51 protein-coding genes and 7 pseudogenes (1 of these 58 running past the window's edge) are annotated in these 56,069 nt (G+C 60.7%); 32 read left to right on the forward strand and 26 right to left on the reverse strand.

The window, feature by feature from the left end; all coding sequences use genetic code 11:
• Positions 1–71 precede the first annotated feature (71 nt).
• Positions 72–953, reverse strand: a complete 882-nt coding sequence (locus ACSQ3F_RS27675; RefSeq protein ID WP_436103373.1) for a LysR substrate-binding domain-containing protein — start codon at positions 951–953, stop codon at positions 72–74.
• A 75-nt stretch (positions 954–1,028) separates the two neighbouring features.
• On the opposite strand from ACSQ3F_RS27675, the gene ACSQ3F_RS27680 reads away from it, so the two are divergent.
• Genes ACSQ3F_RS27680 through ACSQ3F_RS27690 form a run of 3 tightly spaced genes read left to right on the forward strand, consistent with a single transcriptional unit; the run spans position 1,029 to position 3,905 of the window.
• On the forward strand, positions 1,029–2,198 hold the full coding sequence (locus tag ACSQ3F_RS27680) for a four-carbon acid sugar kinase family protein (RefSeq protein ID WP_436103374.1): 1,170 nt from the start codon (positions 1,029–1,031) through the stop codon (positions 2,196–2,198).
• Entirely contained in the window at positions 2,185–3,198 is a 1,014-nt protein-coding gene (gene pdxA, locus ACSQ3F_RS27685) for a 4-hydroxythreonine-4-phosphate dehydrogenase PdxA (protein ID WP_436103375.1), read from the forward strand. Before ACSQ3F_RS27680 ends, pdxA begins: the two co-directional genes overlap by 14 nt.
• On the forward strand, positions 3,195–3,905 hold the full coding sequence (locus tag ACSQ3F_RS27690) for a 4-hydroxythreonine-4-phosphate dehydrogenase (RefSeq protein ID WP_436103376.1): 711 nt from the start codon (positions 3,195–3,197) through the stop codon (positions 3,903–3,905). Before pdxA ends, ACSQ3F_RS27690 begins: the two co-directional genes overlap by 4 nt.
• A 205-nt stretch (positions 3,906–4,110) precedes the next feature.
• Here ACSQ3F_RS27690 and ACSQ3F_RS27695 read toward each other — a convergent pair whose 3' ends face one another.
• From ACSQ3F_RS27695 to greA, 4 genes and pseudogenes are all read right to left on the reverse strand, one after another.
• Complete coding sequence (locus ACSQ3F_RS27695) at positions 4,111–4,710, reverse strand: reverse transcriptase domain-containing protein (protein ID WP_436103377.1); 600 nt, start codon at positions 4,708–4,710, stop codon at positions 4,111–4,113.
• A 67-nt stretch (positions 4,711–4,777) separates the two neighbouring features.
• A pseudogene (locus ACSQ3F_RS27700) lies at positions 4,778–5,476 on the reverse strand (IS6 family transposase).
• A gap of 169 nt (positions 5,477–5,645) precedes the next feature.
• Positions 5,646–6,593, reverse strand: coding sequence for an MYG1 family protein (locus tag ACSQ3F_RS27705; protein WP_436103378.1), 948 nt, complete (start codon positions 6,591–6,593; stop codon positions 5,646–5,648).
• 276 nt (positions 6,594–6,869) lie between these two features.
• A complete protein-coding gene (gene greA / locus ACSQ3F_RS27710) occupies positions 6,870–7,352 on the reverse strand; it encodes a transcription elongation factor GreA (RefSeq protein ID WP_436103379.1) in 483 nt (160 codons plus the stop codon).
• Between the two features lie 276 nt (positions 7,353–7,628).
• On the opposite strand from greA, the gene ACSQ3F_RS27715 reads away from it, so the two are divergent.
• From ACSQ3F_RS27715 to ACSQ3F_RS27740, 6 genes are all read left to right on the forward strand, one after another.
• Positions 7,629–8,831 (forward strand): ISAzo13 family transposase, encoded by a 1,203-nt coding sequence (locus ACSQ3F_RS27715; protein ID WP_436098414.1) that lies wholly within the window; start codon positions 7,629–7,631, stop codon positions 8,829–8,831.
• Positions 8,832–9,028: 197 nt separating this feature from the next.
• Positions 9,029–10,072, forward strand: coding sequence for a helix-turn-helix domain-containing protein (locus tag ACSQ3F_RS27720; RefSeq protein WP_436103380.1), 1,044 nt, complete (start codon positions 9,029–9,031; stop codon positions 10,070–10,072).
• Between the two features lie 46 nt (positions 10,073–10,118).
• Positions 10,119–11,240, forward strand: coding sequence for an efflux RND transporter periplasmic adaptor subunit (locus ACSQ3F_RS27725; RefSeq protein ID WP_436103381.1), 1,122 nt, complete (start codon positions 10,119–10,121; stop codon positions 11,238–11,240).
• A complete protein-coding gene (locus ACSQ3F_RS27730) occupies positions 11,237–11,938 on the forward strand; it encodes an ABC transporter ATP-binding protein (RefSeq protein ID WP_436103382.1) in 702 nt (233 codons plus the stop codon). The genes ACSQ3F_RS27725 and ACSQ3F_RS27730 overlap by 4 nt, the downstream gene beginning before the upstream one ends.
• A complete protein-coding gene (locus ACSQ3F_RS27735; protein WP_436103383.1) occupies positions 11,938–13,080 on the forward strand; it encodes an ABC transporter permease in 1,143 nt (380 codons plus the stop codon). Before ACSQ3F_RS27730 ends, ACSQ3F_RS27735 begins: the two co-directional genes overlap by 1 nt.
• A gap of 4 nt (positions 13,081–13,084) precedes the next feature.
• A complete protein-coding gene (locus tag ACSQ3F_RS27740) occupies positions 13,085–14,284 on the forward strand; it encodes an ABC transporter permease (protein WP_436103384.1) in 1,200 nt (399 codons plus the stop codon).
• 362 nt (positions 14,285–14,646) lie between these two features.
• Here the strand turns inward: ACSQ3F_RS27740 and ACSQ3F_RS27745 are convergent, their stop codons facing one another.
• The 3 genes from ACSQ3F_RS27745 to ACSQ3F_RS27755 form a co-directional block, all read right to left on the reverse strand.
• Entirely contained in the window at positions 14,647–17,097 is a 2,451-nt protein-coding gene (locus tag ACSQ3F_RS27745; protein ID WP_436103385.1) for a tetratricopeptide repeat protein, read from the reverse strand.
• A 42-nt stretch (positions 17,098–17,139) separates the two neighbouring features.
• Positions 17,140–18,138 carry an HAD family hydrolase gene (locus ACSQ3F_RS27750; protein ID WP_436103386.1) on the reverse strand — a complete coding sequence of 333 codons (999 nt, stop codon included), beginning with the start codon at positions 18,136–18,138 and terminating at the stop codon, positions 17,140–17,142.
• Positions 18,139–18,267: 129 nt separating this feature from the next.
• Complete coding sequence (locus ACSQ3F_RS27755; RefSeq protein WP_436103387.1) at positions 18,268–19,821, reverse strand: arylsulfatase; 1,554 nt, start codon at positions 19,819–19,821, stop codon at positions 18,268–18,270.
• Positions 19,822–20,758: 937 nt separating this feature from the next.
• On the opposite strand from ACSQ3F_RS27755, the pseudogene ACSQ3F_RS27760 reads away from it, so the two are divergent.
• Positions 20,759–20,992: pseudogene (locus ACSQ3F_RS27760) on the forward strand (Tn3 family transposase); the annotation flags it as partial.
• Positions 20,993–21,311: 319 nt separating this feature from the next.
• On the opposite strand, the gene ACSQ3F_RS27765 reads toward ACSQ3F_RS27760, so the two are convergent.
• Complete coding sequence (locus ACSQ3F_RS27765) at positions 21,312–22,058, reverse strand: DUF2092 domain-containing protein (protein WP_436103388.1); 747 nt, start codon at positions 22,056–22,058, stop codon at positions 21,312–21,314.
• A gap of 329 nt (positions 22,059–22,387) precedes the next feature.
• Positions 22,388–23,179 (reverse strand): hypothetical protein, encoded by a 792-nt coding sequence (locus ACSQ3F_RS27770; RefSeq protein WP_436103518.1) that lies wholly within the window; start codon positions 23,177–23,179, stop codon positions 22,388–22,390.
• A gap of 359 nt (positions 23,180–23,538) precedes the next feature.
• On the opposite strand from ACSQ3F_RS27770, the gene ACSQ3F_RS27775 reads away from it, so the two are divergent.
• From ACSQ3F_RS27775 to ACSQ3F_RS27785, 3 genes are all read left to right on the forward strand, one after another.
• Positions 23,539–25,479, forward strand: a complete 1,941-nt coding sequence (locus ACSQ3F_RS27775) for a DUF3604 domain-containing protein (RefSeq protein ID WP_436103389.1) — start codon at positions 23,539–23,541, stop codon at positions 25,477–25,479.
• Between the two features lie 83 nt (positions 25,480–25,562).
• Complete coding sequence (locus tag ACSQ3F_RS27780) at positions 25,563–26,405, forward strand: peptidyl-prolyl cis-trans isomerase (RefSeq protein WP_436103519.1); 843 nt, start codon at positions 25,563–25,565, stop codon at positions 26,403–26,405.
• Positions 26,402–27,397, forward strand: coding sequence for a HupE/UreJ family protein (locus ACSQ3F_RS27785; protein WP_436103390.1), 996 nt, complete (start codon positions 26,402–26,404; stop codon positions 27,395–27,397). Before ACSQ3F_RS27780 ends, ACSQ3F_RS27785 begins: the two co-directional genes overlap by 4 nt.
• Before the next feature lie 604 nt (positions 27,398–28,001).
• Here the strand turns inward: ACSQ3F_RS27785 and ACSQ3F_RS27790 are convergent.
• Positions 28,002–28,349: pseudogene (locus tag ACSQ3F_RS27790) on the reverse strand (helix-turn-helix domain-containing protein); the annotation flags it as partial.
• A 502-nt stretch (positions 28,350–28,851) separates the two neighbouring features.
• Between ACSQ3F_RS27790 and ACSQ3F_RS27795 the strand changes: the two are divergent.
• From ACSQ3F_RS27795 to ACSQ3F_RS27815, 5 genes are all read left to right on the forward strand, one after another.
• Entirely contained in the window at positions 28,852–29,289 is a 438-nt protein-coding gene (locus tag ACSQ3F_RS27795; RefSeq protein ID WP_436103391.1) for a helix-turn-helix domain-containing protein, read from the forward strand.
• 5 nt (positions 29,290–29,294) lie between these two features.
• The gene (locus ACSQ3F_RS27800) at positions 29,295–29,999 is read left to right on the forward strand and encodes a hypothetical protein (RefSeq protein WP_436103392.1); all 705 of its coding nucleotides are present in this window, start codon (positions 29,295–29,297) and stop codon (positions 29,997–29,999) included.
• On the forward strand, positions 29,987–30,946 hold the full coding sequence (locus tag ACSQ3F_RS27805; RefSeq protein ID WP_436103393.1) for a YcaO-like family protein: 960 nt from the start codon (positions 29,987–29,989) through the stop codon (positions 30,944–30,946). Before ACSQ3F_RS27800 ends, ACSQ3F_RS27805 begins: the two co-directional genes overlap by 13 nt.
• Positions 30,943–31,683 (forward strand): TfuA-like protein, encoded by a 741-nt coding sequence (locus tag ACSQ3F_RS27810; protein WP_436103394.1) that lies wholly within the window; start codon positions 30,943–30,945, stop codon positions 31,681–31,683. The genes ACSQ3F_RS27805 and ACSQ3F_RS27810 overlap by 4 nt, the downstream gene beginning before the upstream one ends.
• 77 nt (positions 31,684–31,760) lie before the next feature.
• Positions 31,761–32,009, forward strand: coding sequence for a hypothetical protein (locus tag ACSQ3F_RS27815; protein WP_436103395.1), 249 nt, complete (start codon positions 31,761–31,763; stop codon positions 32,007–32,009).
• A 290-nt stretch (positions 32,010–32,299) separates the two neighbouring features.
• Here the strand turns inward: ACSQ3F_RS27815 and ACSQ3F_RS27820 are convergent, their stop codons facing one another.
• The 4 genes from ACSQ3F_RS27820 to ACSQ3F_RS27835 are packed head-to-tail and all read right to left on the reverse strand — an operon-like array spanning position 32,300 to position 35,001.
• Positions 32,300–32,803, reverse strand: coding sequence for a DoxX family protein (locus ACSQ3F_RS27820; protein WP_436103396.1), 504 nt, complete (start codon positions 32,801–32,803; stop codon positions 32,300–32,302).
• A 5-nt stretch (positions 32,804–32,808) separates the two neighbouring features.
• Entirely contained in the window at positions 32,809–33,699 is an 891-nt protein-coding gene (locus tag ACSQ3F_RS27825) for an HvfC/BufC N-terminal domain-containing protein (protein WP_436103397.1), read from the reverse strand.
• 16 nt (positions 33,700–33,715) lie between these two features.
• Entirely contained in the window at positions 33,716–34,645 is a 930-nt protein-coding gene (gene bufB / locus ACSQ3F_RS27830; protein ID WP_436103398.1) for an MNIO family bufferin maturase, read from the reverse strand.
• A gap of 32 nt (positions 34,646–34,677) precedes the next feature.
• On the reverse strand, positions 34,678–35,001 hold the full coding sequence (locus ACSQ3F_RS27835; RefSeq protein ID WP_436103399.1) for a BufA1 family periplasmic bufferin-type metallophore: 324 nt from the start codon (positions 34,999–35,001) through the stop codon (positions 34,678–34,680).
• A gap of 152 nt (positions 35,002–35,153) precedes the next feature.
• Here ACSQ3F_RS27835 and ACSQ3F_RS27840 point away from each other — a divergent pair, with 152 nt between their 5' ends.
• Positions 35,154–35,726: a sigma-70 family RNA polymerase sigma factor gene (locus tag ACSQ3F_RS27840; protein ID WP_436103400.1), complete on the forward strand. Its 573-nt coding sequence runs from the start codon at positions 35,154–35,156 to the stop codon at positions 35,724–35,726.
• A gap of 2 nt (positions 35,727–35,728) precedes the next feature.
• A complete protein-coding gene (locus ACSQ3F_RS27845; RefSeq protein WP_436103401.1) occupies positions 35,729–36,367 on the forward strand; it encodes an NrsF family protein in 639 nt (212 codons plus the stop codon).
• Between the two features lie 50 nt (positions 36,368–36,417).
• Here the strand turns inward: ACSQ3F_RS27845 and ACSQ3F_RS27850 are convergent, their stop codons facing one another.
• Entirely contained in the window at positions 36,418–36,609 is a 192-nt protein-coding gene (locus ACSQ3F_RS27850; protein WP_436103402.1) for a MerR family DNA-binding protein, read from the reverse strand.
• 7 nt (positions 36,610–36,616) lie between these two features.
• Between ACSQ3F_RS27850 and ACSQ3F_RS27855 the strand changes: the two genes are divergently transcribed.
• From ACSQ3F_RS27855 to ACSQ3F_RS27875, 5 genes are all read left to right on the forward strand, one after another.
• On the forward strand, positions 36,617–36,709 hold the full coding sequence (locus ACSQ3F_RS27855) for a GDCCVxC domain-containing (seleno)protein (protein ID WP_436103403.1): 93 nt from the start codon (positions 36,617–36,619) through the stop codon (positions 36,707–36,709).
• A gap of 462 nt (positions 36,710–37,171) precedes the next feature.
• On the forward strand, positions 37,172–38,503 hold the full coding sequence (locus tag ACSQ3F_RS27860; RefSeq protein ID WP_436103404.1) for a UDP-glucose dehydrogenase family protein: 1,332 nt from the start codon (positions 37,172–37,174) through the stop codon (positions 38,501–38,503).
• Positions 38,504–38,719: 216 nt separating this feature from the next.
• A complete protein-coding gene (locus ACSQ3F_RS27865; RefSeq protein WP_436103405.1) occupies positions 38,720–39,805 on the forward strand; it encodes a glycosyltransferase in 1,086 nt (361 codons plus the stop codon).
• Between the two features lie 115 nt (positions 39,806–39,920).
• Entirely contained in the window at positions 39,921–41,096 is a 1,176-nt protein-coding gene (locus tag ACSQ3F_RS27870; RefSeq protein WP_436103406.1) for a glycosyltransferase, read from the forward strand.
• 11 nt (positions 41,097–41,107) lie between these two features.
• Positions 41,108–42,565 carry a lipopolysaccharide biosynthesis protein gene (locus tag ACSQ3F_RS27875; RefSeq protein WP_436103520.1) on the forward strand — a complete coding sequence of 486 codons (1,458 nt, stop codon included), beginning with the start codon at positions 41,108–41,110 and terminating at the stop codon, positions 42,563–42,565.
• Here the strand turns inward: ACSQ3F_RS27875 and ACSQ3F_RS27880 are convergent.
• The 5 genes and pseudogenes from ACSQ3F_RS27880 to ACSQ3F_RS27900 form a co-directional block, all read right to left on the reverse strand.
• Entirely contained in the window at positions 42,464–43,843 is a 1,380-nt protein-coding gene (locus ACSQ3F_RS27880; protein WP_436103407.1) for a polysaccharide pyruvyl transferase family protein, read from the reverse strand. The two genes, ACSQ3F_RS27875 and ACSQ3F_RS27880, sit on opposite strands and share 102 nt — an antisense overlap.
• Before the next feature lie 197 nt (positions 43,844–44,040).
• The gene (locus tag ACSQ3F_RS27885; RefSeq protein WP_436103408.1) at positions 44,041–44,244 is read right to left on the reverse strand and encodes a hypothetical protein; all 204 of its coding nucleotides are present in this window, start codon (positions 44,242–44,244) and stop codon (positions 44,041–44,043) included.
• A gap of 321 nt (positions 44,245–44,565) precedes the next feature.
• Positions 44,566–45,011: pseudogene (locus tag ACSQ3F_RS27890) on the reverse strand (transposase); the annotation flags it as partial.
• A gap of 104 nt (positions 45,012–45,115) precedes the next feature.
• The gene (locus ACSQ3F_RS27895; protein WP_436103409.1) at positions 45,116–45,748 is read right to left on the reverse strand and encodes a Vgb family protein; all 633 of its coding nucleotides are present in this window, start codon (positions 45,746–45,748) and stop codon (positions 45,116–45,118) included.
• 9 nt (positions 45,749–45,757) lie between these two features.
• Complete coding sequence (locus ACSQ3F_RS27900) at positions 45,758–46,978, reverse strand: helix-turn-helix domain-containing protein (protein WP_436103410.1); 1,221 nt, start codon at positions 46,976–46,978, stop codon at positions 45,758–45,760.
• Between the two features lie 122 nt (positions 46,979–47,100).
• On the opposite strand from ACSQ3F_RS27900, the gene ACSQ3F_RS27905 reads away from it, so the two are divergent.
• Positions 47,101–47,898 (forward strand): DUF899 domain-containing protein, encoded by a 798-nt coding sequence (locus tag ACSQ3F_RS27905; RefSeq protein WP_436103411.1) that lies wholly within the window; start codon positions 47,101–47,103, stop codon positions 47,896–47,898.
• A 5-nt stretch (positions 47,899–47,903) separates the two neighbouring features.
• Complete coding sequence (locus tag ACSQ3F_RS27910; protein WP_436103412.1) at positions 47,904–48,278, forward strand: hypothetical protein; 375 nt, start codon at positions 47,904–47,906, stop codon at positions 48,276–48,278.
• 314 nt (positions 48,279–48,592) lie between these two features.
• Here the strand turns inward: ACSQ3F_RS27910 and ACSQ3F_RS27915 are convergent.
• Positions 48,593–48,764, reverse strand: a pseudogene (locus ACSQ3F_RS27915) (IS110 family transposase); the annotation flags it as partial.
• A gap of 341 nt (positions 48,765–49,105) precedes the next feature.
• On the opposite strand from ACSQ3F_RS27915, the gene ACSQ3F_RS27920 reads away from it, so the two are divergent.
• From ACSQ3F_RS27920 to ACSQ3F_RS27930, 3 genes are all read left to right on the forward strand, one after another.
• Complete coding sequence (locus tag ACSQ3F_RS27920) at positions 49,106–50,248, forward strand: TRAP transporter substrate-binding protein (RefSeq protein ID WP_436103413.1); 1,143 nt, start codon at positions 49,106–49,108, stop codon at positions 50,246–50,248.
• Between the two features lie 84 nt (positions 50,249–50,332).
• On the forward strand, positions 50,333–51,001 hold the full coding sequence (locus ACSQ3F_RS27925) for a TRAP transporter small permease subunit (protein ID WP_436103414.1): 669 nt from the start codon (positions 50,333–50,335) through the stop codon (positions 50,999–51,001).
• Positions 50,998–52,740 (forward strand): TRAP transporter large permease, encoded by a 1,743-nt coding sequence (locus tag ACSQ3F_RS27930; RefSeq protein ID WP_436103415.1) that lies wholly within the window; start codon positions 50,998–51,000, stop codon positions 52,738–52,740. The genes ACSQ3F_RS27925 and ACSQ3F_RS27930 overlap by 4 nt, the downstream gene beginning before the upstream one ends.
• A 79-nt stretch (positions 52,741–52,819) precedes the next feature.
• Here the strand turns inward: ACSQ3F_RS27930 and ACSQ3F_RS27935 are convergent.
• Positions 52,820–53,001, reverse strand: a pseudogene (locus ACSQ3F_RS27935) (winged helix-turn-helix domain-containing protein); the annotation flags it as partial.
• 12 nt (positions 53,002–53,013) lie between these two features.
• Between ACSQ3F_RS27935 and ACSQ3F_RS27940 the strand changes: the two are divergent.
• Positions 53,014–53,097, forward strand: a pseudogene (locus tag ACSQ3F_RS27940) (recombinase family protein); the annotation flags it as partial.
• A gap of 81 nt (positions 53,098–53,178) precedes the next feature.
• Here the strand turns inward: ACSQ3F_RS27940 and ACSQ3F_RS27945 are convergent.
• Entirely contained in the window at positions 53,179–54,444 is a 1,266-nt protein-coding gene (locus tag ACSQ3F_RS27945; protein ID WP_436103416.1) for a TadE/TadG family type IV pilus assembly protein, read from the reverse strand.
• A gap of 281 nt (positions 54,445–54,725) precedes the next feature.
• The gene (locus ACSQ3F_RS27950; protein WP_436103417.1) at positions 54,726–54,980 is read right to left on the reverse strand and encodes a hypothetical protein; all 255 of its coding nucleotides are present in this window, start codon (positions 54,978–54,980) and stop codon (positions 54,726–54,728) included.
• Positions 54,981–55,211: 231 nt separating this feature from the next.
• On the opposite strand from ACSQ3F_RS27950, the gene ACSQ3F_RS27955 reads away from it, so the two are divergent.
• Positions 55,212–55,460 (forward strand): hypothetical protein, encoded by a 249-nt coding sequence (locus tag ACSQ3F_RS27955; protein WP_436103418.1) that lies wholly within the window; start codon positions 55,212–55,214, stop codon positions 55,458–55,460.
• On the opposite strand, the gene ACSQ3F_RS27960 is transcribed toward ACSQ3F_RS27955, so the two are convergent.
• Positions 55,457–56,069 carry the 3' portion of a mannitol dehydrogenase family protein gene (locus ACSQ3F_RS27960; protein ID WP_436103521.1) on the reverse strand. 812 nt of this gene lie beyond the right edge of the window, so 613 of the gene's 1,425 nt are visible here — the last part of the coding sequence; its start codon lies beyond the right edge, outside the window; the stop codon is at positions 55,457–55,459. The genes ACSQ3F_RS27955 and ACSQ3F_RS27960 overlap by 4 nt on opposite strands.

Consider the following 56,069-nt stretch of genomic DNA (forward strand, 5'->3'; position numbering starts at 1 on the left):
CAGGCGCACAAGTCTAATTTTTATTGGGAGTCCTGCGAAACGATTCTGGCGTGCAACCATTCCTACACTTTCTATATCTTCTTGAACGATATCTCGGACTCTGTGGTCAGCCAATCTCGCAATGCGGAGAGGCCGGTTGAAACAATGATCGACTTCGGATGGATCAGGCCGTAGTCGGTCCCGTCGCGATCAAAGCCGAGTGGTGCTTCCAATCGCCCATTCGCGACGTCATCCGCTGCAATCGCTTGTGGTGCAAGAGCAACGCCAAGACCACCCAGGGCTGCTTCTGCCATCAGGAAATGATGATCCAGCAATCGGGTCGTTCGAGGACGCGGCGCATCCATGTGCTCGTCGAACCACGCTTCCCAAGCATTCGGTCGCGTCCGTGATCCGAGCGCCACATAGTCGCCACTCTCGAACCGCTTGCGCAGGGATGGTAGCATTACCGGACCAACACGCTCGGGCATCAGCCTGATGATGGTCCATTCCGGGTCCACCAGAAAATCGAGACGGCGGATCGCAAGCGTCACCCGGTCGCGCGCGAAGTCGAGCGCACCGCCGCCGGTCGACAGATGCACCTCGACATCCGGGTATCGATCCTGAAACCCAGACAGGCGCGGAATCAGCCAGCGCATCGCCAGCGAGCGCTCGCAGGACAGGATGATCGGAATGGGCGTCGAGCCGGATCTGATTTCTGCCAAGGTATCAGTGATTAAGCTGAACGCCTTACCGGTCGCCTCCGCCAGCTTCTCGCCATCGGAGGTCAGACGCACTCCGCGTCCGTCCGCTTCGAGCAAGCGCAGACCAAGATCGGCGGAGAGTTTGGAGACGCGACGGCTCACTGCACCATGCGTCAGAGCGAGTTCGGCAGCCGCAGCACGCACAGACCCTAGACGCGCCACTGTTTCGAAGGCACGCAGATCGTCGAGAAAAGGTATGTCCGATCGTTTCATTGGTGATTTCATATCACCACCAATCGTCAGATCATATGGATAATCTGTTCTGACCGTTCTGCTAATGTCACCAACATGAAGCAGAACACATCTCTCCTCGTCGGGATAATCGCCGACGACCTGACCAGTGCTACCGACGGCGCGGCGGCCTTTCTCGCGAAAGGCCATGCGCCTCTGATCAAGCGAAATGCCGACGGCCCGGAAAATGGGGCCGTCGTTTCGATCGACACCAACAGCCGCGCCTCTGCCATCTGGCAGGCGACAAAGGCTACGGCCGACGCCGTGTCGGCCCTCTCAAATGCCCGCCTTCTGTTCAAGACGATCGATTCGACCCTGCGCGGCCATATCCGCGTGGAAGTCGCCGCCGCCTTTCGCGCAAGCGGCCGGAGCAGGCTTGTCATCGCTCCAGCCTTTCCCGAAGTGGGGCGGCTCACCGTCGGCGGGATCCAGACGGTGAGCGGCATTCCCGTGAGCCAAAGCGTCTACGGCTGTGATCCAGTCCATCCCGCAGGCACATCGCACGTTGCCAATCTGATCGACCCGTCCCTGGGGAGACCGATCATTCTCGCCCCAGACAGTTTCGGCGATGCGGCAACGAACGCATCCATTCTGATCCTCGACGCCGACAGCCAAGACGTACTGAACCGGCAAGTCGCCAGCATCCCCGATCCTGAGACTGTCCTGTGGGTGGGCTCTCCTGGTCTCGCCATCGCGCTGGCATCGCTGGTCCCTGCTGTGCCGGATGGACGCCCGGTAACGGGCAAAGCCGCCGGGCGCGTGCTGATCGTCGCAGGAAGCGCCAATCCGGTGACGCGCGCCCAATGCGAGACCTTGCGGGCACAAGGCGTTCCCGTCGTCACCGACATGGCCGACGCTCCCGGCGATGCCCGTGTGATTTGCCTTCGGGCACCGCTGCAACGGCAGGCGAATGCCAGCGCGTTGATGGCGAACCTCGCCGGACAAGCAGCCGCATCTGTCGTTCGGCATGACTATGACGCGGTGATCGCCACCGGCGGCGAGACAATGGCGGCGATCCTCGACCGCCTCGGCGTCACCCGTTTCTTTCTCACCTGCGAGCTGGAGCCCGGCTTTCCGGTCGGCCGCGCCGAACGGGTGGACGGAGCGTCGATCACCATCGCCATGAAGGCGGGAGGGTTCGGCTCACCGTCGGCACTCCTTGATGCCGCCCGCGGCCTGCTGGCCAAACCGCTTTCACGAAAGGCTCTGATCCATGACCGCCCATGACGCTCCTCTCGCCGTGACCATGGGCGATCCCTCCGGCATCGGCCCCGAGATCATCGCAAAAATGTATCTCCGTCGCCCGGACAAGCGGCACTGGATCGTCGTCGGTGATCCGCTGGTGATGAACCACGCCCTTTCCGCGCTGGATGCTGATGTGCGGGTCCGGCCGATCGCTTCCCTCGATGAGACCGTGCTCGAGGACGGAACGCTCAACGTGCTTTGCTCCTCGCAGCTTTGCGTCCTGCCACCGGTCAGCCAGGTTTCGGCCATCGGTGGACGCGCGGCGTTCGACGCCATCGTCGCCGCGATCCGACTGGCGCGGGACGGTCGCGTGGGCGGCATCGTCACGGCGCCGATCCACAAGGAAGCGCTCGCCGCCGCCGGTCTGCACTATCCCGGCCACACCGAAATCCTGGCCGATCATGGCGGCGCTCCCAAGGTTGCCATGATGCTGGCGAACGAGGACATTCGTACGGTCCTCGTCACCATCCATTGTTCGCTATCCGAGGCGATCCGCAAAGGCGATTTCGCGGCGCAGATGGACGCGATCCAGCTGGCCCATGCCGGTGCGCAGGCGCTCGGCATCGCCCATCCGCGCGTCGCTGTCGCGGGCCTCAATCCGCATGCCGGCGAAGGCGGTCTCTTCGGAGACGAGGAAATCCGCATCATCCGGCCGGCGATCGAGGCGGCCCGCGCCGAAGGTATCGACGCATCCGGCCCATGGCCCGGCGACACCGTGTTCATGCAGGCCCGCAAGGGCCGCTTCGACATCGTGGTCGCGCAGTATCACGACCAGGGCCTCATCCCGGTCAAATACATGGGCCTCGACCATGGCGTGAACGTCACGCTGGGCCTGCCGTTCGTGCGCACCAGCCCCGATCACGGCACCGCCTTCGACATCGCGGGGTCCGGCGTTGCCGACCCCTCCAGCCTTGAGACCGCCTTCGACTACGCCCTTCGGCTGAAGGCTTCCCTCCCGAACCTGAAAGCCGACACCCCATGACGCCATTCGACTTCATCTTCATGCTGACACGCAACGACCGCACCGTGGCCGACGCCGCCGTCCACGCCGAAACGGCGCTCCGGGCCGGAATCCGCCACATCGGCTTCAAGGACGTCGGCCTGCCGTTCGACGCGCTCGCCGGCCTCGCCCGCCAGATTCGCGAGGGCGGAGCCAGCACCTATCTCGAAGTCGTATCGCTCGACCGCGACAGCGAGATCCGCTCGGTCAAGGCGGCGATCGACCTCGGCGTCGACTATCTTCTCGGGGGCACCCATGCCGAAGACGTGCTGCCGCTGCTGGAAGGGACGCCCATCCGCTACTATCCGTTTCCGGGCCGCATCGTCGGGCACCCGAGCATTCTCGAAGGATCGCAGGCCGAGATCGTCAAAAGCGCCGTCGCGCTCGCCAGCCATCCCGGTGTCGCCGGTCTCGACCTTCTCGCCTACCGTTCGGCAGGCAATGTGCCATCTCTCATCGACGCTGTGTGCCGAGCCGTGCCCAAGCCCATTATCGTCGCTGGATCGGTGGACCGGCCGGATCAGGTCGAGACTATTCGTAAGAGTGGCGCAGCGGGATTTACCGTCGGTACCTCTGCGCTGGACGGCCGGTTCCCGGCACAGGGCCCCGCACTGGAATTCCAGCTGCGGGCGATCTCGGCGTGCCTCGAAGGACATCAAGAGAGCATGCCGCTGTCGCGCAATTCCTGATTTTTTGGCGGAAGCGAGTTGAACTAAAATTGCTCATAAAATCACGAACGCGGTAGGGACGCCCATCGCTGGGCGCCCCCCGCACAGATCCGCACGTGCGGAATTCCCGCATACGGCTCCTACCTCAGGTGTTTGACGGCGAAGCGATCGCTAGGCCAAGGGTGAAGGATGAGCGGTTTGGGGAGCCAGTCGTCAGCCAGCTTCTTCATCCGGTCCATGTCAGCGTGTCCTTTTGGCTGCGTCGCCGAAGCGAGCGCCTCCAAAGGTCGGTGGCATGGTGGCGGAACGACCCTAGCGCCGCGCCGTTATGCGGCACGGCATGATAGGCGAAAAAGCCGGTAACGACCTGCCGCAGCCATTTCCCTTGCTCGGGGATGGGCTGGTGCAGTCGCCGTCGCAACTCTCCCTTTATCTCTTTCAGCCTTGCCTGCATGCGATCTCGTCTGGTTCGCCGCTTGACGACGAATTTACCCCGACGGGATTTGCTGCAGATGAAAGTGAAACCGAGAAAGTTGAAGGTCGCCGGTTTACCGAGCCCGACTGAAGCGCGCTGGGCTGCTGCGAAGCGGCCAAACTCGATCAGGCGGGTCTTTTCCGGATGCAACGACAGCGCAAACTCTTGCAGTCGCTCGCGCATCTCATCCCAGAAGCGGCGGGCATCGTTTTCATACTGGAACCCGACCACAATGTCGTCGGCGTACCGTATGATGATCATGTCGCCCTTGGCCTTCTGCCGTCTCCAGCGTGCGGCCCACAGGTCGAACACGTAGTGCAGGTAGACGTTGGCCAGAAGCGGCGATGCCACCGAACCCTGTCCAGGGTTGTGTTGCAAAATCCGCAGAGCTGGCAAGCCAGACTGATCCTTCACTGCGTCAGACGGCATCTGCCAGGATGGCGAACTGTTCGGCGAGGGACGGGTTTGGATGGGAGGGATATTGAGCCTGTCTCTTGCGCATCATGTGAAGCATTTCAATGCCGGACAGCGTCGCCGTTGCGCTGGCGACAGAGTTAAAACCGAGCATCGGTCTTACGCGCCGCTTAACTCGTCGGTGATCCTGCTCGATGCGGTTGTTCAGGTACTGGCCGAATACGGATCGGTTCGACGGCCCGGCCCGAATGGTCCTTCAGGCGCGCGATTGCATCACAAGACACGATGGCTTCCCGGTTGGTCTGGCTACCGTCGATGACGATGCGATCGGGGCGGCCGTGGTGGTTGAATGCATTCCTGAAGAACCGTTTGGCCGTACGCAGGTCCCGATGTTCGCTGAACCAAAATTCGACCGTGTCGCCGGCACTGTCGATGGCGCGATAGAGGTACATCCATTGCCCCCGGACTTTGATGTAGGTTTCATCGGCGTGCCATTTGCCGGTGACAGCACGCTTGCGCCGGTTGAAGCGCTCCAACAGCATGGGAGAAAAGTGTACGACCCAGCGATGGATCGTCGAATGATCAATGCTGATACCGCGTTCGGCCATCATTTCCTTCAGTCACGCAAGCTGAGACCGTAGGCCAGATACCAGCGCACGCATAACAAAATCACCGACTGGTCGAAGTGGCGGCCCTTGAACATTCGAAATCTCCCGGCACATACCGGAGAACAATGCCACCGCGACTGTAACCGAAGAGTTTGCAACGGAACCCCGGTGCGGCCGTGTGAGTAGAGTAGGTCAACTTTGGCCAACTCGGGAGGCCAAGCACGTGTCAAAAGCGCCGAAAGCGGAACTTCTGACCGGGCCACCTCAACCGTCGATACTTGGCTCTAGGCCGATAGAAATAGCTTCGCTTACGGCCAACTCCGCCATGGCGAGTGCAGCTTCGCGGGTCTTGGCGGCGGCGATGAAGCGGCCGTTGTGGCAGAAGCTCGCGCCATCTATGCCGCAGGCAGCCTCCAAATCACCATTGGTCAGGCCAGCCCAGGCTGCCGGCAGATCGGCCCGCACCTCAAACCCTTCGTCGGCGCGGCGGATGGTGGTCAGGCACCAATCCTTTTCACGCGGATGAACGACAAACAGCAGGTGATCGGCGCCTGCCTTCACGATGGCGGGACGGAACGGCATTCCCATTGGCAGTTCAAGGATATGCCCTTGGCCCGTATCCTGGATCGCCTGATGCACAAGTCCTTCGGCCCGCAATTTTGCGGCGCTTTGGGCTATCCTTGCCTCGACGAAGCTACGGGCAATGGCCAGAGCGTTTTCGAATCCGCGATTCTCGGCCTCGGGATCATTCTCGTCGAAAACGGGTTTCAAGGTCTCCAGCAGAGCCGGCAACGTCAGCCCGGCCAACGGTCCGGCAACGGAAGGGCTGAGCGCACCATTGTCCATCAGGTCGACCGGCAGCACGAAACTGGCATCGAAAGAGGCATGGACGGTCTCGATATGCGCTTCGGGGAGGCCGAAGGCGGCCAGATAGTCACGGCCGTAATGCTTCCAGATCAATCCGAACGAACTGTAGGGCTGGCCATCGTCACGGAGCGGCGCGCCGCGCTGATGGTGGTCGAATATCTGCGCTGTAGCGTCATACATGCCGCCGACATCGTAGATGATGCGGCCCACGCCGGGTGTGATCCATTCCGGTGCGCGGCTTCGGACAAGACGAGCCTGCGGGAAGAGCCGGTTCAGGATGACGCTGGAAAGCAGTTCGTCGGCATGGAAGCCGCCGGAATGGGTGACGACGAAATCTGGGATCATGCCGGGACGCACCTTGTTTTTCGCGGAGGGTCCGCTTGCGGTTGGCACCAGATAACCAATGCCGGATGCTATCTCAACCCGCCATTCGCTTCATTTTGGTGCATCGTCTCTCCCAAGCCGCACAGCGCAATGTGAAGCCTAGAGCACTCTTCGTAGTCTACCTTGGATTGCCGCATAGGCCCGTTGATCCGAGAAGAAGGGAAAGGGTCCCGGCCATAACCTGCTCGATAATGTCTCGGACAGCCGCTGCCTTCGCATCGTTGCCATATGGACGCTCTAGGAGATGGTAATAATCTCGAGTTCTTGCCCCCCTGCGCTGACGACATCCCCAACAACTTTGCCCATGAGAAGCCTTGCCACCGGGGATACGTAGGAAATCGACCCCGCCTTGGGATCGGCTTCGTCCTCTCCCACGATGCGATACATCTGCACGCGCCCGTCACTACGGCTGAAGGTTACCGTGCTTCCAAAGGCAACAGTGCCAATCGAAGTCTGCTCAGGGACAACCTGAGCCGTGCGAACTCTTGCCGCAAAGTAGCGCGTATCACGCAAGGGGCTTGCTGCCTGCCTTCGTCGTTCATTGACGTCTTCGATCGTGCTCGTTGCATCGTAAGCCTCGCGCGCTTGCTGAAGCTGCAACTCCAGAGCCTTCAATCCCGCTTCCGTAACAAGGTTCGGGTGCGGCGAAATTGGACGTTCAGGCAGCAGGGTTTCCGAAGCAGTTTCGGAACTTTCTTCCTTGGTGAAGGCAACGCTCAATCTCAAACTCCGTTTAGCCTCGGTGCGCTGTTGCAGCGCATGGGGCGATTGCCACGTACGTTGCAGAACCACGGACACGATGACAATAGACCAACCGCCAAAATGGACCCGTCGGCGGCCGATGCGGGTCCATGTCCTGCCATCTTGAGGGCAGAGCGTTGGTTTCCCGCTAAGGACGCTCCGAACAATAACTGAATCGTCATTTGTCGAGGGTGCGTCTGATTGACTCATGTGCGGGGGATTCCCGGCCGGATCAGATAGACGTATGTCGATGGCATGATCGACGAGGATGGCATCAGATACCGCTGGGAGACAGTGGGGCGCAAGCTCGATGAACGCGGGCGTCGGATGTTCGCGGCGGCCGAGGCGAGCACGGCGGGATGGGGCGGGCTTGCGGCAGTCTCGCGGATCACCGGGTTGGCGCGGTCGACGATCAATCGCGGACAGGACGACCTGGATGCCATGCCTCTGGGGCTGGGTCAGGTTCGGCGTGCTGGCGGCGGGCGCAAGGCGGTGAGCGCGCTTGATCCTGGGCTTGTTGCGCAGTTGAAGCGACTGGTGGAGCCGGCCACGCTGGGCGATCCCGAGCGGCCCTTGCTCTGGGTGTCGAAGAGTATGGATAAACTCGCCGACACGCTGACGGCGATGGGCCACCCGATCAGCGCCGACACGGTGGCCAAGGAGTTGGTGAAGCTGGGCTTTTCGCGTCAGCGCAACCGCAAGGCGGACGAAGGCTCGCACCATCCCGATCGCAACGCCCAGTTCGAGCACATCAACACGAAGGTGATTGCGGCCCAAGCCAAGGGCCAACCGGTCATCTCGGTCGATACCAAGAAAAAGGAACTGGTGGGCAACTACAAGAATGTCGGCAGCGACTATCGCCCGAAAGGCACGCCGATCCGCGTCAAGGTGCATGACTTCGAGGACAAGGAACTGGGCAAGGTGGTGCCTTACGGCATCTACGACGTGACGGCGAACGCGGGCTTCGTCAGCTTGGGCATTACCGCCGATACGGCCGAGTTCGCCGTCCAGTCGATCCGGTGCTGGCTCGATCGCATGGGACGAGAGCGCTATCCCAAGGCAAGTGAACTGACCGTCACGGCCGACTGCGGCGGCTCAAACGGCGCGCGCGTCAGGCTATGGAAGTTGGAATTGCAGAAACTGGCCGACGAGACCGACTTGGTCCTTCACGTCCACCATTATCCGCCCGGCACCTCCAAGTGGAACAAGATCGAACACCGCCTGTTCTGCCACATTACCCAGAACTGGCGCGGCCGCCCGCTCGAAAGCCGCCTGGCCGTGGTCGAACTGATCGGTGCCACCACGACAAAGACCGGCCTCAAGGTCGAATGCGCCCTCGACACCCGCACCTACCACAAAGGCGTCAAGGTCTCCGATGCCCAGATGGCAGGCCTCCATGTCAAAGGCGACGCCTTCCATCCAGAGTGGAACTACACCATCACCCCAAGAAACACGTAGCGGTTATTCCGCGAACTGTCCTAAACAACGCTAAGCAAAGGAAATGTCAGCGGTCCCACGTTTTGGCGGCAGTGAGGCGGTTCCAGGCTTGTGAAACAGGACACTATTAGACCTGGAACATGATAAAGGTCGCGAGAGGTTGTCCTGCGGCGCAGGATGGCCGAGACTGCTTCTCTCCATTCCTGCGCCGGATTTTCATGCCATTCGTACCTCTCCCCTTCGTCATCGCCATCCTGCTGATCGTTCTCTTCGGCGCCGCCGTGCGGCAGGGTGATGAGAGGCCGGCGAACCGACCGTTTCTGGCGCTCATCCTCGTCAGTGCGTTTCTCTCGCTGCTCTCCGGCCTGCGCTGGGGATATGGCGTGCAGGGCGCCATCATGTATCTCGCGCCGGTGGGCGCCGCCGCCGTGCCGCCGCTCGCCTATGCGGGGGTGACGGAACTGGTGCGCAGGAGCCGCGCGCCTTCGGCGCACCGTCTTGCTCTCCATACCGTTCCCATGTTCATCGTCGTCGTGCTGCTGGCGACATGGCGCGATGCAATCGACATGGCGCTTGTGGTAATCTTCCTCGCCTATGCGGTTGCGATCTTGCTGCTGATGCGATCGGGGATGGATGCGTTGCGCCTCGCGCCCTTCGAAGAGGCAGCACCCGCCTACCGCGCCATCCTCTTTGCCGCTCTTGCCCTGCTCTTCTCCGCGGCCGTCGATACCTTCGTGTTTTTCGATTTGACCTGGATGCGGGGAGAACATGCCCCGCCGCTGATTGCGGTCGGCAATCTTGCCTCGCTGATCATCCTGTCTATTGCCGCGGCGACCGCGAGCCGAAGCCACGCGGCGACGGAAACGGTCGAAGCGGCCGTGCCGTCCGAAACGGGCGGGGACAAGGAAACGCTGTCAGCCGTCGAGGCGTTGATGGCGACGAAGCGCGCTTACCGCAATGTCGATCTCAACCTCGACCGGCTCGCGCGCAAGCTTGGTATACCGGCGCGACAGATTTCCACGGCGATCAACCGGGCGACGGGCAAGAACGTTTCGCAATATGTCAATGAGCACCGGATCGCCGAGGCCTGCGCGCTGCTCGTCGAAACGGACAAGGCCGTGACCGAGATCATGTTCGAGGTGGGCTTCCAGACCAAGTCCAACTTCAACCGCGAATTCCGCCGCGTCACCGAAATGTCGCCGCTCGAATGGCGCGAGCGGAAGGCTGCGCCGTCCCGGATCGCGATCGAGCACGACCCATAACACGTTTCAGGTCGCGTTTGCGCCCTCGCCGGCCATGATGCTCGGCATGAACACACATTTCGACATTGCCACAGAATGCGGCCGAAAACGCGCCGAGACGCTCAAGTCGCTATCGCTTGAACCCGTCCCTCTCGACATCCGGTCGCCGAAGCTGATGCTCCGGCGTCTCGCCCTGCCGGTCAGCATTTCAGCGCTGATGTTCGGGGCCGCCGCAGGCGTCACCCTCTATCAGTCGGACATAGTTAGCCAGTTCAAAACCATGGCCGGCACCCTGTCGGAACCGGAACGTGCAACAGCCGACGCTGTCGCGGTGACGCAGACCGAGGGCGAGCAAATTGCGGAGCGATCCGCCGCCCGCAATCCCCTCCCGGCCGGCCGCGAGGTCACCGGCTCCGGTTTTGTCGTCGCGCCGCGCATGACGGCGGTTTTCGCCAAATATGAAGGCAGGATCACGCGGATTGCCGTGACGCTGGGTGATCCCGTCGAGGCGGGTCAGATCCTGGTGAGGCTCGAGGATGCAGGCGCCCGTTTCGCGCTTGAACAGGCAAGTGCCGCGAACGCTCAGGCCGAGCTGGTCCTTGCCGCCCGCAGGATCGACCTTGCGCAGGCTCGCACCCTGCTGGACCGCACTGAAATCCTCGCCGCCCGTGACGCGACCTCAAGGCAGGCGCTTGATGATGCGCGCGCCGCCACGGAGCGGGCGTCAAACGCGGTGGCGCAAGCGCGGCAATCTGCTGACAGTGCCGATCTCGCCATTCGCATCGCGGAGGAACGGGTGGCGGAACTGACCGTTCGCGCGCCGTTCGCCGGCACCGTCACCCGCCTCGAGGCCCGTGTCGGCGACACGGTGCTGGCGCGGATCGACAGCGTTCGTGAAAGCCAGAGCCTGCTCACGATCACCGATACCAAAAGCCTCGTGATCGACGCCGACGTGGCTGAAACCACCATCGCCGCCCTGAAGCCCGGCCTTCGCGGCCAGGCGGTGCTCGACGGTTTCCCCGACCGGCCCTTCGCCGTCGCGGTCCTGCGGCTGGCGCCCGTCGCCTCCGCCGAAAAGGGCACCGTCTCGCTGCGCCTGTCGCTCGACGGTCCGCCCGACGGCATCCGGCCGAACATGGCGGCCCGCATCCGCATCACCCTCGATGAAGCAGGAGAACCCACACAATGACAGAGAATATCGCCCCCTATATCGCGCTCAGTGGAGTCAGGAAGGCATTCCGCATGGGCGGGGAGATGATCCCCATCTTCTCCGGGCTCGATCTGGCGATCCCGCACGGCGATTTCGTCGCCGCCATGGGCCCCTCCGGATCGGGCAAATCGACGCTGCTCAACATGCTGGCCGGTATCGACAGCCCGGATGCCGGAACGCTACGGATCGGCACAAGCCGCCTCGACCAGATGGGCGAGGCAGCGCGCTCCGCTTGGCGGGCGCATAACATGGGCATCGTCTTTCAATTCTACAATCTACTGCCCATGCTCACCGCGGCCGAGAATGTCGAGCTGCCGCTGCTGCTGAAACCCCTATCGCGCAAGGAGCGGCGCATCCGCGTCGAAAGAGTCCTCGACCTCGTCGGGCTTGCCGGGCGCGAAAGACAATATCCCGCCATGATGTCCGGCGGCCAGCAGCAGCGCATCGGCATCGCCCGCGCTATCGTCTCCGATCCGGGTTTGCTGCTCTGCGACGAGCCGACCGGCGACCTCGACCGCAAGTCCGCCGACGAGGTTCTGGACATGCTGCGTTTTCTCAACCAGGCCCTGAAAAAGACCATCGTCATGGTGACGCACGACCCTCAAGCAGCCCTTTACGCCCGCCGCACGCTGCATCTCGACAAGGGCGATTTCGTCGAAGAGAAGAGGGCCGCCTGATGACCTTCTTTGATCTCGCCCGAAAAAATGCATGGCGAAAGCCGCTCCGCACCGTGCTTCTGATGGTCTCGATCGGGGTCGCCTTCCTGATCTATGGCCTGACCGCGAGTTTCCTCAACGGAACGCAAGGGACGGCCGGCGCGAGCGACGACATTCTCGGCGTCACGAGCGCGAGCGGCCGCACGCAGCCGCTGCCGATGGCGGCGATGCCGCGCATTGCCGTCGACCCTGACGTCGCGGCCGTCGGATATGTGACGCGGCTGCGCGGCTTCGTCGATGTGGAGAAGAACGTCGTCGCCATCAGTGCCGCCGATCCCGACCTGCTGATGGCAGTCAACGGCAAGGAGCTCGGGCTGACGCCCGCGTTGGTGGAGGCGATCGGTCAGGCCCGCGACAAGGTGCTGGTCGGCCGCGCCTTGGCCGAGGCGCAAGGCTGGGTCGTCGGCCAGCGCGCGACGGTCACCACCTTCGACACGCCGAGAGAGGACGGCGGGCGCGACTGGCGCTTCGAGATCGCCGGCATCTTCGAGGGCGAAACCGCCGCCACCGACACCTATTTCATGATCGCCCGCTACGACTATGTGAATGCCGTCCGCGCGCGCGGCAAAGATAGCGTCGATGCCTTCATCGTCCGACCCCGCGCGGGCGTCTCGCCGGGGGAGCTTGCCGCCCAGATCGATACGCTTTTCGCCAACTCGGCAGCGCCCACGCGCACGCAATCGGAAAGGCAGTTCCTGGAAGCCTTCCTGCGCCAATATGCCGATATCAGCCTGATCGTGAAGCTCGTCGTCGGCGCCGCCTTCGTCACCCTGCTGATGATCGTCGTCAACACCATGGTCTTTGCCGTGCGCGAACGCATATTCGAGATCGGGGTGCTGAAGACGCTCGGCTTCTCCCGCCTCGGCATCATGGCGCTCATTCTCGGCGAGACCCTCTTCGTCTTCGCCGTGGGCGGCGGCCTCGGCCTTGTTCTGGCGAAGCTCGCCACCATGATCGCCGGCCCGGAACTGGGGCTGGTCTTCTCCACGCCGGTTCTCGCCAAAGCGCTCTCGATCATCGCCGCCCTCGGCCTCGCAACCGGCGCCCTGCCGGCCTTCAACGCGATGCGAACCCCCATCATCAAAGCTTTCAGAACGAGGTAGTCCCATGTCCACCCACAGCAGACAAGCGTTCGTGATGATCCGGACCAATCTGTCCAGCCTGCCGCGTCGTCTCGCGATTTCCGCCTCCATGGCCCTGTCGGTCGCGCTCGTCGTCTGCGTGCTCGCCGGGTTCCTGTCCATGGCGAAAGGGTTCGAGACGGCGCTGACCGGCGCCGGCTCACCCTCCGTCGCCGTCATTCTCGGCGGCGGCACCAATCAGGAGACGGGCTCGGATATTCCCGCGACCGTTATCCGCACGCTCGACGCCATGACTGGCGACCTCGGCGTCACCCGCGATACGGACGGCAAACTCGTCTCGTCCCGCGAGATCGTCGTGCCCGTCGATGTGAAGCAGCCGGCGGATGGAACGGCACGCACGCTGGCGCTGCGCGGCATGGATGCGGCCGGCCCGTCGATCCGCGACGGCATCAGCCTTTCGGCAGGGTGCGTCTTCACGCCCGGTGCTCGCGAGATCGTCGTCGGCGACCGCCTTGCCAGCGAATTCGGCCTCGGCGTGGGCGACACGGTCCGCCTCGGCGCGGTCGACTGGACGGTATCGGGTCATTTCTCCGCCGATGGCAGCGCCTTCGAATCCGAAATATGGGCCGACGTCGATGCCGTGCGCGCCGCCTTCGACCGGCAGGGACAGGTGCAAAGCCTGAAACTCCGCCTCACCGATGCCGCCGCGCTCAAACTTTTGCAGGACAAGCTCGCCACGATCACGGGCACACCGCTCGTCGCCCTTTCCGAGGCCGATCTCTACGCCGCACAATCCGGACGCACGGCGAGCCTGATCCGCCTGTTCGGCTGGCCGGTCGCGCTGCTGATGGCCGTGGGTGCTACGGCGGGCGCACTCAACACGATGATGAGCTCCGTCACCGACCGGACCGTCGAGATCGCCACCGTCCGCGCGCTCGGCTTCAGCCGCCTCTCGGCCTTTCTCGGCACATGGGTCGAAGCCGTAGTGCTCGCGGGCGCCGGCATCGTCCTCGGCCTCTTCGCCTCATGGCTGATCTTCAACGGCTGGCAGGCAAGCACCATCGGCGCGAACAACGCCCGCATGGCCTTCCAGCTCGCCGTCACGCCCGACGTGCTGCTGACAGCGGGCCTGCTCGGCCTTGCCGTCGGCATCCTCGGCGGCGCCCTCCCCGCCATCGCCGCCACGCGGCTGCCGCTGACCGCAGCGCTTCGGGCACGGGGTTAGCGAACAATGTCCATTAAGCGGGCCGGCTAATGCCGAGACGGCGCATTTCCCGATAGACCGTTGATTTCCAAGCACACGAAAGACGGTGTCGCTGCGGCAAGGGCAAGAGGGAAACGCCCCGGTCGGCAACCGCTCGACATGAAAAAGGTCGCAGCCGCGATCACGCTGGTCAAGGCTAGGGTGTCGCCGGCCGAAGCGGCAAGGCAACTGGGCCCCGGCCGCTCCACGGTCTATCGAGAAATGAGGCGATTGGGCATCAGTCGGCCCGTGTAGATCGAATCGTGCGGCAAGCTCGCTTTCCGACACCTTTCAAAACCACCAGAGGGCCTCGCAACGGCAAGTCGCGACCGGTTGCCGAAACTTTATTGACCGGAGTTCGTCAATCGCCGAAGCTCCCGAATGAAGCGAAAGAGATCGTGATCGTCCGGGGCGAGCCGCAGCAACCGTTCGGCATAGTCAAGGGCGGCGGCGAGATCGCCACCGTCGCGACTGAGCATCGTCAGCGCCAACAACGTGTCCCGATCACGCGGGTGATGCACGAGGTTCGCTTTGAGCACCGCGATCGCGTCGCCGGCGCGCCCGGCCGAATGCAAGGCGATCGCGTAGGCATAGGCATAGCGCGCTTGGTCGGGCGCGAATTCGGCGGCTTGGCGCAATTCCTCGAGCGCCTTGTCGAATTGCTTCAGGCGCACCAGCGTCAAGCCGAGCGCATGATGGATGCCCGAGTCCTTCGGCGATGCGGTAAGTGCGGCGCGCAGCACCGGCTCGCCATCGGCGTCCCGTCCAAGCTGCCGGTAGAGATCGGCGAGGTTGACCGCCGCCGGCGCAAACCCGGAGCTCAGACGCAGCGCGGCCCTGTATTCGGCTTCCGCTTCCGCAGCCATACCGTGCTGGGCGAAGAATGTGCCCAGCGCGGTCCGCCCCTCGGGGCGATCGGCATTGACGCGCTGGGCGGCGATGAATTCCTCTGCCGCCTGATCGAAACGGCCGCGATCGGCCGAAGGCTGGCGCGCAGCCGGAACCGTCGCCAGCAGCGACACGGCCCTGAGGCGCACGCCGCGGACCGGGTCGGAGAGAAGGGGCGAAACCATTGGCCAAAGCCGATCGGCGGGAACGCCTTCGAGCATGTCGAGCGCGCCGATGCGCACCATCGGGTCGCGATCGGCAAGACCGGACCGCGCCAGATCGACGTTGAGGCCGGACACATACGCTCTGAGCTCGGCCAATGCGCTGGCGCGTGCGAAGGCCGGCGCGTTGGCGTCAGAGGCGACCGCGGCAAGAAGCCTGTCGGCGTCCGGCTGACCCGTCCCCGCGGCATGGAATGCCTCGGCATAGGTCTGAAACCCCTTGCGGTCCGGGCCGAACCACTTCTTGACGGCGGTCGCCGCCCATTCGGCCGGCTTGTCCTTGTGGCAATCGTTGCAGGCATTGGGCGTGCCAAGCTTGACGGTCAGATCCGGCCGCGGGATGCGGAAACTGTGATCGTGCCGCCGGTCGATCCCCATGTAGGTGCGCGCCGGCATGTGGCAGGAGGCACATGCAAGCGGTGGCTGCGCGTCGCTGTGACGGCTGTGGGCGACGGTCTGGTAGGTGTCCGGCGCGTGACATTGCGCGCACACGCCGTCCCCCGGCGCGCGCAATGCGGCGCTGTGTGGATCATGGCAATCGCTGCAGGTGACCCCCATCGCGAACATCTTGCTCTGCTTGAAGGGGGCGTAGTTGTATGTCTCCTCGACGTCGCGCATCTGCCCGTCGGCATGAAACAGCCTGCGATCGAGCGGCGAGACGCGGTGCGTGTTGGACAGCGACGGTCCAGGAACCCAGTCCTCGGAGAGCTGCCCGCGCCGCGCGTGACAGAGGCCGCAAGTTTCGACCTCCTTGCGCAGGAGCGGAGGCTGCAGGCTGCGCTTCGGCATTCCGGTCGCGGCATCCGGCGTCCAACTGACGCCCGCGCGCTCGTCGAAGCGGACCGCGAGTCCCTTTTCCGGCTCGTCGTCGCTGCCGAACGGCCACCAGCCCCGCCGGCTCTGCGCCCAGGCGACGTGACGCGATCCCTCGCCGTGGCAGGTCTCGCAGCCGACGCTGATCTCGGCCCAGGTGGTGGCGAAACGATCGTTCGCAGCGTCGTAGTTCTTGCGCACCCCGGTCGAATGGCACTCGGCGCACATATAGTTCCAGTTCTGGTTGAGGTTGGTCCAATGCAGGATGTCATCGTGGGGGATTGGCTCGTCCGGATAGAGATGGAACCAGCGCTGTCCGCCTTCATCCTTCGGGCGGCTGTCCCAGGCGATGGGCAGTGCCTGAAGGCGGCCGTCGGGGAACGCAATCAGGTACTGCTGCATCGGATCGACGCCGAAGGTGTACTTGATCTCGAAATTCGCCGGCTTGCCGTCCGGTCCGTCGGTTTCGACGAGGAATTTTCCGTCCTTGCGGAAGAAACGCGACTGAACGCCATAGTAGTCGAAGCGCGCGTCGGAGAAGTCGCCCAGCACCGATTGTTCGGTAGCGTGGTCCATCGCGTGCTTGTGCTGCGAACCGCGCCAGAGGTTTGCCTCCGTGTCATGGCAGCCGCTGCAGGTTTCGCTGCCGACGAATGCCGCGGCGGCGGGCGGGCCGCCCGACACACGCACGATCGACGATGCGGATATGCCGCTGTTGACGAGCCAGAAGGCCACGGCGGCGCCGACGAGAATGGTCGACGCGATTGCAACCGTAGCCCGGATCGCGCGCCCCTGGGCGAACCGACGCGGCACGCCGACCGGCTGCGGACGCGGTTGGGCGATCGCCTTGCGCTTACGGCTGGCTTTGGACATCGGCCAACGTTCCCATCACATTCAAGTACCGATCCCTGCCGCTCAGTCTTTGAACACCCGCTTCCAATCGCCCTTCATGTCGACGACGGTCCATTTGTTCAGGACCGCTGCATCCAGGGCTTTGTCGAGCTTTCCAATAAGGGCTTGACGGTCGTAGGCGTATTCGCGTTCCGCGTCGGTGTGGTGGACGATCAGGCCGAAACGGACACCGCCACCCATCGTTGCCCACTGCAGCATTTCGAGATCACCATCCGAATTGCCGAAGGCGGCGATCGGGCGGCGGCCGATATGCGCGTTGATGCCGACGGGCTTGCCGGCCTTGTCGTCGATGAAATCGAGCTGCGGCAGACGGAACAACACGGGCCTCCCGTCGCGCATCTCGAACGTCGTCTTGATCGAAGAGCCCACAACGTTCTCCCGTGGAATGCCATAGACCCGCTCGGTCCACGGCCGCATGAACTCGATGCCGCCGCCCGACACGATGTAAGTCTTGAACCCGTTGGCGCGCAGATATCCCAGCAGTTCGATCATCGGCTGGTAGACCAGATCGGTATAGGGCCGGTTGAACCGGGGATCGCGGGCCGTGGCGATCCAGTCGGTCACGATCATCTCGAACTCGTCTGTGGTCATGCCGGCATGGGTCGCCATGATCAGTTCGGCCACGCCGCGTTCGCCGGATTCGGCCAGCGCCTTCATGTCGCCTTCCAACACGGCCTTGAAGGGCTGCTGGTCCTTCCACTCCGGGTGCAACGGCACCATCGCCTTGACGCGGTCGAGCGCAAACGTCATCTGCACATACATTGGCTGCTCGGCCCACAGGGTGCCGTCGTTGTCGAACACGGCGACGCGCTCAGGAGCCGGCACGAAATCCGGCGACCCCTCCGTGGTGACCGCCGTGACAAAGGCGACGATGGCCTGCTTCGTCGCCGTGTCGTTCCAGGAAGGCAGCGGGTCGTCCGCCCCCCTTGCCACGATTTGCGTTGACAGCAGCGCTGCGACCCCAAGAGCGAGGGCGATCCAACCCCGCGCGAACATGGACATCGATTTATCCTCGCTTTTGGTAGCTGAAGTCGAGGAAGGTCGAAAGTCTTGCTTCCTGCGGCCTTCCGTCGTTGTCATAGGCGCATTGCCGCTTTCCCAGCGGCAATGCGCTCAAGCCTTCAATTCCGGTCAGTTATGCTGCGGTGCCGTCACCGCTTCCATGACATGGTCGAGATTGAAACTGCCGGGTTTCTGGCGCGGCGGAAACTCCTTGAAGCTCTGCAACCATTGCCCGACATAACCGGCCGCGGGCGCGATCATGAACATGCGCTCCGCAAACCAGCGATTGTAGTCAAAGTTGACCTCACGAGCGGTCTCGAACGGATCCATACGCAGATTGGTCAGCATCGGCGCGCGAAGCTTCACGAAAGGCTCCTGCCAGACGCTCAGGCCGTGAGCATCCTGGCGCAGGAAGGTGGCCTTCCAGTTCCCGTAACGAAGCGCGGCGACGCTGCCGTCGTCCGTCCAGTAGATGAACTCCTTGTGCGGCCACTCGCCTTCGCCCTTGAGGGCCGGCAGCAGGTTGTAGCCGTCGATATGGATCTTGTACGTCATGTCACCGACGGTCCTACCCTTGAGCAGGTCGTCCTTGACCGACGTGTCGCCAACCGCCGCAAGCAGGGTCGGGAGCATGTCTTCATGCGAGGCGACTTCGTTGATGACGGTCCCGGGCTCGATCACACCGGGCCAGCGGATCACGGTGGGCACGCGGTAACCGCCCTCATACTGCATGTTCTTCTCGCCGCGGAACATGGTGGTACCGCCATCGGGCCAGGACATGGATTCCGCACCGTTGTCGGTGGAATACATGACGATGGTGTTGTCCTCGAGCCCCAGTTCCTTGAGCTTGGCGAGGATCTGGCCGACGTGTCCGTCATGCTCGACCATGCCATCGGCATAGACGCCGAGACCGGTCTTGCCCGCGGACTCTTCCTTCAAATGTGTGAAGATGTGCATCCGGGTGGAGTTGTACCACATGAAGAATGGCTTATCCGCCTTCTTGGCGCTCTCCATGAAAGCCAGTGCCTTTTCGGTCACCTCATCGTCGATCGTCTCCATGCGCTTGCGGGTGAGCGGCCCTGTGTCGGTGATGGTTCCGCCGGCGAAGCTGTGGATGACACCGCGCGGCCCGAACCGCTTCTTGAACTCGGGATCCTTCGGGTAGTCGGGATTCTCGGGCTCTTCCTCGGCGTTCAGGTGGTAGAGATTGCCGAAGAACTCATCGAAGCCATGGGCAGTCGGCAGCATCTCGTCGCGGTCGCCAAGATGGTTCTTACCGAACTGGCCGGTCATGTAGCCCTGGGCCTTGAGCAGCGTGGCGATCGTCGGGTCTTCCTTCTTCATGCCCTCCGGTGCACCGGGAAGGCCAACCTTTGTGAGGCCGGTGCGTATCGGCGACTGTCCGGTGATGAATGCTGCCCGGCCGGCCGTGCAGCTCTGCTGGCCATACCAGTCGGTGAAAAGAGCGCCCTCCCGGGCGAGGCTGTCGATGTTGGGCGTCTTGTAGCCCATCAGGCCCATGTTGTAGGCGCTGATATTGAAGCCGCCGATATCATCGCCCCAGATGATCAGGATATTGGGCTTCTTTCCCTGCGCGGACGCAGTCGCAATCGTCAGGGCGCAGCCGACGATGAGTGCGGCAACAGCCGCCCCCAGCCGCTGTAACAGCGTAGACTCATGCATTGTTACCTCCCATTGTTTCCGAAATGTTAATTCGATGGGCGGTGTCCCGCCCGCCGCATCAGAAGGGGTCAAGTCAAGGGTTTCGCACTAAGGTACGCGCTCGCCCACTGGTGCCGCCGAACGGGTCACCACGCAGACGTTGAGTTCACAGATGGGCTGAAGCGTCGGCTCCGCGATTGGCGGGACAGTTCGACCGAGATTGCCGGAAGTAGTTGTGGCCGGCTGGGCCCAGCTCTGAGGCGGGGGAGCGATGCAGTCCGCGAGGCCGACGGCTGTCAATGCTATCCGACAGATTGAGTTCATCTTCAATGTTCCTGCCTATCTACACGTGTTCACATGCCAGAGATACGCGTCATTGGCATTGACCCAAATCAAGATCGCCACGCATGGGCTATCGAACCGGAACCGATGGCGCGCCCAAATGCCGAAGGATTTTGGGCGACGGGCAATGCTTCTCAGATGAACTTGACGGGTGCCTACGTCGTGCTAGCCACCTAAAATTGTATTACAAGTCGCCATCGAAAATAAGAGCTACTTGCTGACGTTCAGGATCTGATCACGTCAACGTTGGACGATGTCAAATACCAAAAAATGAGTACTTGCACGTTGGTTTTCGAACAGACCGTCGGTCGTATGTTCCTGCTGCTGGTCGTGATGTCTTGGAGTGGAGGGATTTCGTCAAACCCAAGGATCCTCGTTCCGATCAACAAGTCTCTTCAGGGGACCCGTTCAAGGTCAAGGCAATTGACTTCGGGTGTCACCTTGGTGAATCCGCAACGAGTTGAAATCGTAAAGTTGCCGATCGCTTTCGTGGGTCCGCTCCGGGGTGCACTTCCTCTTCTTCGGTGGTTCGATAAGCAGACCGGTGGCAATCTCGGAAAGCAATTCACGGTTTGTCCTCCCTTGGCGTTGTTTGGCGTTCTGTTAACGCGACGCCCTCAATCTGGTCGTCAGCGCCATCGTTCACTGGAACACCGTCTACCTCAGCCGCGCCGTCGCCCATCTGCGTCAAAGCGGTCGCAATATCTCCGACAACGTGCTGAAGCACGTGTCGCCGCTGAGCTGGGAACACATTAACCTCACGGGCATCTACACTTGGGACACCGCGCCGGCTTTACCGGACGGCTTCCGGCCGCTCCGCTTGTCGGGGAAGTTGCGACAAGCCGCGTGAAGGTTCATCGTCCCTTGGCGCACAGGCAGTTCTTGTTCTCCAGCGCCACAGGCCCTTCATGGACACCGGTAATAGACCCGCCCGTAGGCATCGACAACCTGAACGCAGCCCGGAGCATAGACCGTGCCGGCTGCCGCTCCCGCAGCAACGGCCCGGCGCGTCGTCCGGCGCGCAACTCCCGCGTAGCTCACTGGCGTTAGCGGACGGCCGACGCGAGCCTGGGCTTCAGAAATGAACGAACCAACTCCGCCGGTAAGGACGTCGCCCACCAGGAGCAATGTGGTAATACCTGCGCAAGCGATAAGTTTTTTGCGGCTGGTCATTCGCTGGCTCCTTCTGGAATGTCGTCGATGTGGGGCATCGCTTTCGCATCCACCCGCTTGGTGTCGCTCGGCGGTGCGAATGAAAAATCATCCTTCACCTCTCCGCTCCAGGAATTGATGATCAGCGTATATTGCGGCGCAGCCGCCACGGCCTTGGAGGTGATCACGTATTTGCAAGGGATCGGCTCCGCCCCTGTGCGCACCCACAACTGCCAGTCCGTATCCGCGTTGCGAAAGGCCAGATGCTCGCACTCCACACCGCCAATCACGCCTGTTCCGATATGCTTGGCGTCAACAACGCCGGCATTGAGCACATCATAGACGTTGGATAGCAGCAGGTCGGCACCAGGCAACGCATACCCATCCGATTCAAGCTTTACAACGAGTTCATCGATCGTCCCAGGAGCGTCAATCTGGGCGAATGATTTGGCGTCCTTCGAATGAATGGTCACCTGCTTGCCGTCGAAAATCATTTCGATATCGGCGAACCCGCCTGTGCGGGCCGCATGCAGCTTGTTCGGGCGACTGACGGCAACCTGACCTGAGCTCGCGAACTGAATCTTCTGCAGATCGGGTGTCACAACTTCAATATCGGTGTTGAAGGTTGCGGAGAAGGTCTGCTGTTTGGCCAAGTAATCCGACATGGATTTGAGAATGGCGCGAGCATCATCCTCCGCATGCGCAATCGGCGCAAAGGTTGCCAAGGCGAGTATCCCCACGGCGCAGCGACGTCCAATTTTCATGTTTTCCTCCCTCGGATTGCATATGTTAGCAGAATTGGCGGGGTGTGGCCCGTAACATCGTGTAAGTTTTGCCGTGCGGTTCCATGACGGATTTCGCGTTTCTTCTCGTGATGTTCGTCTCGTAGTGGCGAGGAAACGCCGGAAGCTTTCAGGGCGCCGATGGCGACCTATAGGTCTCAGCGAGAGCAAGTCGGACCAAACATTGTACTTGTCGCCGATCTTCGGTGCGTCTGTTCGCGTTTGCCTCGTTCGCATTGGGCGCAGTTAGGCGTCAAAACGGCTCGCTCAGTCAGGCTGTACAACCGAGGCCTCGCTGAGCGTTGATCGGGTTAAAAGCGTATCACCATTCCGAGAATCGGGCCTTGTTGCACCACGTCGAACACGAAGCCGTCCTTACTGTAGTCGACACCCAAGGCCCGGTAGCCGACGACCGCCGAAATGGTGTCGCTGAAACGGTAACCGATCGCGGCGGCGACGTCCCAATCGAGGTCGGCTTGGCCGGCGCCGATAAGCCCCCATCCGGTCAGATAGATCTCGGGCGTGATCGCGTAGTTTCCACGAAATCCGGCCATCGCATCCACCCATGTCGCGCCGTCGTTTCGCGACACACCATCAAGAATGCCGCCGCTGAACGAGAGATCGGTGTCGACAGACCACACCCTTGCCCCGCCGACGACATCAAGGCGCGCGGAGTTGTCGTCGATGATCGAGTAGCCAACGCCGAGCAAACCGGCAAACGTTTCCGACGTGACCTCGACGCTGGAGGCCACGATCCCTCTGGGCGTGCCGGCGGAGCCCGATATCTTGGAATACATGACGTCGCCGAAGATGCTGTAACGATCGTACCGGGCTTCGCCGATCGCCATAGCCCCGAAGTCGAGATGGTCAAGGATATCGCTGAAACTCGAATCGACTTCGACCGCCGGCAGTCCAAATTGCGCGACGTCGCCGGATATCCCCGCCGCCCAGAAATAGGGGGCGATTGCGAACGTCCATCCCGCTTCCGTTTCAGCTTGCTGAGCTGGCGGCGTCATCGGTGAATAAATGTCACCAGCCATGACACCACCGGTAAATAGAAGACTCCCAATGAACGTCAGAGTACGCGCAGCTCCAAGTTTCATCTTTTCCCCTCCAGTAACTCTAAGCATTTTGCCAGCTCTCAACCGCGCCCCGGTTTGATCATGGCTGAGTACATTCTTTTCCAACTAAACGTTGCTCATGTTGTTCCTTATTTGCTACGATGCAAATGCGATCATTGCACTCTATCTGGACTGCGAATGTCACGCCAGTAAGATTTTCACGAACAATTGAATGCCCGGGAGACGGGCTAATCCCGACGATACTACAATGGGCCCCTGCTAACCGGCATATTAGGTGGTTGTCACACCATGGACGGTAGTCACAAGACGCTCATTGATGCAAATCAACAAATAGCCGGCTCGGACGGTTTAAGTATGACTGCTGCAAAGGGGGGAAAGCGATGAAAAAGACATCTGCGAAGTTGATTATTGCGGGGTTCGTAAGCCTGGGCTCTGCCTTGCCGGCTGCGGCTCAGGAGACCACCGATATCGGCACTCTGGACAGTGCGAAGGCCGGAAAGGCATTTTCCAGCAAACCCGTCTACTCGCCCTATGCGGGGCGCAATTTTCCGACCCGGCCGCTATTCGGCGACACGCATCTCCACACCGGAGCCTCGTTCGATGCCGGCGCCTTCGGAGCACGGTTGACGCCTCGCGACGCTTACCGCTTCGCCCGCGGCGAGGAGATCACGGCGTCGAGCGGCCAGCCTGCCAAGCTGTCACGGCCGCTCGACTTTCTGGTGGTGGCCGACCACTCCGACAACATGGGCATGTTTCCCGACCTCTTTGCCGGCAAGCCGGATGTCATCGCCGATCCGCAGGCCAAGACCTGGTACGACATGATCAAGTCGGGTCAGGGCGCCACGGCGGCGCTCGAAATCATCTTCAGCTTCGGCAAGGGAACGCTGCCCAAGAGCATGATCTACGGGCCGGATACGCGTCCCTACAAAAACGCGTGGCAGGACACGATAAAGGCCGCCGAGGAATATAACGATCCGGGGCGGTTCACGGCCTTCATCGGCTACGAGTGGACCTCGAACACGGCAGGCAACAATCTGCATCGCAATGTCGTCTTCCGCGACAATGCCGACAAGGCCGATCAGGTCGTGCCCTATACGACGCTTAAGCCCTTGGGCAGCGACAATCCGCGCGACCTATGGAAGTGGATGCAGGCCTATGAGGACAAGACCGGCGGCAGCGTGCTGGCGATTGCGCACAACGGCAATCTGTCCAACGGCCGCATGTTCCCGCTGATCGAATCCTTCACCGGCAAGCCGGTCGACAAGGAATATGTCGAGCAGCGCTCCAGGTGGGAACGCCTCTACGAGACAACCCAGACGAAGGGCGACGGCGAGGCGCACCCGGTCCTGTCGCCCAATGACGAGTTCGCGGATTTCGAGACCTGGGATTTCGGTAATCTCGATGCCAGCGTGCCGAAAACGCCTGACATGCTCGAGTTCGAATATACACGGTCCGCGCTGATGAACGGCCTCAAGCTCGAAGCCGAACTCGGCACGAACCCCTACAAGTTCGGGCTGGTCGGCAGCTCCGACGCGCATACGGGCCTTGCGGCCATGGAAGAGGAAAACTTCTTCGGCAAGACCACGCCGCAGGAGCCGAGCCCGGAACGCCTGACGGCAACGTTCGTCAAGGACGCCAAGACCGGCATCACGGTGATGGACTGGGAGGTCGGCGCGTCGGGCTACGCGGCTGTATGGGCGGCGGAAAACACGCGCGAGTCGATCTGGGACGCCATGCAGCGCAAGGAGACCTATGCAACCACCGGGCCGCGCATGGCCGTGCGCTTCTTCGGCGGCTGGGATTTCGAGCCGGCCGATGCCGAGACCCGCAACCCCGGCGCGATCGGCTACGGCAAGGGCGTTCCCATGGGCGGCGACCTGACGGCAGCGCCGGAAGGCAAGGCACCGTCGTTCCTCGTCGCCGCGCTGCGAGACCCAATCGGGGCCAACCTCGACCGCTACCAGATCGTCAAGGGCTGGCTCGACGACAAGGGCGAGACGCATGAGCAGGTGTACGACGTCGCCTGGGGCGGGGACCGCAAGCCGGGCGCCGACGGCAAGGTGCCATCGGTCGGCAGCACCGTCGACATCGAGAACGCGACCTGGACCAACACCATCGGTGCGCCGGAACTGATCGCGGTCTGGAAGGATCCGAGCTTCGATCCGAAACAGAAGGCCTTCTACTACGGACGCGTCATCGAGATACCGACGCCTCGGTGGACCGCCTATGACGCCAAACGGTTCGGGACAAAGCCGCTGGAGGGCACGCGGATGACCGTCATCGAACGCGCCTATACCTCGCCGATCTGGTACACGCCGTGATCGCGATGCCGGCGGTTGAACCGGCCGCCGGACGGTCGGGTCCGGCATCCGGCGAACGAGTGAGCACGATCTTCTTGAAACGCGTGCTGAGGGAGCCGCTGGTCCACTTCTTGGCTCTCGCGCTGCTGATCTTCGCGGGTTACGGGCTCTTGGGCGCCGATACGGACGACAAGCCGGACCGCATCGTCGTCACCGCACCGAAGATCGAGCAGATGGCGGCCGTGTTTACCAAGACCTGGCAGCGTCCGCCGACAGCTGACGAATTAAGGGGCCTGATCGACGACCATGTGAAGGAAGAAATTCTGGTACGCCAGGCGCTGGAGCTCGGGCTCGACAGGGACGACACGGTCGTTCGTCGCCGCTTGCGTCAGAAGATGGAATTCCTGAACGCGGCCGACGCCGAAACGCTGACAGCGACCGATGCGGAGCTCGATGCCTATCTGAAAGCCAATGCAGCCACGTTCGAGATCGATCCGATGCTGGCCTTCCAGCAGGTGTTCCTCAACCCTCGGCGGCGCGGCGACACGATCGCAAAGGACGCGGCTTCCGTCCTCGAAGTGCTGCTGACCGACCCGGCCACGGACCACGCCCTTCTTGGCGACCCCACGCTGCTTCCGTCCGACCTGCCGCTTACGGGCAAGACATCAATCGGCCAAACCTTCGGCGCCGAATTCGCGGAAGAACTCGACAAGGCCCCGCTGGGCCAGTGGACGGGTCCCGTCGCCGGCGGTTTCGGGTTGCATCTGATCCGGGTGTCTGAGCGTGTGCCCGGCCGAGTGCCGACGCTCGACGAGGTGCGCGACGCGGTGGCGCGGGAGTGGACGAATGCCAAACGCGCCGAACTCGAGAACCGGCGCTTCGCCGAACTCCTCAAGCGCTATGTGGTGAGCATCGAAAGCCCGGCTGGTGCGGAAACCGGCCCATGACGCGGCTTGGCGCCCTGCTGGCAGTGCTCATCCCCATGTTCCTGGCCACGTCCGGCATGGCCCACGAGATCAGGCCGGCCTATCTCGACATGCGCGAAACGGCGAGCGGCGAGTTCGCCGTCGTCTGGAAGGTTCCGGCGCAAGGCGAAATGCGTCTCGGCCTCTATGTAAGTCTGCCGAAGCCGTGCGTCGAGAAAGCCGAACCGGCAGGGTCGATCGAGGGCGGAGCTTATCTGGAGCGATGGACCGTCGCCTGTGCCGCGGGATTGAAAGGCGGCGAGATCGGCATCATCGGCCTCAAGTCGACCATGACCGAAGCGCTCGTCCGCATCGAATACGAGAACGGCGACACGGAGGTCGTGCGCCTCATGCCGGACGCGCCCTCGTTCACAGCAGCCGGCGCACAGACGAGCCTCGTGGTCGCCCAGACGTATTTCCTACTGGGCGTCGACCATATACTCTCGGGTCTCGATCATCTGCTCTTCGTGCTTGCGCTCATGCTGCTCATTCGAGACCGCTGGATGCTGGTCAAGACGATCACAGCCTTTACCGTCGCGCACAGCATAACGCTGGCCGGAGCATCGCTCGGATATTTCAGTTTGCCGCAGAAACCGGTGGAAGTGACGATCGCTCTCAGCATAGCCTTCATCGCGAGCGAACTGGTCAGAATGAAGCCGGGCGAGAGGCGGCTCGCGGAGAGCTACCCCTGGGTCGTGGCCTTCGCGTTCGGACTGCTGCATGGTTTCGGTTTTGCCGCCGCCCTGAAGGAAATCGGCTTGCCGCAATCCGACGTGCCGCTGAGCCTGCTGACATTCAACCTGGGCGTCGAGGCGGGACAGCTGATCTTCGTCGCTACGGCGCTGGTCGTGCTTAGGGCGGCAGGCGCACTGGGCACGATACAGCCCGCACCGGTGCGTCAGTTCGGCGCCTACATGATCGGGACCGCCGCGATGCTGTGGCTGGTTTCGCGGATCGCCGGGTTGGCGGCGTGAGCAGCGCGATCCACTGAAGGTCTGCTTCTCGCTCTGTTTGCGACACACCGACAAACTGAGCTAGAAGTAGAAGGACCGCCTTGGGTCAACAAGCTCAAGCAAGTCCAGATGGCTGCAACGCGTCGACAACAGCGCTTGGGCGAGCAGGCACCGGAGGCCCGCTATCTAGCGCGAAGTGGGGCTTCTCAGCTGACGCGATATTGTCCGCGTCCAGATCGATTAGGGTCGGATTTTCGCCCCTCCCGCAGACGACCCCACAACGGGGAGAGCATGAGGAGTTGGTGCGCCGGTAGAAACCGGCAAGGAGTAGAGAGTGAAAGTCTCTTGCGATGAAGGAGTAGCGATCCACATTGGCCCCGAGTCATGCGCGGACGGTCGTGAGGCCGTACGTGAAGCGTTGACAGGGGAGCATGCAGGCCAGGCATTGAGCCTCGAAAAATGCAACTATCCAGGCGCCGACGCACTCAATTCCTGCGGAAGGCAACATAGACGGGAGCGACAATGCGAGCGCCCGTCTGGCTTGGCGTGGTCAGAGACCCTGGCATGTATGGAAGCTCCTTGCACGGGAACCGGGAGGCCTCGTGATTGGCCAGAAAGGTATATCCAGGTCCTTCAAACGCCAACGCACAACGCCGTGGATCGCCGGGATCGGCCCCGTTTCGACAAGGCGACGAAGCGCAAGGCGCTGATCGTCATTGAGTTTGGGAGCCTTCCCAGGAGCCTTGCCGTCAAGCAGACCCGCTGGCCCTTTCGCATTGAAGCGCACGACCCAGTCCCGCACGATCTGCAGCGTCACGCCACCAACTTTCGCTGCCTGCCCGCGAGAGGCGCCGTCATAAATTTCCGCAAGCGCCAGAAGACGTCGCGTCTGGGCCGCATCCTTCGATGTCCGCGCCACCCGGCGCACAGTAGAGGGTTGCGAACCCCGGAAATTAAACCTCTCGTCCAACAAGGTCGAGCTTCTGAAAGCTAACAAAAAAGGGGCTAAGCGCCAATGGGACGAGGTACTTTCGTTATGCCGCGCCTCCGTTGCAGGTTAGAGGTTTTTTGTCATCGATCAAAACGCGTCTGCGGACCTGTTCAGGGCCTGAGTTGAACGGTGTGACGGACAGCGCCAGCTGGCGACGTCAACGATTTTCTTCCTTTATTCAGGGCTGATGCCGAGGAATAGCTACAAGATCGGCGGAGCTGTGAAAGCGTCGTCGCTGTTCACCTTCTGTGCTCAAAAGATGGGTCCATCCCCGCAAAGGTACAGAATGCGACATAGGATTTCTGGTACCTTCCACACGCTGTTCGGCGATGTCCGCCTGAAAAGCCCATTGTATCCATCTGCATTTCCCTCATGATTCTGGAGAGTCAAACGCGGGGCGGTTGTTGCATTTTACAAAGAAATTGTCATGCTGCTGGCGATCAACGCATGATTGAATTTATGCGATCCGAGGGAGCGCAAAGGAATGACAAAAGGCAGGCCTCACCAAATCGATATTCACGTCGGCAATCGTCTGAGGTCACGACGCCTTGTGTTGGGACTGAGCCAGGAAAAGCTGGGAGAGCGCTTGGGCATCACCTTCCAGCAGATCCAGAAGTATGAAAAGGGTACAAACCGGATCAGCGCGAGCAAACTGCAGGCCGCTGCGGGAGTTTTAAGTGTCCCGATTAGCTTCTTCTTCGAGGATCAGCAGATCTCGGCGCCGGATGGATTGGTCCGAGAGGCCGACGAGATTGGAACATTCCTAATCTCTCGCGATGGAGTAACACTTAATCGGGCCTTCACGTCGATCAAGGACAAACGGGTGCGGCAGACCATCATTACTATGGCAAAGGCCCTGGCGGACGATAGCGGCATTCATTCTGCCGACGCGAAGCGCGATTCTTCCTCAGCTCCTCGGTGAACCGCATGTTTCTGCAGACATTCGGTAGGTTGCGCCTGCTCGATGCTGCAGGGCAGGCGTGCAAATATCCTCGCAAGGGATTGTTGCTTGTTGCCTACCTGGCTACCGGCGCATTCGCTGAAATCAGCCGGGAGGAGGCTGCCGAATTCCTGTGGGGCAACGAAGACCGTGCCGTCGCATTTACGAATCTGAGGAAGTTGATTTCGCGCCTGCGGGTCGCGCACGGTTCGCTGTTCACCTTTTCGCCGACACATGTTTCCCTCAATCGCCACCAATTCGCCTGTGACGCAGATGTGCTGGGTGTGGCGCACCGAGCAGAAACACCGTTGTCGTCTCTCGTTGATTTGGTGAGCCGCACGTTTCTTTCCGAATTGGACGATGCCGATGGGATGGCCGCTCACTGGCTGAAGGAACAACGTCAGAAACAACTCGAGCTGGTGCGTGCCCGGCTGCTTGAAACGTCTGCAGATGTATCGACGGCAACAGAAGCCGTCGCAGCGCGGCAAGCCGCTTTCTTGATACTGGAGCGCTTCCCGCACGATCAACCGGTGCGAGACACCCTTTCGATCGGTCCAAGACCGACAGCGGCCGAAGGTGTGGTTGAGAGGAAAAGCGCATCGGTACGCCCAATGCAAAATCAATCGTCGTCGCTCAGGGAAAGGGTCTTACTGACGATGAGGCGAGGACGTCCGCCGTTATGGAGGCGTTAGAGCGGGTCGCCGCCTCCACTCCGCACTGCGACATCGTTTGTACATCAGCGCACACGCTCAGCAGTGCCGGGAAGCGATTTGATAAACTTCCCAGCCTGATTGCAACCGGCCAAACCACTGCTAAGGACGACGAGGATATCTCCTGGGTCGCCGGCCGTGATCTGATTTCCGGTGACGAGATCCACGTACCGCTCGACGCTGTAACGCTCGACCGAACGTTGGGCGGTTGCAGGTACTGGCAATCGTCTGATGGTTTGGCTTCGGGAAACACCTCGGACGAGGCTACGTTCCATGGTTTGAACGAGCGCATCGAGCGGGACGCATACGTGCTTTGGCAGGTGTCCGGTTTCAAGGCTCGGCAATCGTCGTGCATTCACCCGGGGTCTCTCGGCTGCGACGATATTTCGTCGTTGGTTGCTCGTATCGAATCGGCCGGCCTTGTGCTGCGGTTGTTCGATATCACCAGCGATATTGGTGTACCTTCCTTCACAGCGCTTGTCGCTCCCGTAGAGGTGATTTCCGCTCACCGGCCGCGTTTTGTCGATGTGAACTATGGGGCAGGAACACATCCATCAGTTCACAAGGCCATCTCGCGGGCGATTACCGAGGCGGTACAATCTCGCATGACTTTTATTAGCGGCGGCAGGGACGATATCTATCCCTCGGTCTACCCCCAGTCATTACCCGAGGAGACGCGCAATCTGTTGCGAGCGCATCCAAGCGCTGTGTGTCCGGAAAACTTCAAAAACCTGGAGGGCGGTGGACTTGGTGCAACCGTTGATGGTTTAAGACGCATGGGGTTGGGGCCGATCATTGCCGTATCACTTAGTGATCCTAGGTGGCCGTTTGCGGTGGTAAAAGTGCTTGCGCCACAGTTGGAGAATCCGGAAGGCGCCCGTGCGCGGCGATTTGGTGCCCGCGCCCTGTCCAAAGGGTCTTTCGGATGAAAATTCTTTATGTTGGCCCGACATTACCGGATGCACATCAACGAGCCGGGGATATCGTCGTTCACGGCCCGGCCATCCAGGGAGACGTCTTCCAAGCTGTGGAAGAAGGAGCGACCGTCATCGGCATCGTTGATGGAGGGTTTGAGTATACCGCTCCGGTCTGGCACAAGGAAATTCTGTATGCCCTCAGTGCTGGCGTAACGGTCGTCGGGGCAGCCAGCATGGGTGCATTGAGAGCCGCGGAATGCCACCTGTTCGGCATGATCGGTGTAGGTAGGATTTTCCAGGAATACGCAGGGGGAAGCCGCGTGGACGACGCCGATGTGGCCCAGGTTCATGGACCGGCTGAACTCGGTTGGCTTCCGCTCAGCGAGCCCTTGGTGAATGTTTCCGCCACGCTTGATGCCCTGGTCGACAGGCAGTTCGTAAGTTCCAATGAAGCCGGTCGCTTGAGCGCGGTTGCCCGCTCAATCTTCTTTAAGGATCGCACATGGCGATCTATCCTCGAGCTTGCAGAATTTATAGACGAGGACAGAAAGTCTCCCATAGCCACTGCTCTGCGGAGTTTTGCCGTCAACCAGAAGCGTGCCGATGCGATCGAGCTTCTGGCTGTTATGTCACGGCTTGCTGACATTCGACCACTACCCAAACTGGAATGGCAATTCCAGCGAACAACCCTTTGGAATGAAATGGTGAAACAACATTCCACGGCGCGCGGCGCCGGTAATCTCTCTTGAAGTGTGTCACGCCCATGTCACGCGAAATTTCCATGGGCTCTGTCTAATATCGACGCAACATCATTGCGGAGCCAGAAATGACAGCACAACAAGCCACCATTCCCTTCTCGGACCTGGAGGTATTGGCCGAGAGCGAGATCGAAGAATTCCACGCCATAGCGCGTCTTGTCGTTTTCGCAAGAGAAAGCGCCGCGCTTCTTGATGCGGAGCAGACGGTCTATTGCCTGAACCTGGCGCTTGAACAGATCGCCAGGGAATTACGTCATCGGTCCGATTATTCGTCGGATATGACGTCATACTTTAACGATGGAATTACACGGCAATAGCCTTGATCGCATGAGCATCGATCTACAGGTGATGACATGTCTGGATGGCGCCCGCTTGGCAATGTGCTTTTGGACGATGTTTGAGCTTTGCGGGTCGGGTGCAGTCATGTCTCCGGCCTGTTTGTGCGGCACGTGATGACCGCTGGCCTTGATGTTTCCGCTTGATCCGATCCCTATCACATTATCGCGCTGTTGTTGCGCAAGACATCACCGCTGGTTCTTCGGTTCGTGCGGTCCATTCCGCTATGCTGTCACATCATGCCATTGTCACTCCGCCAACTGTTGTGCCGCTAATAGCCGGCATAGCGGCGGATCAGATGGTCAAGCGACAAACGCCCGGCACCGCCGGCCATGACGGCAAGCGCCATCGCCGCCCAGGTGACGTGTATCGGCCAGCCCTCGGGGACGGTCAACTGGATGACGAGCGTCATCCCTAGAAGCGCAAGGGCTGCGAACCGCGTCCCGAGTCCCAGAACGAGCAGCACGGGAAAAAGGATTTCCCCCACGCCGGACGCGAAGGCCATCGCCGCCGGGGCCGGAAAATCATAGGGCCCGCCGGGCAGATGCAGCTTGAACTCGGAAGAAAAAAGCAGGACGGCAACATCGTTCAACTGCAGGAAGCCATCCCATTTGTTGATGCCGGACCGCCAGAAAGGAACGGCGAGGGCAAGGCGCAGCACGAATTGCGTCAACGACGGAAAGGCAATAGCCCCGACGAGACCGTCGAGCCGCCCGATGAAGGCTCTGATCTTTAGCGCTATATCGTCGCTCCGGATGTTCCATTCGCGTGTCATGATCGTCAAGCTCCTTGGCTAATGCCTATGAATGCGCCCGCTTCGACAATGCCGGCGATGTTTGCGGCAAGATCGAAATCAGGGGTGTCGTCAAATGCGGCAGCGGCTGCCTGACCAAGCGGACGACCATCGATCAGATGCGTCAGGAAAACCGCGCCACCCGGAGGAAGCCGACGGACGAAAACCTCGAGCCTCGGTCGGGTTATCAGTGCGTCCTCCGGCTCAACCGCCTCGATTGCGCCGACCGGGCGATCACCCCGGTTCATCGCGAAGATCGTCACCGCAGGAAAGACGGAGCGCAGGATCCGCGTTGCCGCATGCGGAACGAGGACGATTTCGGCGAGATATTCCGGTGGGATCGAGGCGAACAGTTCAGGATCGAGCGGCGCGGCGTCGGCGGCGTGGTAGGCGTCGAGCCATGCCCGCTCGATGCGCGCAACATCGCCGAGCCACGGCATTCCCTGCGCATGTTCATATGTCTCGATGAAGGCAGGGAAATCCCGGCCATATTCGAAGAGAAGCGGCGAGGTCGGCGGTGTCGCCCGCATATGGAACCGTGCCATGGCGCGGAAGAAATCCTCGCCGGTGATGCGCCTGGTCGCGGGAAAGATCGCCGCCAGCGCGTTGATGAGGCTGGCCGTGACATTGTTGCGGTAGACATCATAGCGTTTGCTCGCCGTCTTCCCGTGCGGGCCTGAAACGGCGGAAGGCGTCTCGCGCTCGGGGTTGAGCAGGGCTGCGGCGAACGCCCGATAGGCAAGCAGGTCCCCAAGCCCCTCATCCTCCTGCCGGAGACCGTTCTCCGCACGCGGGGAGAAGAGAAAGGCCGAAACGCGGGTGCCTTCCTCATCCCGCTTGCGAGGAGAGGGGAACCGTGAGAGGCGAGATTGCGTCATGGGCGTTTGCTCTGTTTCAATGTCCGGCATTGGACTTCTCCGGAACAGTGCGGTTGGCGCAGCGGTCGAGGATTGCCTGGGCGGCGGTGGCTTCCGCCTTGAGTACAGGCCAAACGGGAATATCGCTGTCCCATTCGATCAGCGTCGGGATCGGGCCGCATCGGCCGATGACGATTTCGTAGAGCTTCCACACCGCGTCTGAAACCGGTGCGTCATGGCTGTCGATCAGCAGAAGCGCACCGTCGTCGTCCTCCTGTTCGGCGTGGCCGGCGAGGTGGATTTCGCCGACTTGTCCGAGCGGGTAGTCGGAGAGATATTCCATCGCCGAATAGTCGTGATTGGTCGCCGAAACGAAGACATTGTTGATGTCGAGAAGCAGGCCGCAGCCGGTTCGCCGGGCGAGGCCGCGGATGAACTCCGTCTCGCTCATGCTCGATTCGGGAAAGATCACGTAGGTCGACGGGTTTTCCAGAAGAATGGGCCGGCCGATCGCCTCCTGTACCTCGTCGATATGGTCGGCCACCCGGTCCAAGGTCGCCTGTGTGTAGGGAAGCGGCAGGAGATCGTTGAAATATGTGGTCCGGTGCGTCGACCAGGCGAGATGTTCCGAGACGAGCGCCGGTTCATAGATGTCGATGAGCCGCTTGAACCGGGCCAGATGGGCCATGTCGATCGGCTGCGGGCCGCCGATCGACATGCAGACGCCATGCAGCGAGACCGGATGGTCCCGGCGAATGCGGGTGAGCGCGTCATGCGGCGGACCGCCCGCCCCCATGTAGTTTTCGGCGTGGACCTCGAAGAACCCCATCTGCCCCTCGTCGGCCAGGATCGCCGACAGATGCTCATGCTTGAAACTGGCGCCCGCAAGGCCAGCGATGGGGTGTGCCGGAAAGCGAAGGGTTGCTCGCCCAGCACTTGACTGCGGACGTGCCACATATTGGTTCATTGTAACCTCCATTTTCCGGCAGATTGCTTTGCTTACGACGGCAGGTCGCGCGTCAGTGCTTCGGGAGAGCCGTGCCGGTCGCCGGGGAGTTGCATAGTCGTGCAGGTGCCGCCATCGACGAACTTCCAGGAATTGCCCTGATAATCGACGGTAGACGTGCCCTGGCAGGTGGTGCCTGGGCCGGCAGCGCAGTCGTTCTGGCCCTTGAGTGCGACGCCGAAACATTTTTCCTTGCCGGCATCCATCGCTGCCTTGACCTGCTCGGGCGTCAGGGGTGCGGCGGCCGCAAGCGATGCAAACGCCGTCGCCAGCGCACCAACGAGCATGGCCGAGGTTATTGTCGATCTGGTAGACATATCTTCCTTCTCCTCTTGGATGGGTGTGCACCTTCAGGGGCGCACAAAAGCGACTTCGATCCGGGCACGGGTAGTGTTACATCTAGCGGCAATAACGATTTCGTGAACGGCCGTGGCGGCGGTTGGACAAAATCCCGCGCGCCACGTAACAAATGGCGCCGTTTGAACGTAATGGGAGGAAGGCAGGCTTGAACGCCGGAGACGAAGACGATCTTGCCCGGCTCATGCGTGCGGCGCTCACTGGAGACGAGCGCGCCTATGGCGAGTTTCTCCAGCGCGCGGCTTGCCTGGTGCGCGGCCTGGCGCGGCGAAAGATCGTCGGCGGTGGTATGGACCCGGAGGATATCGTGCAGGAAACGCTGCTTGCGGTACATCTCAAGCGTCATACCTGGCAGGAGGATGCCCCTGTCACGCCGTGGCTTTATGCAATCGCCCGCTACAAGCTTGTCGACGCCTTCCGACGGCGGGGCCGCAGGTTGGAAATCGACGTTGACGACATCGTGGAAACGGCCGCTGCGCCGCAGACTGAAACAGTGAGGAACTGGGAAATCGATCGCGCACTCGAGACTCTTGCGCCGGGCCAGCGTTCGGTGGTGGCGGCCGTCTCGGTCGACGGACGCTCGATCAGAGAGACGGCCCGCAATCTCGGCATGAGCGAGACAGCGGTGCGCGTCGCGCTCCATCGCGGGCTTGCCGCGATCGCCAGACGGTTTGGACGAAACTGAACATGGAAACGAACGACCTCATCAAAGCCCTTGCCGCCGACGCCGGACAACCCGTCAGGCCTCTTGCCCCGACGTGGCGGATCGCAGCCATCTTTGCGGTCATCGTCGCGGCAACCGTCTTCGTCGCCACCCTCGGGCCGCGGCAGGATTTCCTGACCGCGGCCCAGACGCTGCGGTTCCTGTTCAAATTCGTGTTTACCCTTACCCTTGCCGTAACGGCCTTCGGCGTTGCGCGGGTTCTGTCGCGGCCGGGCGCATCCTTGCACCGGATGGCGCCGCCGCTCCTTGCTGCACCGCTCCTTCTGGCAAGTGCCGTTCTGGTCGAACTCCTCGTCCTGCCGGCGGATGTCTGGGCGACGAGGCTGATCGGCTCCAACGCAAGGCTTTGCCTGACGTTCATTCCGCTGATCGGCTTTGGCCCGCTCGCGATCTTCCTGACGGTGATGCGCCGGGCTGCTCCCACGAACCCGACCTTGGCCGGCGCGATTTCCGGCCTGCTTGCCGGCGGCATTGCGGCAACGCTCTACGCCGCCCATTGCACCGACGATTCACCGCTGTTCGTCGCCTTCTGGTATACGCTCGCCATCGCCATCCTCACGCTTCTTGGCACCGTTGCAGGTACCCGCGTGGCGCGCTGGTAGGTCTTGGGCCCGCCAGGTCGCCGCCGGCCTCTCCGCTCACCGGTTGACGATCAGCCCAACCGGATATCGCCCGCCAACAGCGCATCGATGATCGGGCAGGTGGTTTCGCCGCCGCCTGTGTCGCACCGATGAACCAGCCCGGCCAATGCCTGCCGCATCGCCGCAAGGTCGGCGATCTTCTCTTCGATCATCGCCAGCTTGCGCGCGGCCAGCGCCCGCGTTTCGCTGCAGGCGCACTGCAAGACGCTGTTGCGCCCCGAGCCCGGAGACTGCTGCGTGTTTTGCTCCTTCGGTTCGGTGAAGTGTCCGCCGGTTCAACAGCAGTGCGGATGCTGCGGATAAGGTTCCAACTAAAGTGCAATGCATCGGCTGTCCTTCATCGATGCCCAACTACCTGCCGGCGATCGGCGCTTGAAACACACTGCAACGGACCCGCGGCAGCGGCGATGGTTCAGCACGGCAAGGTTGTGTCAGTTGCGGGCGGTTTCCCCAGAATTTCATCGCGGGTTAATGATATGCAATTTCTGCCCAAAGCACCCGCATCAGCCCCGGGGGTCGGGCAAGACCTGAAACTAACCTTAATTATGCTGGGCACATGAGGGATCGAAGGCGAGATAGACTTTGCACTTCTATTTTCCATGCATCTCCTGCGATCAGATCTGGGTGAAGGCTTGATGTTGCAATGCAATAAAAATGGTGGTACCTCGACTCCGCGCCGCCGACTGTCTTCGAAGAAACCTAGTTCGAAACCGACCAAGCAAATTCGACAGGCCTGTCCTGTTCGAGAAGAAAGGTGGAGGTCAAATGAATCTGACTGTCTTTGGGATTGGGTACGTAGGGCTTGTTCAGGCAGCCGTTCTCGCTGAAGTGGGCCATAACGTTGTGTGCGTCGACGTTGACGCCGAGAAGGTCAAGCGACTACGTGATGGCGTCATCCCCATTTATGAACCGGGTCTTGAGGATCTCGTAAAGGAAAATCATGCCGCTGGACGGTTGGCATTCACGACAGATGCGGCAGCGGCGATCAAGCACGGCCGGATCCTGATCAGCGCGGTTGGTACTCCGCCGGGCGAAGACGGTTCGGCTGATCTGAAATATGTCATGGCAGTCGCCGAGACGATCGCCAGGGATATGACTGAACCCAAGATCATTGTCAGCAAATCCACCGTGCCGGTCGGAACGTGTGACAGGCTGCGGAAACGGGTCGGCGAAATTCTCACGATGCGCGGGCTCGGTGAGCTAGAGTTTGACGTGGTTTCAAACCCTGAATTCCTGAAGGAAGGATCGGCCGTAGCCGATTGCCAGCGTCCGGATCGAATCATCATCGGAACTCAGTCACCGATTTCAGAGCAATTGATGCGTGAGCTCTATGAGCCCTTCAATCGCAATCACGAGAAGATCATTGTAATGGATGTCCGCAGCGCGGAGTTCACGAAATATGCCGCCAACTGCATGTTGGCGACAAAGATCAGTTTCATTAACGAGATGGCGGGCCTCGCTGATCATTTGGGTGCCGATATCGAAGAAGTTCGCAAAGGCATAGGCAGCGATCCACGCATTGGGTATCACTTCATCTATCCGGGTTCTGGGTATGGCGGCTCGTGCTTCCCGAAGGACGTGCGTGCCCTTATCAAGGCGGCTGAAAGTGTCGAATTCGACGCCACCATGCTCAAAGCTGTCGAGCAGCGGAACAATACCCAGAAATCTGTGCTGTTTGAGAAAGTCCATCAGTATTTCGGCGGTGATTTGCGCGGCAAGCGTTTTGCCCTGTGGGGCCTTGCCTTCAAGCCAAACACGGACGACATGCGCGAGGCGCCCTCCCGTGTCCTGATGGAGGCCCTCTGGGACGCCGGCGCCAGTGTCAGTGCGTATGACCCAGAGGCCATGGCCGAGTGCCAGAACATCTATGGCCAGCGTGATGACCTGTTATTGTGCGGCACCAAGGAGGCCGCGCTGCGTGGAGCCGACGCGCTGATGATCGTTACGGAGTGGAAGAATTTCAAGGCTCCCTCTTTCGACATGCTGCGTGAAGCACTGGCAACACCCGTCATCTTCGATGGCCGCAACCTCTACAATCCAAAGACAGTTGCGCGTCACGGACTTGAATACTTCGGCATCGGACGCCAGGCAGCCTGAACGGCTGGAGCAAGCGCGATCAAGACATCATCCTGCCAATGGTCAACCTGTTGGCGGGATCGATCCCGGAAAATCTAAGCAAATGGCAAAGCGCCCCGGAACTATTCCTGATGCCAACGATTGTTGGACAGGAGGCGGCGCACCAAGAATGCCCAGACAGATGACAGATGTTATTTGCGAAATAACTCGCAGTAATGCGGTAGAGGAGCAGCGATCATGAATGTTCTTTTTGCTGGCGGCAATGGATATTATCCCGAGTTCAGTGGCGGCGTGCAGTCAAGTACGCATCATCTGATTGAGCAATTGCGGTCTATGGGACATCAACCTGCGGTTCTAGCCGCTTTGTTCGGCGACGGCTTCTTCGGCTTCAAAGCCAGAGCGAAGATGAAGCTCTTGGGCCAGCGCGCTGCCATGGACACATTCCCTGGCTATCCGGTGGTTCGAGCTTGGTATCCCTGGGAAGCGGCAGAATTTGCGGTTCAGAAGACCAAGCCCGATGTGGCGGTCGTGCAGTGCCACAAGTCTGTGCCGATCGGCAAGGCGCTTCAAATCCACAACATTCCGCTTGTCGTCTACCTGAGAAATGTCGAGTTCCATGAACTGGCCGGCGACCTGAGAGAGCTCCATTCGGCCCTATACATTGCCAACTCAGAATTTACGGCGCGAACCTACAAAGAGAAGTTCGGTATCGATTCGGTCGTGATCCCGCCGACCATCAATGCTTCTCATTACCGCACCAATTCGACGGGCGAATACGTCACGCTTATCAACCCCTACAATGAGAAGGGCTTCGAACTGGCCGTAAAAATTGCCGAACAGTGCAAGGACATCCCTTTCCTGTTCGTCGAGAGCTGGAAGCTGAGCGACGAGCATCGTGCCGAGATCGAGCGGATCATCGCACCGCTCGGCAATGTCAAGCTTGAGAACCGCACGAGCGACATGAAGACGGTCTATGGCCGAACGAAGATCCTGCTTGCGCCAAGCAAATGGGAAGAGGCTTGGGGACGCGTGGCCTCCGAAGCCCATTGCAGTGGAATTCCGGTCGTGGGCTCAACACGTGGCGGCCTTCCCGAAGCGATCGGCGCCGGTGGCGTCCTGCTCGACTATGACGCACCACTGGAGAATTGGGTACAGGCCGTGCGTCGGCTGTGGGACGACAAGGCGCACTACGAAGCCCTATCTTCTGCGGCTCTGGAGTTTTCAAAACGGCCGCAACTGGACCCAGTTCGCCAATTCGCCATGTTCATGGATGTCCTGACTGAAGCCGCAGGCTCGGTGACCGAGGCGCGTCGGGCATCCTGACACGGCCCATTTTTGGGCCTCAACAAGATCGACCAGGATCCGCAGAGTGTGCATGGCGTGCTGCCATGCACAAGACCCGAAACACTGTTCTCGGATCACATCCAAAGGGCTTCATATGCGCGTTGGTTATGTTGTTGGAAGGTTTCCTGCACTCTCCGAGACCTTTGTTATCAATCAGATGGCAGGTTTGCTTCAGCGAAACTTCGAGGTGGGTGTCGTCTGCAACGGCATTGCGCCGGAAGCTCATATCGACACCTCCGTCGAACCCCTGTCGACACTGATGGCGGGGACACGGGATTGGTGGGGGCCTGCAGCGGGTCTCCGCTCCAGGATCGCAACTCTCCCGAGCGGACTGAGGGACAAGGCCTCTACGCTTCTCGACAGGCTGTCGGTCCGTCGTCTCAATAGTTTCGACGTGATCGTCGCCCATTTCGGACATAATGGTGCGCGGGTTGCGCGTCTCAAGAAAAGAGGCTTGATCACTCCCCCGATCATAACGGTTTTTCACGGCTACGACGTTGGCGTTCCGCTTCATGAAAAGCGACTTGGCGAGTACCGTGATCTTTTCAAGTTTGGATCGCTCAACCTGCCGGTCAACGATTACTTCCGCAGGCTTCTCATCGAGGCCGGCGCTTCTGATCAGAAGGTGTCGGTGCACCGCATGGGCATCGACGTAACACAGATACCGTTCACGCCCCAGTCACGGCGCGAGGTGACGCTACGACTTATTTCCGTAAGCCGGCTGATCGAGAAGAAGGGCGTGGAGTTTGCCCTTCGGGCCATGAGCCTAGTCAAGAAATCAAAACCAGAGTTCGATTGGCAGTACACGATCGTGGGCGACGGTCCCAATCGTGAGCAGCTTCAGCAAATCGCGGCCGAGGGTGACATCACGGACCGTGTCGCGTTCACGGGAAGCCTGCCCCATGCCACGGTCAAGGAGGAACTGCGGCGTTCCCATGTCTTCGTCTTGCCCAGCGTCACGGCGGGCAACGGGGACGTCGAGGGAATTCCCGTCGCCCTCATGGAAGCCATGGCCGCCGGCCTCACCGTCGTCAGCACCCATCACTCGGGCATTCCAGAGTTGATCGCAGATCGCAAGACCGGTTTTCTCGCGCCTGAGAAAGACGTTGCGGCCCTTGCAGATTCCATCCTCTGGATTGCGACACACCCGGAACAATGTGAGCAGTTTGCTCAGGATGCGCGCCTGAAGGTCGAACAGGAATACAATGCCGAAACCTTGAACGACCGCTTCGCGACTATCGTCAGCGACGTCGCTAAAGCAGGGAAATGAAAGTGAACACCATGGACCAGCGCTCCTTTGGACGAACGGCTTTGCGCGGCGGGCTTGTTACAGCCGGCTCCCAGATTATCAAGATGGTCGTGCAGTTCCTGTCGGTCGTTGTCCTGGCTCGCTTGCTGGTGCCGGAGGATTTCGGCCTGATGGCCTCGGTCGGCCCGATCGCCGCCTTCATCAGCCTGTTTCAGAACATGGGGCTGCAGCAGGCCGTCATCCAGCGCAAGGACATCACGCCCGAGCAGCTCAACGAGGTGTTCTGGGTCAGCACTGCCGTCGGTCTGGGTTCAACCGCCGTGCTGGTGGCCCTGTCACCGGCGGTTGCGGCGTTCTACGGCGATCCACGAATGACAGCGATCACCATCGCTTCAGCGTTGCCGTTGCTGATCGGCAGCTTGGCCGCGCTGCCACTCGCGCTGATGAACCGGAACCTCCAGTTCACCCAGCTGGCAATCAATGACGTGACGTCCACGGTCGGTGGTTTTGCCGTCACTGCGATCGCCGCTTATTTGGGGTTCGGTTACTGGTCGCTGGCGATCGGTCCTGCCGTGGCCGTAGCAATCGTGCTGCTGTCGGCGTGGCTCAGTACCGGCTGGATGCCTGGCCGGCCGACACTGCGCGTCGACCGCGACATCATTTCCTTCGGCGCCAACCTCACCGGGTTTAATCTGGTGAACTTCTTCTCCCGAAATCTCCCCAATATTCTGGTCGGCAAGTACTCCAGCACCATCGAGCTCGGCTACTACGACCGGGCCTACAAGCTTCTGCTGTTTCCGCTACAAAACATTAATCAACCGCTGACGCGGGTAATGATACCGATGCTGAGCCGCATTCAGGACGACAAGCCGCGGTTCCGAGACATCTACATGCGGACGAACTGGCTGCTGGCCGCCGTGACCATGCCGGGCATCGGCGCCCTGACTTGCGCCAGCGGTCCCGTGGTGACCTTCTTGTTCGGCCCGCAATGGCAGCCCGTTACGCCGATTTTTGCCTGGCTTGGCATAGCAAGTCTGGTTCAACCTATCGGGAACACCACCGGGTGGATCTTCATTTGCCAGGGCAAAACAAAAACGATGTTCCATTGGGGCATCTACTCGTCGCTGACCGCAGTCCTGTCGTTTTTCGTCGGACTGCCATGGGGCGCAACAGGCGTCGCTGCCGCCTATGCCATCAGCGGCTATGTTCTCAGAATACCGGTGCTTGCAGTCCTTCTCCACAGAATAGGCCCGGTGACGGGATGGGACTTTGTGTCGATTCAGGGTCTGTTCCTGGTTTCTTCGCTCTTGGCCTGGCTCGGTTATGATGCCCTTGCCAAGAGCGAATTGCTCGGGAACGATCTATGGTCGATCTCAGCGGCAGTCGTCTTAAACTACGGCATCGCTTTGGTTTTTGCTGTGATTTACCCCGCCTCGCGGCGCAACCTGTTGGCCAGCTGGAAGAACGTAACCGCTTCGCTTCGCCGCTAGGCTTGCAAACGCCTGCTTCAACGGTTCCACAACGGACATCGCCGAGGCATGCTCTTCAAGCACTGAGCTCAAGCTCTTTTGCCGATACTGCTCGAGCCCCGAAACAAATGCCGCCAGGGTCTCGCTGGCCTTTGCCGCGGTGACCGTGTTGATGTCAAGCGTTAGCTCGGCAATCCCAAGGCGCGCCGACAACTCCTTCGTCTTGAACTCATAGGCAATCGGGAGCACGGGCGTGCCAACACACAAAGACATGATCATCATGTGCATGCGCGTGGCGACGACGAAATCAAACCCTTTCACCATTGCCATCAACTGCTCCGGTGAATGGAACCCATCGTCCACGGAGGTATTGGCGGCAACATCCGGGTCCAGCCTCGCGTAGATTGCTTTTGCCGTTTTGGAATCGTCATGGGCATATTCCGGCACGCCTTGGCACGTCGAGACGAAGACCACTTTCTTGCCGTAGGCGCGAACGAGGTCAGTTGCCATGGCACGAATGGAATCGATGTATCGATCCATTCCGTTTTCGCCATCTTTCACATAATTCCAGTTCCTGACGGAAATCGCCACGACACCTGTGCCCGAACCTGCAGGTGCCGAACGAACGGCCTGTATGCGGGCGGTATCGGCCAGAGCGAACACCGAATCCGCAACGACATGGCATTTCTCGATATCGGCCACCACCTCCGAGATATTGTCCTTCGAATGCGCGTCACGGAGAAGAATAAGCTCGCTCTTGTCGAAGGCCTGCTTCAACCTCTGGCGATTGGTCGGATTGCGGAACGGTCCCAGAGACTGGGTAAAAAAGATCGGCGTTTTGCCGAGAATGTCGTCCAACTCGAACTGGTTGAGCCGCTTCTCCAGATTATATGTCTCAACCAGGTAGGTTCCACCCGTGGTAATGACCATATCTGCATCACGATAAGCCTGGATGCTGTCCCGATCGCGCTTGCTGATCAGACCGAACTTCGACAAGGATCCATCCGAAAAGATGCGGAGCAGCTTCAAGAGAAGCTTGTTGTAATGTGGCTTGGCGGCGTCCTTGAAGGAGCCCGTTCCATGGCTGTACTTGAACACCGTCTCCGAAACCAACCGGCGGAACTCTATGTCTCCATAGGCAGACGACGGATACAGCCGTCGCGAAACCTCTGGCTGCGAGTCAAACACGATAAATTTCAAGTCATTGCCAAAAGCAGATCTTAAGATGTGCCGTATTGCCATCAAAATTGCCGCGTCACCCGTGTTCAGGCATACGGTATTTTCAATTATGACCTTCATTAAACACCCTTTCCGCTATTGGAACTGAGAACGTTGACACCACTGTTCATGGCTGGCCCGCTGGCCTTTTCTAAGGCCGTCGTTTCCTCCTCCAATCCGGACATTCCTCCCGACCGCCGAGTCCCATTCTTACCGATTATCAGCATCGGTGTCACCGATTTGTGACCAATATGGGGGTGTGCACAACGCGTCTCATTTTAATGTGAATAAGTTCCAACGATCTGCCCCATATTTACGCCCGGTTGGCGCAAGCGGGCGTTGGTGCATGTATCGGAAACACGAGGCACATATTCCCCGATCTCGCGAGGATCCTTGTTGTTGACCTTGAATTCCAGCCACGCGCTTTCAGTGGGTTCTTCCAGCAGTCGGTTGAGAAGTGCGCGGGGATCGTGAATTGGCATTGTACGTCCTCGTTTTATCCCCCTTATATCAGATTCGATGGTTCAGAACCTAACTCACAGCGAAAGCCGTAGAAATTTTTGATAAAAAACAACGGGATGCCGCTGAGCCTTCGATGCGGATTTTTATCCGCGTTTTGAATGCTACGTTCGCGGCTATCGTTTCCCAATCCAATCACTCGTCTTTATGCTGGTTTTGTCAGAATCCGAATTCTGCCCTCCGTCAGTTCGCTGAGTGCTGCACGCTGATCGTCTCTTTCAGACGGTGGCCGCCGAAGTCATCGTTACGCTGCCTCCCAAACCTGATTGAGGATGCGAGCCGCCCCTACGGGACTTGCCACCGTGCTTGTCTTCAAGCCATTGGCCGGCACCGAAGATCTGCAGGCCAGTGCTGTCGACCAGCACATGAAGCGGACCTTTCGGCACCGGCTCCATGTCATTGCCTCTGGCAGACGGCTTCCACGTTCTTGCCCTGCGCCTGAGCGTCGTATGATCGGGGATGGGTAGTTCCAGTCCCATCAACGCAAGCACCGAGGCCAGCAATCCCTCCCCCTTCGCTCTGACGCAGTCGCAGTGCGAACACCATGCCCAGCGTCAAGGCGGTCTCAATTGCCAGATCGGAATATCGTGGTTGGCCGCCGCGCGAGGTACGGCGCGCAGCAGCCCACCCACCCGTCGCCTCCGGCGTCAGCCACAGGGTCAAACTGCCGCGTCGGCGAAGACCTGCTTCATCGTTCGACACGACGAGCGGCGTTATGTTTACGGGGCATGGCCTCGGATCACAATGATTGCGGTCTCAACCGCTTAATGTCCAACCGTTGAATGATCCGTGCATCAATGCCATCCGTAAGGCGTGGTTCGCTCGGGCGGGCCCTCATCCTGGCCGGTGGATGGCTCGGATCTTGCCGCTACTCCCGCCGCCGCAAAAAAGCTGATCTCCGCCATCGGACTCAAGCCCCGATACGCCCAAGCCAGCTGGCATATCGATGCGCTCCAAGACCTCTCCCGTCTCGGGATCGACCCGCCGAACATCGCTCTCGTCACCTTCCCAGGTGCCGTGCCAGAGGTCTCCATCGATCCAGGTCACGCCGGTGACGAAGCGGTTGGATTCGATAGTGCGAAGAATTGTACCTGTCTCGGGATTGATCTGATGGATTTTCCGGCCGCGATGCTGCCCGACCCAGAGTGTCCCCTCGGCCCAAGCAAGGCCGGAATCGCCGCCGTTGCCGGGCGCCGGGATCGTCGAGAGCACCTCGCCGGTCTTCGGATCGATCTCCTGGATGCGATTCTCGGCGATCTGAAAGAGGTGCTGGCCATCAAAGGCCGTTCCGGCATGCGCGGCGACATCGATCGAGCGCACGACCTCTCCAACCGCTGGGTCGAAGGCATTGAGCTTGTCTCCGGACGCAAACCAGATGTGCTTTCCATCATAGGTGACGCCATTCACGCGATCGGCACGTGGAAACGGCCCATATTCACGAAGAATTTCGGCTTGAGACTGTTTCATGGGTTCATCCTAATCGCTCGGCAGTGGACCGGGGAGTAACAAAGTTGACGGGAATCCCGGCAGAGATGGGGTCGTCCAGCGGCATGCCGGCCCCCGGCCGAAGGATTGTACCTTGCCAGCCGCCGCCAGTGCATCGAGCGCCCGCTGCACCGTGCGCGGGCTGGCCCCAAGCGCGATCGCCAAGGCCGAGCTCGACCAGGACTCGCCATCGGCGAGGAAGGCGAGTACAGCTCCATGCTGTTCCTCGACGGGTGGGGCCAGGACGACGACCTCGCGGGCACGGCGCGGCGTGAGCGCAAAGCCATCCTTGGTCGCCCTCACGTCCGCGAGTGTGCGGAGCTCGCCTCGCAGCCGCCCGACTTCGACGCGCAATCGCGCTCGATGTGATTCATCGGCATCCTTCCCCCGGAAGGCCCGGGCGACGAGCGCATTCCGCGAGACATCCCCCGGCCAGCTCTCACCTAGAGCGCGCGCAAGCGCGAACAAGACCGGACGCGTTGTGAGAGAGACCAGCGTGTTTGCATCACGTACCGCATAACGGCAGGCATCCACCACGAGCGCCCCCGATGCAAGCAGCGCCTCGACCTCCTCCAGCAGCAGGAAGCGTTCCTCGCCCCCGGCGACCAGACGCGCGGCAGGCGTTTTCAGAACCTGGGATGCGCTTTCGACTTCGGCAGCGAGTGCGGGAATGCCCGCCTCATGCGCGGCATTTTCCGCCCGCCGGAAGGCCGCGCGTGCCGCGCCCGTCTGGAGCCGCCGGACGGCGATCCCGGCGACGACCAACTCGTAAGCGGTCCTCGATGGAGGCGGAAGCGGTGTCGGGTCGAGCTCGGCGAGCAGCCGTTCGGCCTCGTCTAGATGGCCGATCAAGAGCAAGCGCCGGACTTCGAGATGACGCGCATGGGCGGCATTCAAGCGGTCTCCATGGGCTTCGAGCACCGCCCGCGCGGCGGCGAGCGTCTTGGCCGGCCAGGCAAGGTCACGCGAGACGAGCGCGATTTCGGCTTCGGCGACGATACAGCGCGCACGTGCCATCGCCTCTCTCGGCCCGAAGGCACGGGCGGCCATTTTGAGGAGAGCCTTTGCCCTGACGAGGTCACCAAGCTGCGCCATCGCAATGCCCCGCAGCGCAAGCGCAGGCGCATCTTCGCGCAGGGCAACCCTCTTCAATGCGCCGAGAAGATCACCGGTCGCGAGCAGCCGCGCCGCGGCGGTGATCATCGAGTCCATCGAAATCCCGTCAAACTTGTAACTCCCACCATCCTCCGCCCGGCCCCTAGTCTGTTCCTAACGACCAAGCAACCGCTCGCACCAGCGATGGTACGACAACAGACGGCAAAAGGAGAAGCATGATGACGACGCATATGACAGGGACACGCAAAGAATGGCTCGCAGCACGGCTCGAGCTGCTCGCGGATGAGAAGGAACTGACGCGGTGCAGCGACTTGCTGGCACAGCGGCGTCAGGAGTTGCCCTGGGTGCGGGTCGACAAGGACTATCGTTTCGAGACGGCTGACGGCAACGCCTCACTCATCGACCTCTTCAAGGGACGCTCGCAGCTCCTCGTCTATCATTTCATGTTCGGGCCTGACTATACGGCCGGCTGCCCGTCCTGCTCGTCGATCGCCGATGGCTTCAACGGCATCGTTGTCCATCTCGAAAACCACGACGTCGCCTTCGCGGCCGTATCACGCGCACCGCTCGCCAGGCTGCAGGTCTTCAAGGAGCGAATGGGCTGGAGCTTTCCCTGGGCCTCCTCCTTCGGTAGCGATTTCAACCGTGATTTCAGCGTCTGGTTCACCGAGGAAGAGCAGCGCGACGGCGGCATAGAATATAACTTCCACCGCGAGGCACCGATGCCTCAGCCGCTCGCCGGCAGGTCCGTCCAGGAATGGCAGCTGCGCGGCAGCGAAGGCCCGGTCGCGCAGATCGCCGCCATGACTGGAACCGACGTCGCCACATATACGCGCGACCGGCCTGGGCTCAGCGCCTTCGTGCTCCAGGACGGTGCCGTCTATCATACCTATTCCAGCTATGCCCGCGGATTGGACGGGGTCTGGGGCATGTATCAGTGGCTCGACCGGGCCCCGTTGGGGCGCAACGAGAACGGCGTCTGGTGGCGCCGCCACGACGAATATGGCCGGGGTTGACTGCTATGTCCTCCCTGTCCAACCGGTGGCTGGAAGGGATACCCGCTGCAGGCAGCGGCTTTGCGGCTGCCTCTGGCGGCAAAGCAGCCGGTGCCCGTGCAACCCATTGGCTCTCCCTTGCCGCCGCTCCAACCTTCGCTGTCATGGCGCTTCTCACGTCCGTGAACGGCGAAGCAGATATGATCTGCTCCTCCATGCCGGATACCTTTCCGCTCAACGGCATGGTGCGGATGTACCTGCTCATGAGCGCCTTCCACCTGCCGCCTTGGCTGCGGCTGCTTTCGGGCCGCGCCGACAAGCGAGATCGCCTACGCGGCGCGACCTGCGAGACGATCCCTTCGCTCCACGAAGATCCGGAGTGTCCGACTGGGCGCGGATAGGCCCCGTCGCAGAAGAATCGTTAGAGGCGACGTCATGTCTGGATGGCGCCCGTTTGGCAAGGTGACTGTGGACGATGTTTGAGCTGGCGGGTCGGGTGCAGTCATGTCTCCGGCCTGTTTGTGCGGCACGTGATGACTGCTGGCCCTGATGTTTTCCGCTTGAACCGATCACTATCAAATTATCGCGCTGTTGTTGCGCAAGACATCACCGCGGGTTCTTCGGTTCGTGCGGCCATTCCGCTGTGCTGTCACATCACGCCATTGTCACTCCGCCAACTGTTGTGCCTCGAAAGGCGATGCTTGTGCGTTCCGGTTTACGCAGGAATCGAGGCGCTGCTGCTGAGTGTGCTGCCCGGCTGATAACTCAGCTTCCGCGCCATATCGCCCATGCGATGCGGGCTATCTGTTAGCGAGCGCGACCGCGACAAGCTTGAAGGATTTCTTCGATAGCAGGCGACGCGCCCTGTTCGCCAGAGGCGTATCAGCCGCGGTAATGATTCACCAAGCAAGAGAGCCTGGATGCTTGGCTAGATGCGTTACCGGCGGTTTCGAGTTGGAGAGAGATGTCAGCCCGCCCCGGGGCGGACGGTTTGTGAACAAACAGCACAGGCCAACCCTCCTACGCAACAAAACCGTTCGTCGAGGCAGGTTTTCTGCAAAGATATTTGAGCGTTCCTCCCTGCAATCCTTGCTTGGGGCCTCATTGAGAGTATTGTTTAGAGTCAAGACCCTAGCTCAACGAGCGGGATGCGGGGGAAGACCGCATCACCCTTTTCCTGGTTCCGCTCGACTACGGGCGAGTAAGCCGATGTTTTCGGGAGGAAGAGATGAAACGAAGGACTCAGATTGGGGGGAGGACGTCGCGTCGCAAATTTCTGAGCGGCGCGGCCATGGCAGGTGCGGCGATGATCGCTGCGCCGAGCGTCGTCAAGGCGCAGGGGCCGGTCAACATGCGCTGGCAGAGCACATGGCCCTCAAAGGATATCTTTCACGAATTCGCACTCGATTTCGCCAAGAAGGTCAACGACATGACCGGTGGCGACCTCAAGATCGAGGTGTTGCCGGCGGGCGCAGTCGTGCCTGCCTTCGGCCTGCTTGACGCCGTGTCGCAAGGAACGCTCGACGGCGGCCACGGCGTGCTCGTCTACCACTATGGGAAACAGACGGCGCTGGCGCTCTGGGGTTCCGGGCCGGGCTTTGCAATGGACGCCAACATGCTGCTGGCGTGGCACAAATATGGCGGCGGCAAGGAGCTTCTCGCCAAGCTCTATGAATCCATCGGCGCCAATGTCGTTTCGTTCCCTTATGGGCCGATGCCGACACAGCCGCTCGGCTGGTTCAAGAAGCCCGTGGCAAAGGCCGAGGATCTTCAGGGACTGAAATTCCGCACGGTCGGTATCTCGATCGATGTCTTCACGGGTCTCGGGGCCGCCGTCAACGCCCTGCCGGGCGGCGAGATCGTCGCGGCGTTGGATCGTGGCCTGCTCGACGCGGCCGAATTCAACAACGCCTCGTCCGACCGGGTGCTTGGTTTCCCGGACGTCTCGAAGATCTGCATGCTGCAGAGCTATCACCAGAATGCGGAGCAGTTCGAGATCATGTTCAACAAGACGAAATACGACGCGCTGCCTGAACAAATGAAGGCAATCATCTCCAACGCCGTCGAGGCTGCTTCGCAGGACATGGCCTGGAAGGCGATCGATCGCTATTCGAAAGACTATGTGGAGATGCAGACGACCGACAAGGTCAAGTTCTACAAGACGCCTGAAGCGATCCTCAAGAGGCAATTGGAGGTTTACGACGAGGTCGTGAAGAAGAAGGCGGCGGAAAACCCGCTATTCAAGGAGATCCTCGAGTCCCAGCTTGCCTTTGCAGAGCGGGCGACGCGATGGGAACAGGACACCGTCGTCAGCCGGCGATTGGTGTTCGATCATTACTTCGGAAAGGACGGGGTGTCGAAGGAACTCTGACGCACAGTTCGATCGGTTTTTAATGGGCGAGGCGCGGATGCGGGCCGAAAAATCCGCTTCCGCCCTCGCTATCCGGGGGCACGCGTGTACGTTCAGCACTTTCTGCTTACGGTCGATGCAATCAGCGTGTGGGTCGGCAAGGCTGCGGCCTGGCTCATCATCGGGCTGATGGCGCTCGTCTGCGTCGAGGTCTTCAAGCGCTACATCATGAACATGCCGACCGCGTGGATCTTCGACGCCAGCAACATGTTCTACGGTACGCTGTTCATGCTCGCCGGAGCCTACGGGCTGGCACAGAATGCCCATGTGCGCGGTGACTTTCTCTACAGCTCGTTCAGGCCGCGGATACAGGCCGGGCTCGATCTGGTCCTCTACATCTTCTTCTTCCTGCCCGGCGTCGCTGCCCTCGTTTACGCGGGCTACGACTACGCGGCGCTTTCGTGGCGGATCGGCGAGCATTCGACCGTGACGGCGGAGGGGCCGCCGATCTACTACTTCAAGACCGTCATTCCAATAGCAGGTGCCCTCGTGATGCTTCAGGGGCTTGCCGAGATCATGCGCTGCATCGTCTGTCTCAGGACCGGAGAATGGCCGCGCCGGCTCAAGGATGTGGAGGAGATCGACGTCGTCGCCGAGCAACTGGCACAGAGCGAGCATATAGACGCGGAGACGCGCGAGGCTGCGATCGAGCGCGCCCAGGACATCGACAGGGCGGCGCGCCAACGGGGCCTGGGGGGAGACATCGAGAGGTGAGCGATCCGTTCCTCGGACTGACCATGCTGATCCTTATCGTGATCGTCATCATGATGGGGTTCCCAACAGCCTTCACCCTTATGGGGTTAGGCATGCTTTTCGGCTTCTACGCCTTCTACAATCCGGTCGAGCACTGGATCGACAACCGCGTCTTCGACCTGATGGTTCAACGCACCTATGGCGCGATGACCAACGACGTCCTGATCTCCATCCCGCTCTTCGTGCTGATGGGCTACGTGATGGAGCGCGGCGCGCTGGTCGACAAGATGTTCTACAGCATCCAGCTTTCCTTCCGGCGGGTGCCCGCGTCGCTTGCCGTTGCGACGCTCATTGTCTGCACCTTCTGGGGCATTGCCAGCGGCCTCGTCGGCGCCGTGGTGGTGCTGATGGGCGTCATCGCGATGAACCCGATGCTGCGCGCCGGCTACGACGTGAAGCTCGCGTCGGGCGTCATCACCGCCGGCGGCACGCTGGGCATTCTGATCCCGCCATCGGTGATGATCATCGTCTACGCGGCGGTTGCGGGGCAGTCGGTCGTCAAACTCTACGCCGCCGCTATGTTCCCCGGCTTTTTCCTCGCGCTTCTCTATCTCGCCTATGTTCTCGGCTGGGCGACTATCAACCCGAAGATCGCGCCGGCCTTGCCCGAGGAACAGACAAGAGTTCCGGTGCCCGGCTGGATGAGGAGCTTTGAGGCCCTCTATTCGCGCAACATGTTGGTCGGGCTGCTTTCCGCGCTCTTCTCGCCGTCGCGGGCGATGGCGATTGACACCGAGGAGGGGCGGCTCACCTATTGGAAGCTGATCAAGAATGCCTGCGCCGCACTGGTACCCTTCTCGCTGACAGCGTTCACGCTCGCGCTCGTGTGGTGGTATGTCGTCATCCGTCCGCAGGCCTCGGCCGAGGCCGAAGCCCCAGAGGGACTGGAAGAGCTCGGTGCGCCGGCGGCGGACGCAGCGTCGGAGGTGGCCGCCGGCCCGGCGGCGAGTTTCTACGTGACGTTCGGCATCATCGCGGCCATCGCTGCGGTCGTCCTCGTCCGCTACTACCGCAACATGACCGCCGATCGCCTGCAGGTCGTGAAGCTTCTGGTCTCCTCCGTCATGCCGCTCGGGGTTCTCACCGTCACCGTGCTCGCCGTCATCCTGTTCGGCATCACCACGGCGACCGAATCCGCAGCCGTTGGCGCTGCCGGGGCATTCCTGTTGGCGTTCCAGGCCCGGACGCTCAACTGGAAGCGCACCAAGGAAGCGGTGTTCCTGACCGCAAAGACGACGGCGATGGTGTGCTGGCTGTTCGTCGGATCGGCGCTCTTCTCGGCCGTCTTCGCCATCCTCGGCGGCCAGGCGCTCATCGAGCAATGGGTACTGGCGCTCGACCTGACGCCGGTGCAGTTCATGATCCTGTCGCAGGCGATCATCTTCGTTCTTGGATGGCCGCTCGAATGGACCGAGATCATCATCATCTTCGTGCCGATCTTCCTGCCATTGCTGAGGCACTTCGACATCGATCCGGTTCTGTGGGGCGTCCTCGTCTTCGTCAATCTGCAGGCGGCGTTCCTGTCGCCGCCGGTAGCGATGTCAGCTTATTATCTCAAGGGCGTCGCGCCACCGCACGTCACCCTCAACCAGATCTTCGCGGGCATGATGCCCTACATGCTGATCGTCATCCTCTGCATGGTCATCATGTATGTCTGGCCGGGCATGGCACTCTGGCTTCCGAACTATCTCTACGGCTGATAGAGATTGCCGTTTTGCGTCTCAGGCGTCCAGCCGTAGCCCGAAACCCAATAATACCGTGCGCTTTCCTTCCCCGCCGCTCCTGACCGTCGGGCGTCTTGCGCAGTGCCTTTCGCAGGGCCGCGATCTGCACGGTGAGATTGCTTTCTTCGACAATTATGCCGGGCCAGCCTTGTTCCACGAGGTTGTCGTTCGAAACGACTCCCCCGGGGCGGCCTCAAGCAATGCTTCGAGGAAGATCTGGGTTGGGTGCGGGAAAATACGGGGCTTGAGGACGTGAGATTACATGACCTGTGTTCCGAGTTGGGAATCGAGCGCGTAACGCTCTATCGGCATGTCGGACCGACCGGCGAGCTTGTCGGCCTACTCTGTCAGTTCCATCTCGAGTGGTGCGGCAGGCGCCCGGTTGGGATTCGGTCCCACCAAATGCTTCAGGGTTCAATAAAGAAGCCGAACGCCGCTACCACTTTCGTCACCACCAGACGAAGTGACCTCGGTCAGGGGGGTCAGATTCCAGTTGGTACCATCCATGCTCATGCGATTGAATACGATGGCCGTGCGGTCGTTGTTCATGGCAAAGGTCGAGTTGAAATGCACGTTTCTGCTTGGCATATGAATGATCCCATTGAGCGTTGCTTTGTCGGTACCGTTGAACAACAGGTCCGACTGCGCGAGCCCGGGAGCTTCGAAGAAAAGGATATCCTTGTAGGTACCCTCCTTCGGCGCAGACAGGTCGATGTTGACGTTACCGTTGAAAAAGATCTTCGACGTATCTGCGAAATACAGCGTCACGTCTTCGCCAACGAGCGTCGTGCCTGAATTGAAGCTCCAGCCGCCGTCCTTGATAACATACAGCCCGGGTTTCAATTCGATCCTTGGCGACCCGTTGGCGCTTGTCCAGCCACAGTAAATGCCCGGCGAAAGCTTGTGTGTTTTCTGATTGTCCGGCAAATGTCCGCCCAGTTGGGAATCGCAGCCAAGCGCCCTGACTTCCGGCAAACTCTCCGAAAGGGAGTCTGCGGCGACCTCACAATTCTTCTCCACCGCCGGATTGAGCCTGTTGTTGTAGGAAACCTGCGCGCCTTTGATGCAGATACGCGCCACATCAAGTCCATTGCCGCCGTCGGTGAAGGTTGCCGCAGGATATGCCGCCGAGTGGACATGGATCTCGCAATCGGTCTTTCGAATTCCCGCACCTGAATTGACGTAAAACCCGCTCTGGCTCTGCTCAAGTAACAAGATGCAGGGGGCTTTGGTGCCCGACGATTCAGCAGAGGATGTTGCTGCGGCAGCGCGAACGGAAACCGAGATCTCCTTGATGGCCAGTACGGAAAGCAGGGACGTTTTCAGCGACGCCTCCGCCCGCCCGGAGACAATGCCGTCCTGGTCGATCGCAAACTCCGCATGCGGCGTATATTCCGTCATGGAGACAGTCCCAGCATCAAAGAACTGCTTGGCCCTGACGATCTGAGCGCTCTTTGATTCCCGGGCTGCGGCCAAAACTGCCGCGTCCAGGTTGCCCTGCAAGCTGTTCCGTACGCTGAGCGCGTGCGCGAAATCCACCGCTCCGCCGGCTGCGCCCAGTAGGACGATGGCGACAAGTGCGGTCATGATCGCAAAATTCCCTTCCTTGTTTTGCAGGAGACGCAGGGAGATGCCAACAAGCGGGCTCAAAATGAACCCCGACAGCTTCGCACGAAACATGTGCGACTTCGGCACTATGGATGAATACAGTTCTCGTAACATATCGCCTCTGCTGGTCTATCGAAAGCACCGCAGAAGTCCGCCGAGGGCGGTTAATGTTGCATGGATTTTTTTGTTAAGTTCATGTGCTGTTTACACTATTGCGCGCATCTCGGACACAGACCGCGCTGGCCGGACAATACATTTTCCCCTTGCGCCCGCACGCAGCGCGCCCAGAGCGCGGCTTTGGGGCGAAGGTCGCCAATCGGGAAGCAATGCGTCCGCCGCGCTCGATGAAGCGCTTAGATGCCGAGCAACTTCTTGGCTTGGTTGAGCGCAGCGATTGATCCGGCATGATCGCCAGCGGCGTGCAATTCTTCGCCTTTGGCGCGCAGCTCCTTGACTTTCGTCATATCGGGCTCTGCGAGGGTTGCGGTCGGCAAGGCCGCATCGATCGCGGCCATGATGCTCGGGCATTCATTGGCAAAAGCGGTCGCGGGGATGACCGACAATAATAAAGCAAGCAGAACTGAACGTAACATGGCCGTTTCTCCCATACCGGTCCGCAGAACGCGCCGCGTCGACGACCGGCACGCCGATGGTAGCTCTTAATTCCGGCTGCGGCAATCACGATGCGAAGAGACACATGTGACGCATCGCAGGTGGAACAACTGCTCGAAGATCGATGGTGACGTTGGCCAGTTCACCACCGATGGTGCCGATGATGGCGACCCTATCCGTGACGCTGTGCTGCGTCACGGAGCCGGAGCAAAGGCTGGGGCGGTCGAGTGCCAGGTATTTGGGGGCTGCAGGTCGAGCATGTGCACCACGATTCGCGCAGCCGTGATCTGATCGAGACGGACGAACTGGAAGAAACGCTGCAGCCGACGGTACTTCGAGGCATATCGAGCCGTGCCGCTTACATGGCTGGCAAGATGCGAAAGGTTGACCGTGCGAGACTGAACCAGACCGGCGATCAAGCCTTCGGCTCTGATTCACAGTCCTTCTCTGACGAACGCACCTACTCAAACAGTTAAGTCCGGTCTGCCGTTTTTTTGATCACCTTCAGTTCACGGTTCAACCGGTTCAACCAAGCTCTGTCTTCGACCAGAGCCGGCGGAAAGAGACCGGGAATGGCGAAAAAGGCAGAAGGCCCGTCGTTGTGGATCGCTTCTGTGGCTGCGGCTTTCAGTTCCTGTTGGCGCGGGTCCTCCACATCTGGCGTTTGTAGCACATAGGCTATCCACAGTGCTGTGGCATAGGCGAACATGGCGCCGTCGCGCCCGGCCGCGAGATCGTCCACCGCTGCAGCGAAAATCCTTTGCGGCAGTTTTTGGCTGCCATCCATGGCGATCTGACGCGTGCGGTGGGCAATCGTCGGATTGGCGAACCGTTGCATCAACTGCTCCCGGTAAGCCTCAAGATCGATGCCCGGTACCGGATCGAGCGTTCGAGCCGCCGCATCCATATATTGTCGGACCTGGCTCCGATAGTGCGGAACGGCCATGACGTCACGGACATAGTCGAGGCCAGCTAACTGGCCGAGATAGGCGATCGTCGAATGGGCGCCGTTCAGCAGCCTGAGCTTCATCTTCTCATAGGGCTCGACATCCCTGACGAAGAGGGCACCGGCCGCCTCCCAGGCG

Origin of the sequence: Pararhizobium sp. LjRoot238, from assembly GCF_964252955.1 — a bacterium.
Classification (GTDB): domain Bacteria; phylum Pseudomonadota; class Alphaproteobacteria; order Rhizobiales; family Rhizobiaceae; genus Pararhizobium.

Excerpts from the sequence above, each read along its gene's own strand:
- ACSQ3F_RS27735 (WP_436103383.1), top strand. The coding sequence starts at position 11,938 with ATGACCTTCTTTGATCTCGCCCGAAAAAATGCATGGCGAAAGCCGCTC.
- ACSQ3F_RS27775 (WP_436103389.1), top strand. The coding sequence starts at position 23,539 with ATGAAAAAGACATCTGCGAAGTTGATTATTGCGGGGTTCGTAAGCCTG.
- ACSQ3F_RS27725 (WP_436103381.1), top strand. The coding sequence starts at position 10,119 with ATGAACACACATTTCGACATTGCCACAGAATGCGGCCGAAAACGCGCC.
- ACSQ3F_RS27815 (WP_436103395.1), top strand. The coding sequence starts at position 31,761 with ATGACAGCACAACAAGCCACCATTCCCTTCTCGGACCTGGAGGTATTG.
- ACSQ3F_RS27680 (WP_436103374.1), top strand. The coding sequence starts at position 1,029 with ATGAAGCAGAACACATCTCTCCTCGTCGGGATAATCGCCGACGACCTG.
- ACSQ3F_RS27765 (WP_436103388.1), bottom strand. The coding sequence starts at position 22,058 with ATGAAAATTGGACGTCGCTGCGCCGTGGGGATACTCGCCTTGGCAACC.
- ACSQ3F_RS27945 (WP_436103416.1), bottom strand. The coding sequence starts at position 54,444 with ATGTTTCGTGCGAAGCTGTCGGGGTTCATTTTGAGCCCGCTTGTTGGC.
- pdxA (WP_436103375.1), top strand. The coding sequence starts at position 2,185 with ATGACCGCCCATGACGCTCCTCTCGCCGTGACCATGGGCGATCCCTCC.
- ACSQ3F_RS27785 (WP_436103390.1), top strand. The coding sequence starts at position 26,402 with ATGACGCGGCTTGGCGCCCTGCTGGCAGTGCTCATCCCCATGTTCCTG.
- ACSQ3F_RS27705 (WP_436103378.1), bottom strand. The coding sequence starts at position 6,593 with ATGATCCCAGATTTCGTCGTCACCCATTCCGGCGGCTTCCATGCCGAC.
- ACSQ3F_RS27720 (WP_436103380.1), top strand. The coding sequence starts at position 9,029 with ATGCCATTCGTACCTCTCCCCTTCGTCATCGCCATCCTGCTGATCGTT.
- ACSQ3F_RS27895 (WP_436103409.1), bottom strand. The coding sequence starts at position 45,748 with ATGAAACAGTCTCAAGCCGAAATTCTTCGTGAATATGGGCCGTTTCCA.
- ACSQ3F_RS27900 (WP_436103410.1), bottom strand. The coding sequence starts at position 46,978 with ATGGACTCGATGATCACCGCCGCGGCGCGGCTGCTCGCGACCGGTGAT.
- ACSQ3F_RS27675 (WP_436103373.1), bottom strand. The coding sequence starts at position 953 with ATGAAACGATCGGACATACCTTTTCTCGACGATCTGCGTGCCTTCGAA.
- ACSQ3F_RS27840 (WP_436103400.1), top strand. The coding sequence starts at position 35,154 with ATGGCGCCGTTTGAACGTAATGGGAGGAAGGCAGGCTTGAACGCCGGA.
- ACSQ3F_RS27860 (WP_436103404.1), top strand. The coding sequence starts at position 37,172 with ATGAATCTGACTGTCTTTGGGATTGGGTACGTAGGGCTTGTTCAGGCA.
- ACSQ3F_RS27910 (WP_436103412.1), top strand. The coding sequence starts at position 47,904 with ATGTCCTCCCTGTCCAACCGGTGGCTGGAAGGGATACCCGCTGCAGGC.
- ACSQ3F_RS27835 (WP_436103399.1), bottom strand. The coding sequence starts at position 35,001 with ATGTCTACCAGATCGACAATAACCTCGGCCATGCTCGTTGGTGCGCTG.
- ACSQ3F_RS27715 (WP_436098414.1), top strand. The coding sequence starts at position 7,629 with ATGATCGACGAGGATGGCATCAGATACCGCTGGGAGACAGTGGGGCGC.
- ACSQ3F_RS27745 (WP_436103385.1), bottom strand. The coding sequence starts at position 17,097 with ATGTCCAAAGCCAGCCGTAAGCGCAAGGCGATCGCCCAACCGCGTCCG.
- ACSQ3F_RS27865 (WP_436103405.1), top strand. The coding sequence starts at position 38,720 with ATGAATGTTCTTTTTGCTGGCGGCAATGGATATTATCCCGAGTTCAGT.
- ACSQ3F_RS27805 (WP_436103393.1), top strand. The coding sequence starts at position 29,987 with ATGGAGGCGTTAGAGCGGGTCGCCGCCTCCACTCCGCACTGCGACATC.
- ACSQ3F_RS27750 (WP_436103386.1), bottom strand. The coding sequence starts at position 18,138 with ATGTCCATGTTCGCGCGGGGTTGGATCGCCCTCGCTCTTGGGGTCGCA.
- ACSQ3F_RS27730 (WP_436103382.1), top strand. The coding sequence starts at position 11,237 with ATGACAGAGAATATCGCCCCCTATATCGCGCTCAGTGGAGTCAGGAAG.
- ACSQ3F_RS27875 (WP_436103520.1), top strand. The coding sequence starts at position 41,108 with ATGGACCAGCGCTCCTTTGGACGAACGGCTTTGCGCGGCGGGCTTGTT.
- ACSQ3F_RS27845 (WP_436103401.1), top strand. The coding sequence starts at position 35,729 with ATGGAAACGAACGACCTCATCAAAGCCCTTGCCGCCGACGCCGGACAA.
- ACSQ3F_RS27820 (WP_436103396.1), bottom strand. The coding sequence starts at position 32,803 with ATGACACGCGAATGGAACATCCGGAGCGACGATATAGCGCTAAAGATC.
- ACSQ3F_RS27905 (WP_436103411.1), top strand. The coding sequence starts at position 47,101 with ATGACGACGCATATGACAGGGACACGCAAAGAATGGCTCGCAGCACGG.
- ACSQ3F_RS27770 (WP_436103518.1), bottom strand. The coding sequence starts at position 23,179 with ATGAAACTTGGAGCTGCGCGTACTCTGACGTTCATTGGGAGTCTTCTA.
- ACSQ3F_RS27825 (WP_436103397.1), bottom strand. The coding sequence starts at position 33,699 with ATGACGCAATCTCGCCTCTCACGGTTCCCCTCTCCTCGCAAGCGGGAT.
- ACSQ3F_RS27885 (WP_436103408.1), bottom strand. The coding sequence starts at position 44,244 with ATGCCAATTCACGATCCCCGCGCACTTCTCAACCGACTGCTGGAAGAA.
- ACSQ3F_RS27950 (WP_436103417.1), bottom strand. The coding sequence starts at position 54,980 with ATGGGAGAAACGGCCATGTTACGTTCAGTTCTGCTTGCTTTATTATTG.
- ACSQ3F_RS27810 (WP_436103394.1), top strand. The coding sequence starts at position 30,943 with ATGAAAATTCTTTATGTTGGCCCGACATTACCGGATGCACATCAACGA.
- ACSQ3F_RS27740 (WP_436103384.1), top strand. The coding sequence starts at position 13,085 with ATGTCCACCCACAGCAGACAAGCGTTCGTGATGATCCGGACCAATCTG.
- ACSQ3F_RS27920 (WP_436103413.1), top strand. The coding sequence starts at position 49,106 with ATGAAACGAAGGACTCAGATTGGGGGGAGGACGTCGCGTCGCAAATTT.
- ACSQ3F_RS27870 (WP_436103406.1), top strand. The coding sequence starts at position 39,921 with ATGCGCGTTGGTTATGTTGTTGGAAGGTTTCCTGCACTCTCCGAGACC.
- ACSQ3F_RS27795 (WP_436103391.1), top strand. The coding sequence starts at position 28,852 with ATGACAAAAGGCAGGCCTCACCAAATCGATATTCACGTCGGCAATCGT.
- ACSQ3F_RS27690 (WP_436103376.1), top strand. The coding sequence starts at position 3,195 with ATGACGCCATTCGACTTCATCTTCATGCTGACACGCAACGACCGCACC.
- ACSQ3F_RS27755 (WP_436103387.1), bottom strand. The coding sequence starts at position 19,821 with ATGCATGAGTCTACGCTGTTACAGCGGCTGGGGGCGGCTGTTGCCGCA.
- ACSQ3F_RS27800 (WP_436103392.1), top strand. The coding sequence starts at position 29,295 with ATGTTTCTGCAGACATTCGGTAGGTTGCGCCTGCTCGATGCTGCAGGG.
- bufB (WP_436103398.1), bottom strand. The coding sequence starts at position 34,645 with ATGAACCAATATGTGGCACGTCCGCAGTCAAGTGCTGGGCGAGCAACC.
- ACSQ3F_RS27880 (WP_436103407.1), bottom strand. The coding sequence starts at position 43,843 with ATGAAGGTCATAATTGAAAATACCGTATGCCTGAACACGGGTGACGCG.